The 56,152-nt window shown below is 74.7% G+C and carries 54 protein-coding genes (1 of these 54 cut by a window edge); 36 read left to right on the top strand and 18 right to left on the bottom strand.

Annotation, left to right across the window (positions count from 1 at the left end; translation table 11 throughout):
• The 5 genes in view from glnT to ACI8AP_RS16835 are tightly spaced (at most 30 nt apart) and all read left to right on the top strand, a layout consistent with a single transcriptional unit that may run on beyond the window.
• Nucleotides 1-934, top strand: the 3' portion of a protein-coding gene (glnT, locus tag ACI8AP_RS16855; protein WP_456590509.1) for a type III glutamate--ammonia ligase. Its footprint begins 428 nt before the window's first position; only the last 934 of its 1,362 coding nucleotides appear in the window; its start codon lies beyond the left edge, outside the window; its stop codon occupies nt 932-934.
• Nucleotides 935-964: 30 nt separating this feature from the next.
• The gene (locus tag ACI8AP_RS16850) at nt 965-1,873 is read left to right on the top strand and encodes a hypothetical protein (protein ID WP_456590508.1); all 909 of its coding nucleotides are present in this window, start codon (nt 965-967) and stop codon (nt 1,871-1,873) included.
• Nucleotides 1,861-2,601, top strand: a complete 741-nt coding sequence (locus tag ACI8AP_RS16845) for a GltB/FmdC/FwdC-like GXGXG domain-containing protein (RefSeq protein ID WP_456590507.1) — start codon at nt 1,861-1,863, stop codon at nt 2,599-2,601. The genes ACI8AP_RS16850 and ACI8AP_RS16845 overlap by 13 nt, the downstream gene beginning before the upstream one ends.
• Nucleotides 2,602-2,614: 13 nt before the next feature.
• Nucleotides 2,615-3,964, top strand: a complete 1,350-nt coding sequence (locus ACI8AP_RS16840; RefSeq protein WP_456590506.1) for an FMN-binding glutamate synthase family protein — start codon at nt 2,615-2,617, stop codon at nt 3,962-3,964.
• Complete coding sequence (locus tag ACI8AP_RS16835; RefSeq protein ID WP_456590505.1) at nt 3,961-5,157, top strand: NAD(P)/FAD-dependent oxidoreductase; 1,197 nt, start codon at nt 3,961-3,963, stop codon at nt 5,155-5,157. Before ACI8AP_RS16840 ends, ACI8AP_RS16835 begins: the two co-directional genes overlap by 4 nt.
• Before the next feature lie 119 nt (nt 5,158-5,276).
• On the opposite strand, the gene ACI8AP_RS16830 is transcribed toward ACI8AP_RS16835, so the two are convergent.
• The gene (locus ACI8AP_RS16830) at nt 5,277-6,005 is read right to left on the bottom strand and encodes an ANTAR domain-containing protein (RefSeq protein WP_456590504.1); all 729 of its coding nucleotides are present in this window, start codon (nt 6,003-6,005) and stop codon (nt 5,277-5,279) included.
• A gap of 256 nt (nt 6,006-6,261) precedes the next feature.
• Nucleotides 6,262-7,692: an amidase gene (locus ACI8AP_RS16825; protein WP_456590503.1), complete on the bottom strand. Its 1,431-nt coding sequence runs from the start codon at nt 7,690-7,692 to the stop codon at nt 6,262-6,264.
• A 132-nt stretch (nt 7,693-7,824) separates the two neighbouring features.
• On the opposite strand from ACI8AP_RS16825, the gene ACI8AP_RS16820 reads away from it, so the two are divergent.
• The 3 genes from ACI8AP_RS16820 (at nt 7,825) to ACI8AP_RS16810 (ending at nt 12,603) form a co-directional block, all read left to right on the top strand.
• On the top strand, nt 7,825-8,889 hold the full coding sequence (locus ACI8AP_RS16820) for a helix-turn-helix transcriptional regulator (RefSeq protein WP_456590502.1): 1,065 nt from the start codon (nt 7,825-7,827) through the stop codon (nt 8,887-8,889).
• Nucleotides 8,890-9,232: 343 nt separating this feature from the next.
• Nucleotides 9,233-11,371 carry a DEAD/DEAH box helicase gene (locus ACI8AP_RS16815; RefSeq protein ID WP_456590501.1) on the top strand — a complete coding sequence of 713 codons (2,139 nt, stop codon included), beginning with the start codon at nt 9,233-9,235 and terminating at the stop codon, nt 11,369-11,371.
• Nucleotides 11,368-12,603 carry a 3-deoxy-7-phosphoheptulonate synthase gene (locus tag ACI8AP_RS16810; protein ID WP_456590500.1) on the top strand — a complete coding sequence of 412 codons (1,236 nt, stop codon included), beginning with the start codon at nt 11,368-11,370 and terminating at the stop codon, nt 12,601-12,603. The genes ACI8AP_RS16815 and ACI8AP_RS16810 overlap by 4 nt, the downstream gene beginning before the upstream one ends.
• On the opposite strand, the gene ACI8AP_RS16805 is transcribed toward ACI8AP_RS16810, so the two are convergent.
• A complete protein-coding gene (locus tag ACI8AP_RS16805; protein ID WP_456590499.1) occupies nt 12,600-12,809 on the bottom strand; it encodes a PF20097 family protein in 210 nt (69 codons plus the stop codon). The two genes, ACI8AP_RS16810 and ACI8AP_RS16805, sit on opposite strands and share 4 nt — an antisense overlap.
• An 87-nt stretch (nt 12,810-12,896) precedes the next feature.
• On the opposite strand from ACI8AP_RS16805, the gene ACI8AP_RS16800 reads away from it, so the two are divergent.
• A complete protein-coding gene (locus ACI8AP_RS16800) occupies nt 12,897-13,808 on the top strand; it encodes a diacylglycerol/lipid kinase family protein (RefSeq protein ID WP_456590498.1) in 912 nt (303 codons plus the stop codon).
• Between the two features lie 18 nt (nt 13,809-13,826).
• Here the strand turns inward: ACI8AP_RS16800 and ACI8AP_RS16795 are convergent, their stop codons facing one another.
• Nucleotides 13,827-16,352, bottom strand: coding sequence for a crotonase/enoyl-CoA hydratase family protein (locus tag ACI8AP_RS16795; RefSeq protein WP_456590497.1), 2,526 nt, complete (start codon nt 16,350-16,352; stop codon nt 13,827-13,829).
• Nucleotides 16,353-16,520: 168 nt separating this feature from the next.
• On the bottom strand, nt 16,521-18,443 hold the full coding sequence (locus ACI8AP_RS16790) for an FAD-binding monooxygenase (RefSeq protein WP_456590496.1): 1,923 nt from the start codon (nt 18,441-18,443) through the stop codon (nt 16,521-16,523).
• Between the two features lie 82 nt (nt 18,444-18,525).
• On the opposite strand from ACI8AP_RS16790, the gene ACI8AP_RS16785 reads away from it, so the two are divergent.
• Complete coding sequence (locus tag ACI8AP_RS16785; protein ID WP_456590495.1) at nt 18,526-19,299, top strand: IclR family transcriptional regulator; 774 nt, start codon at nt 18,526-18,528, stop codon at nt 19,297-19,299.
• Here the strand turns inward: ACI8AP_RS16785 and ACI8AP_RS16780 are convergent, their stop codons facing one another.
• Entirely contained in the window at nt 19,300-19,512 is a 213-nt protein-coding gene (locus ACI8AP_RS16780) for a zinc-ribbon domain-containing protein (RefSeq protein ID WP_456590494.1), read from the bottom strand.
• A gap of 154 nt (nt 19,513-19,666) precedes the next feature.
• Here ACI8AP_RS16780 and fabG (ACI8AP_RS16775) point away from each other — a divergent pair, with 154 nt between their 5' ends.
• Genes fabG (ACI8AP_RS16775) through ACI8AP_RS16765 form a run of 3 tightly spaced genes read left to right on the top strand, consistent with a single transcriptional unit; the run spans nt 19,667 to nt 22,309 of the window.
• On the top strand, nt 19,667-20,353 hold the full coding sequence (fabG, locus tag ACI8AP_RS16775; protein ID WP_456590493.1) for a 3-oxoacyl-ACP reductase FabG: 687 nt from the start codon (nt 19,667-19,669) through the stop codon (nt 20,351-20,353).
• On the top strand, nt 20,353-21,123 hold the full coding sequence (fabI, locus tag ACI8AP_RS16770; protein WP_456590492.1) for an enoyl-ACP reductase FabI: 771 nt from the start codon (nt 20,353-20,355) through the stop codon (nt 21,121-21,123). The genes fabG (ACI8AP_RS16775) and fabI overlap by 1 nt, the downstream gene beginning before the upstream one ends.
• Nucleotides 21,124-21,160: 37 nt before the next feature.
• Nucleotides 21,161-22,309 carry a ferrochelatase gene (locus tag ACI8AP_RS16765; protein WP_456590491.1) on the top strand — a complete coding sequence of 383 codons (1,149 nt, stop codon included), beginning with the start codon at nt 21,161-21,163 and terminating at the stop codon, nt 22,307-22,309.
• A 141-nt stretch (nt 22,310-22,450) separates the two neighbouring features.
• On the opposite strand, the gene ACI8AP_RS16760 is transcribed toward ACI8AP_RS16765, so the two are convergent.
• Complete coding sequence (locus ACI8AP_RS16760; RefSeq protein WP_456590490.1) at nt 22,451-23,185, bottom strand: hypothetical protein; 735 nt, start codon at nt 23,183-23,185, stop codon at nt 22,451-22,453.
• A 73-nt stretch (nt 23,186-23,258) separates the two neighbouring features.
• On the opposite strand from ACI8AP_RS16760, the gene ACI8AP_RS16755 reads away from it, so the two are divergent.
• Together ACI8AP_RS16755 and ACI8AP_RS16750 are read left to right on the top strand one after the other, a co-directional pair.
• The gene (locus ACI8AP_RS16755) at nt 23,259-23,693 is read left to right on the top strand and encodes an NfeD family protein (protein WP_456590489.1); all 435 of its coding nucleotides are present in this window, start codon (nt 23,259-23,261) and stop codon (nt 23,691-23,693) included.
• 77 nt (nt 23,694-23,770) lie between these two features.
• Nucleotides 23,771-25,000 (top strand): SPFH domain-containing protein, encoded by a 1,230-nt coding sequence (locus ACI8AP_RS16750; protein ID WP_456590488.1) that lies wholly within the window; start codon nt 23,771-23,773, stop codon nt 24,998-25,000.
• A 73-nt stretch (nt 25,001-25,073) separates the two neighbouring features.
• Here ACI8AP_RS16750 and ACI8AP_RS16745 read toward each other — a convergent pair whose 3' ends face one another.
• Nucleotides 25,074-26,006: an RNA polymerase sigma factor SigF gene (locus ACI8AP_RS16745; RefSeq protein WP_456590487.1), complete on the bottom strand. Its 933-nt coding sequence runs from the start codon at nt 26,004-26,006 to the stop codon at nt 25,074-25,076.
• The gene (locus tag ACI8AP_RS16740; RefSeq protein ID WP_456590486.1) at nt 26,003-26,491 is read right to left on the bottom strand and encodes an ATP-binding protein; all 489 of its coding nucleotides are present in this window, start codon (nt 26,489-26,491) and stop codon (nt 26,003-26,005) included. Before ACI8AP_RS16740 ends, ACI8AP_RS16745 begins: the two co-directional genes overlap by 4 nt.
• Before the next feature lie 224 nt (nt 26,492-26,715).
• On the opposite strand from ACI8AP_RS16740, the gene ACI8AP_RS16735 reads away from it, so the two are divergent.
• Nucleotides 26,716-28,536, top strand: coding sequence for an ATP-binding SpoIIE family protein phosphatase (locus ACI8AP_RS16735; protein ID WP_456590485.1), 1,821 nt, complete (start codon nt 26,716-26,718; stop codon nt 28,534-28,536).
• Between the two features lie 58 nt (nt 28,537-28,594).
• Nucleotides 28,595-29,617: a DNA topoisomerase IB gene (locus tag ACI8AP_RS16730; RefSeq protein WP_456590484.1), complete on the top strand. Its 1,023-nt coding sequence runs from the start codon at nt 28,595-28,597 to the stop codon at nt 29,615-29,617.
• Nucleotides 29,618-29,672: 55 nt separating this feature from the next.
• Here the strand turns inward: ACI8AP_RS16730 and ACI8AP_RS16725 are convergent, their stop codons facing one another.
• Nucleotides 29,673-30,065: an STAS domain-containing protein gene (locus ACI8AP_RS16725; protein ID WP_091933845.1), complete on the bottom strand. Its 393-nt coding sequence runs from the start codon at nt 30,063-30,065 to the stop codon at nt 29,673-29,675.
• 255 nt (nt 30,066-30,320) lie between these two features.
• Nucleotides 30,321-30,782: a hypothetical protein gene (locus ACI8AP_RS16720; RefSeq protein WP_456590483.1), complete on the bottom strand. Its 462-nt coding sequence runs from the start codon at nt 30,780-30,782 to the stop codon at nt 30,321-30,323.
• A 181-nt stretch (nt 30,783-30,963) separates the two neighbouring features.
• On the opposite strand from ACI8AP_RS16720, the gene ACI8AP_RS16715 reads away from it, so the two are divergent.
• The 4 genes from ACI8AP_RS16715 (at nt 30,964) to ligD (ACI8AP_RS16700) (ending at nt 34,605) form a co-directional block, all read left to right on the top strand.
• A complete protein-coding gene (locus ACI8AP_RS16715; protein WP_456590482.1) occupies nt 30,964-31,539 on the top strand; it encodes a DUF1360 domain-containing protein in 576 nt (191 codons plus the stop codon).
• Between the two features lie 136 nt (nt 31,540-31,675).
• On the top strand, nt 31,676-32,680 hold the full coding sequence (ku, locus tag ACI8AP_RS16710; RefSeq protein WP_456590481.1) for a non-homologous end joining protein Ku: 1,005 nt from the start codon (nt 31,676-31,678) through the stop codon (nt 32,678-32,680).
• A gap of 4 nt (nt 32,681-32,684) precedes the next feature.
• Entirely contained in the window at nt 32,685-33,650 is a 966-nt protein-coding gene (gene ligD / locus ACI8AP_RS16705) for a non-homologous end-joining DNA ligase (protein WP_456590480.1), read from the top strand.
• A gap of 25 nt (nt 33,651-33,675) precedes the next feature.
• A complete protein-coding gene (gene ligD, locus ACI8AP_RS16700; protein WP_456590479.1) occupies nt 33,676-34,605 on the top strand; it encodes a non-homologous end-joining DNA ligase in 930 nt (309 codons plus the stop codon).
• 7 nt (nt 34,606-34,612) lie between these two features.
• Here ligD (ACI8AP_RS16700) and ACI8AP_RS16695 read toward each other — a convergent pair whose 3' ends face one another.
• Nucleotides 34,613-35,221, bottom strand: coding sequence for a TetR/AcrR family transcriptional regulator (locus ACI8AP_RS16695; RefSeq protein ID WP_456590478.1), 609 nt, complete (start codon nt 35,219-35,221; stop codon nt 34,613-34,615).
• 43 nt (nt 35,222-35,264) lie between these two features.
• On the opposite strand from ACI8AP_RS16695, the gene ACI8AP_RS16690 reads away from it, so the two are divergent.
• The 4 genes from ACI8AP_RS16690 to ACI8AP_RS16675 all read left to right on the top strand — a co-directional run bounded on the left by ACI8AP_RS16690 (nt 35,265) and on the right by ACI8AP_RS16675 (nt 40,099).
• A complete protein-coding gene (locus ACI8AP_RS16690) occupies nt 35,265-36,890 on the top strand; it encodes an MFS transporter (RefSeq protein WP_456590477.1) in 1,626 nt (541 codons plus the stop codon).
• A gap of 4 nt (nt 36,891-36,894) precedes the next feature.
• The gene (purU, locus tag ACI8AP_RS16685) at nt 36,895-37,776 is read left to right on the top strand and encodes a formyltetrahydrofolate deformylase (protein ID WP_456590476.1); all 882 of its coding nucleotides are present in this window, start codon (nt 36,895-36,897) and stop codon (nt 37,774-37,776) included.
• 176 nt (nt 37,777-37,952) lie between these two features.
• The gene (locus ACI8AP_RS16680) at nt 37,953-38,444 is read left to right on the top strand and encodes a Fur family transcriptional regulator (RefSeq protein ID WP_456590475.1); all 492 of its coding nucleotides are present in this window, start codon (nt 37,953-37,955) and stop codon (nt 38,442-38,444) included.
• Nucleotides 38,441-40,099, top strand: a complete 1,659-nt coding sequence (locus tag ACI8AP_RS16675; RefSeq protein WP_456590474.1) for a catalase — start codon at nt 38,441-38,443, stop codon at nt 40,097-40,099. The genes ACI8AP_RS16680 and ACI8AP_RS16675 overlap by 4 nt, the downstream gene beginning before the upstream one ends.
• A 106-nt stretch (nt 40,100-40,205) precedes the next feature.
• Here the strand turns inward: ACI8AP_RS16675 and ACI8AP_RS16670 are convergent, their stop codons facing one another.
• Together ACI8AP_RS16670 and ACI8AP_RS16665 are read right to left on the bottom strand one after the other, a co-directional pair.
• Nucleotides 40,206-41,153, bottom strand: a complete 948-nt coding sequence (locus tag ACI8AP_RS16670) for a proteasome assembly chaperone family protein (protein ID WP_456590473.1) — start codon at nt 41,151-41,153, stop codon at nt 40,206-40,208.
• Nucleotides 41,154-41,266: 113 nt separating this feature from the next.
• Complete coding sequence (locus ACI8AP_RS16665) at nt 41,267-42,628, bottom strand: AI-2E family transporter (RefSeq protein WP_456590472.1); 1,362 nt, start codon at nt 42,626-42,628, stop codon at nt 41,267-41,269.
• Nucleotides 42,629-42,704: 76 nt separating this feature from the next.
• On the opposite strand from ACI8AP_RS16665, the gene ACI8AP_RS16660 reads away from it, so the two are divergent.
• The 6 genes from ACI8AP_RS16660 (at nt 42,705) to ACI8AP_RS16635 (ending at nt 46,195) form a co-directional block, all read left to right on the top strand.
• Entirely contained in the window at nt 42,705-43,172 is a 468-nt protein-coding gene (locus tag ACI8AP_RS16660) for a PPOX class F420-dependent oxidoreductase (protein ID WP_456590471.1), read from the top strand.
• A 38-nt stretch (nt 43,173-43,210) separates the two neighbouring features.
• A complete protein-coding gene (locus tag ACI8AP_RS16655) occupies nt 43,211-43,798 on the top strand; it encodes a hypothetical protein (protein ID WP_456590470.1) in 588 nt (195 codons plus the stop codon).
• Entirely contained in the window at nt 43,795-44,313 is a 519-nt protein-coding gene (locus ACI8AP_RS16650; protein ID WP_456590469.1) for a hypothetical protein, read from the top strand. Before ACI8AP_RS16655 ends, ACI8AP_RS16650 begins: the two co-directional genes overlap by 4 nt.
• A gap of 43 nt (nt 44,314-44,356) precedes the next feature.
• On the top strand, nt 44,357-44,797 hold the full coding sequence (locus ACI8AP_RS16645; RefSeq protein WP_456590468.1) for a hypothetical protein: 441 nt from the start codon (nt 44,357-44,359) through the stop codon (nt 44,795-44,797).
• A gap of 166 nt (nt 44,798-44,963) precedes the next feature.
• The gene (locus tag ACI8AP_RS16640) at nt 44,964-45,716 is read left to right on the top strand and encodes a dienelactone hydrolase family protein (protein ID WP_456590467.1); all 753 of its coding nucleotides are present in this window, start codon (nt 44,964-44,966) and stop codon (nt 45,714-45,716) included.
• A 41-nt stretch (nt 45,717-45,757) separates the two neighbouring features.
• Complete coding sequence (locus tag ACI8AP_RS16635) at nt 45,758-46,195, top strand: N-acetyltransferase family protein (RefSeq protein WP_456590466.1); 438 nt, start codon at nt 45,758-45,760, stop codon at nt 46,193-46,195.
• Here ACI8AP_RS16635 and ACI8AP_RS16630 read toward each other — a convergent pair.
• Nucleotides 46,177-46,725, bottom strand: coding sequence for a GrpB family protein (locus ACI8AP_RS16630; protein WP_456590465.1), 549 nt, complete (start codon nt 46,723-46,725; stop codon nt 46,177-46,179). The two genes, ACI8AP_RS16635 and ACI8AP_RS16630, sit on opposite strands and share 19 nt — an antisense overlap.
• A gap of 114 nt (nt 46,726-46,839) precedes the next feature.
• Between ACI8AP_RS16630 and ACI8AP_RS16625 the strand changes: the two genes are divergently transcribed.
• The 5 genes from ACI8AP_RS16625 (at nt 46,840) to ACI8AP_RS16605 (ending at nt 51,510) form a co-directional block, all read left to right on the top strand.
• A complete protein-coding gene (locus ACI8AP_RS16625; RefSeq protein ID WP_456590464.1) occupies nt 46,840-47,238 on the top strand; it encodes an ankyrin repeat domain-containing protein in 399 nt (132 codons plus the stop codon).
• 53 nt (nt 47,239-47,291) lie between these two features.
• A complete protein-coding gene (locus ACI8AP_RS16620) occupies nt 47,292-48,602 on the top strand; it encodes an AI-2E family transporter (protein WP_456590463.1) in 1,311 nt (436 codons plus the stop codon).
• A gap of 17 nt (nt 48,603-48,619) precedes the next feature.
• Entirely contained in the window at nt 48,620-49,927 is a 1,308-nt protein-coding gene (gene fabG / locus ACI8AP_RS16615) for a 3-oxoacyl-ACP reductase FabG (protein ID WP_456590462.1), read from the top strand.
• A 140-nt stretch (nt 49,928-50,067) separates the two neighbouring features.
• Nucleotides 50,068-50,838: a crotonase/enoyl-CoA hydratase family protein gene (locus ACI8AP_RS16610; RefSeq protein WP_456590461.1), complete on the top strand. Its 771-nt coding sequence runs from the start codon at nt 50,068-50,070 to the stop codon at nt 50,836-50,838.
• Nucleotides 50,839-50,886: 48 nt separating this feature from the next.
• Entirely contained in the window at nt 50,887-51,510 is a 624-nt protein-coding gene (locus ACI8AP_RS16605; RefSeq protein ID WP_456590460.1) for a GDSL-type esterase/lipase family protein, read from the top strand.
• A 4-nt stretch (nt 51,511-51,514) separates the two neighbouring features.
• Here ACI8AP_RS16605 and ACI8AP_RS16600 read toward each other — a convergent pair whose 3' ends face one another.
• Genes ACI8AP_RS16600 through ACI8AP_RS16590 form a run of 3 tightly spaced genes read right to left on the bottom strand, consistent with a single transcriptional unit; the run spans nt 51,515 to nt 56,052 of the window.
• On the bottom strand, nt 51,515-52,681 hold the full coding sequence (locus ACI8AP_RS16600) for a cation:proton antiporter (RefSeq protein WP_456590459.1): 1,167 nt from the start codon (nt 52,679-52,681) through the stop codon (nt 51,515-51,517).
• A 6-nt stretch (nt 52,682-52,687) separates the two neighbouring features.
• Nucleotides 52,688-53,173 (bottom strand): cation:proton antiporter regulatory subunit, encoded by a 486-nt coding sequence (locus tag ACI8AP_RS16595; protein ID WP_456590458.1) that lies wholly within the window; start codon nt 53,171-53,173, stop codon nt 52,688-52,690.
• 23 nt (nt 53,174-53,196) lie between these two features.
• Entirely contained in the window at nt 53,197-56,052 is a 2,856-nt protein-coding gene (locus ACI8AP_RS16590; protein ID WP_456590457.1) for an FAD-binding and (Fe-S)-binding domain-containing protein, read from the bottom strand.
• Nucleotides 56,053-56,152: the final 100 nt, after the last annotated feature.

Below are 56,152 nucleotides of genomic sequence, written 5' to 3'. Positions count from 1 at the left end.
GGAGGTCGAGTACTTCCTCGTCGAGCGCGGGCCCGACGGCGCCCTGCGCCCGGCCGATCCGAGGGACACCTCCGAGCGCCCGTGCTACGACGCCCGCGGCCTCACCCGCATGTACGACCACCTGACCGAGGTCTCCCGGGCCATCAACTCCCTGGGCTGGGGCAACTACGCCAACGACCACGAGGACGGCAACGGGCAGTTCGAGCAGAACTTCGCCTACGCCGACGCGCTGACCACCGCCGACCGGGTGGTCACCCTCCGGTACCTGCTCTCGGTCCTCGCCGAGCAGCGGGGCATGACGGCCACCTTCATGGGCAAGCCGTTCACCGACCGCACCGGCAGCGGCCTGCACATGCACCTCTCGCTGTGGCGGGGCGGCGCACCGGTCTTCCCGGACGCCGAGGACCCGCGCGGCCTCGGGCTCTCGCCCCTGGCCTACTCCTTCGTCGCCGGTCTGATCGAGCACGCCTGCGGCCTGCAGGCGGTCCTCGCTCCCACCGTCAACGCCTACAAGCGCACCGGCGCGACGGGCACCCGGTCCGGCGCCACCTGGTCCCCGCGGACGGCGTCCTACGGCGGCAACGACCGGACCCACCTGCTCCGCGTGCCGGACGGCAACCGGGTGGAGCTGCGGGGTGGTGACGGCTCGGCCAACCCCTACCTCGCCGCGGCGACGGCGCTGGCGGCCGGGCTGGACGGGGTGCGCCGGGGGCTGGACCCGGGCGACCCGGGGGCCGCCACCAGCAGCCCGCTGCCTCCCACGCTGCTGCACGCGGTCGAGGCGATGGAGAGCGACCCGGTGGTCGCGGGTGCTCTCGACGTCGCCGGCCCGGGTGTCGCGGCCTACTTCGCCGGCCTCAAGCGCGAGGAGTTCTTCGAGTGGCACGGGCAGGTCACCTCCTGGGAGGTCGACCGCTACGTGACCGCCTTCTGACCAGCCGGATCGTCGAGAGGAACCACCCCCATGTGCGGGATCGCCGGGCTCCACCTGCGGGAGCCCTCCCTGTACCCCCGGCTCGGTGAGCTGCTGACCGGGATGCTCTGCCAGATCACCGAGCGAGGACCGGACTCCGCCGGGATCGCCGTCTACGGCGATCCGCGCTGGTCGCCGCCGGGGGAGTCGACGGTGTCGCTGCTCCCGGGAGACGCGAGCGCCCAGGAGGTCGGGACGGCGCTGCGCGAGCGGCTACCCGAGGCGGTGGTGGTCGACGCCGGGCAGACGCTGCTGGTGCACGCCGCGACCGACCCCGACACGCTCGTCGCCGCCGTCCGCGTGGCGGTCGGGCGGGTGGGGAAGGGCGAGGCGATCGTCATCGGCCAGGGGGAGGACCTCGCCGTCCTCAAGGGGGTCGGCCACCCGCAGGCCCTCGCCGCCGAGTTCGGCCTCGCCGCCGCGCAGGGCTGGCAGGGGGTGGCGCACACCCGGATGGCCACCGAGTCCGCGGTGACGCCGCAGGGCTCGCACCCGTTCTCGGTCGGCCCGGACCAGTGCCTGGTGCACAACGGATCCTTCGCCAACCACGCGACGATCCGCCGCGAGCTCCGGGCCGCCGGTATGACGTTCGACAGCGAGAACGACTCCGAGGTCGGCGCCCGGTTCGTCGCCGCACAGCTGGCCGCCGGCTACGACCTCGAGAAGTCGCTGAAGCTGCTCTGCGAGCGGTTCGACGGCTTCTACACCCTGCTGGTCGCCAACCGGGACAGCTTCGCCGTGGTCCGCGACGCCATCGCCTGCAAGCCCGCCGTCGTCGCCGAGACGCCGCAGTGGGTGGCCATGGCGTCGGAGTACCGCGCCCTCGCCGGGCTGCCCGGCATCGAGAACGCCCGCATCTTCGAGCCCGAGCCGGAAGAGGTCTACGCATGGCAGCGCTGAGCACGTCCCTGGAGTTCGCGGAGGGACGGGTGGAGCTGGCCGAGCCCACCCTCGTGGACCTGACCGTGTCCGACGTCCGCGCGCTCAACAGCGCGCTGCACGCGGTCGACGTCGCCGAGAAGGCCCCCACCTGGCGGGTCGCGAACCCCGACGGCCGGCACAACATCGCCGTCGGCCTGGACGCCGACATCGACGTCGTGGTCGACGGGCACGTCGGCTACTACTGCGCCGGCATGAACAAGGCCGCGACGGTGACCGTCAACGGCAACGCCGGCGTCGGGGTCGCCGAGAACATGATGAGCGGGACCGTGCGCATCCGCGGCAACGCCTCGCAGTCGGCCGGGGCCACCGCGCACGGCGGGTTGCTCGTCGTCGAGGGGTCGGCGGCGGCGCGCTGCGGCATCTCGATGAAGGGCGTGGACATCGTCGTCGGCGGCGACGTCGGCCACATGAGCGCCTTCATGGGCCAGGCCGGCCGGCTGGTCGTGTGCGGCGACGCCGGCGACGCGCTCGGCGACTCCCTCTACGAGGCCCGCATCTACGTGGCCGGCTCGGTGAGGTCGCTCGGGGCCGACTGCGTGGAGAAGGAGATGCGCGCCGAGCACCTCGCCGAGCTGGCCGGCCTGCTCCGTGCCTCCGGGGTCGACGCCGACCCGTCGTCCTTCCGCCGCTACGGCTCCGCCCGGCAGCTCTACAACTTCCACGTCGACAACGCCTCGGCGTACTGAGAAAGGGCACCCCGTGACCGACAACCCTGCCTTGCGCCAGCCCGCCCTGCCCCCCGACCCTGCCCTCCGCGAGTCCGCCACCTTCGACCGCGCGACCATCGCCGACATCCAGCGCGCCGCGGAGACCGGCATCTACGACATCCGCGGCGGCGGCGCCAAGCGCAGGGTGCCGCACTTCGACGACCTGCTGTTCCTCGGCGCCAGCATGTCCCGCTACCCGCTCGAGGGGTACCGGGAGCGCTGCGACACCGACGTCGTCCTCGGCGACCGCAACGCCACCTACCCGCTGCACCTCGCCACGCCGGTGACCATCGCCGGCATGAGCTTCGGTGCGCTCTCCGGCCGCGCCAAGGAGGCGCTCGGCCGCGGCGCCAGCGAGGTCGGCACCTCCACGACCACCGGCGACGGCGGGATGACCCCGGAGGAGCGCGGCCAGTCCAAGCACCTCGTCTACCAGTACCTCCCGTCCCGCTACGGCATGAACCCCGATCACCTGCGCATGGCCGACGCCATCGAGGTCGTGCTCGGGCAGGGGGCGAAGCCCGGCGGCGGCGGGATGCTGCTCGGCCAGAAGATCACCGAGCGGGTGGCGGGCATGCGGACCCTGCCGATGGGCGTCGACCAGCGCAGCGCCTGCCGGCACCCGGACTGGACCGGCCCCGACGACCTGGAGATCAAGATCCGGGAACTGCGGGAGATCACGGACTGGGAGAAGCCGATCTACGTCAAGATCGGTGCCACCCGCACCTACTACGACGTCAAGCTCGCCGCCAAGGCCGGGGCCGATGTCATCGTGCTCGACGGGATGCAGGGCGGCACCGCCGCGACGCAGGACGTCTTCATCGAGCACGTCGGCATCCCGACGCTCGCGGCGCTGCCGCAGGCCGTGCAGGCGCTGCAGGAGGAGGAGCTGCACCGGAAGGTCCAGCTCGTCGTCTCCGGCGGTATCCGCAACGGCGCCGACGTCGCCAAGTGCATGGCCCTGGGGGCCGACGCCGTCGCGATCGGCACCGCGGCCCTGATCGCCCTCGGCGACAACGCACCGCACCTGGACGCGGAGTACCGCCGGCTCGGGTCGGCGGCGGGGTACTACGACGACTGGCAGGCGGGCCGCGACCCGGCCGGCATCACCACCCAGGACGACGAGCTGGCGCAGCGTCTCGATCCGGTGCAGGGCGGCCGGCGGCTGGCGAACTTCATCCGGGTGATGACGATGGAGGCGCAGATCATCGCCCGCGCCTGCGGCAAGGCCCACCTGCACTCGCTCGAGCCCGAGGACCTGGTCGCGCTCACCATCGAGGCCGCCGCCATGGCCCGGGTGCCGCTGGCCGGCACCAGCTGGATCCCGGGGCACGGGCTGTGACCGCGACGGCCACCACCGCCGACGTCGTCGTCGTGGGCGGCGGGCTCGAGGGCACGTCCATCGCCTGGTCGCTGGCTCGACGAGGGGTGACCGACGTCGTCGTCTGCGAGCGGGACACGGTCGGCTCCGGCGGCACCGGCAAGTCCAGCGGCATCGTGCGGTGCCACTACGGGGTCTCCTCGCTGGCGGCGATGGCCACCCGCAGCCTCGAGCTGTTCGAGAACGCCGCGGACGTCCTCGGCGACGACGTCGGCTTCCGGCAGACCGGGTACGTCGTCGGCGTCGGCGAGCCGAACGTCGCCGCCCTGCGGGCCAGCCTGGCCAACCAGCGGGCGGTCGGGGTGCAGACCGAGGAGATCGACCGCGCCGAGGTCGCGCGCCTGTGGCCGGTGGCCGACCTGTCCGACTTCGCCGCCTTCGCCTGGGAGGCGCGCGGCGGCTACGGCGACGCGTACCAGACCGCCCAGGGGTTCGCTGCGGCCGCGCGGCGCCTCGGCGTCCGCATCCGCCAGGGCACAGCCGTCGCCGAGGTGCTGGCCGACGGCGGCCGCGCGACCGGTGTCCGGCTGGCCGATGGGACGGCGATCAGCGCCGGCACCGTCGTCGTCGCGGCCGGCCCCTGGTCGGTGCCGCTGCTGGCGGAGCACGGCCTCGACCTGCCGATCAGGGTGCACCGCGAGCCGATCGTGCTGCTGGACCCCGGGGTCGACCTCGGCCCGGTGCCGGTCTTCTCCGACCTGGTGTCGCTGCAGTACATCCGCGCCGACGGCGGCGGGCAGCTGCTGTTCGGCAACAGCGACCTCTCCACGCCGGAGCCCGCCGACCCGGACGCCTACCTGAACCGTGCCACCGACGAGTTCCTCGAGATGGCGGTGGAGAAGATCTCGCACAGGTTCCCGGGGTTGGCGGACGCCTCGGTCGCCGGCACCTACGCCGGCTGCTACGACGTGACCCCGGACTTCAACCCGGTCATCTCGGAGACGCCGGTGGAGGCGCTCGTGGTCGCCGCCGGCTTCAGCGGGCACGGGTTCAAGATCTCGCCGGCGGTGGGACGGCTGGTCGCCGACCTGGTCGTCGACGGCAAGAGCTCGGACGCCGACATCCCCGACTCCGACTTCCGGTTGTCGCGGTTCGCGGAGGGCGCTCTCCTCACCAGCCCCTTCCCCTACGTCGGTGCGGGGGAGATGCGCTGACCGGGCGTCTCCTCATGTGTCGCCCTCGGCCCTGCGTCGCAGTCCCTGGCCCACACGGGTGGACGGGCCCCGAGCGCTCCGCTCGCCACGCGGCCGGCAGGGGGCCGACGGCACCACGGTCAGGGGCTCAGGAGCTCCCCGGTGCGGACCAGGTGGTCGGCGACGTCGCGCAGCTTGGTGTTCGTCGTCATCGACGCCGTGACCAGGAGGTGGAACGCCTGGTCGGCGGTCAGCTTGTGCCGTTCGATCAGGATGCCCTTGGCCTGCTCGATGACCGCGCGGGACGCGAGCGCGGTCTGCAGGTGGTCGGCCATCTCCTGGGCGCCCCGGTAGGCCCGCACGCTCGCGGCGGCGATGCCCGCGTAGGGAGCGAACCCGGTCGCCACCGCGCGGCTGGTCTCGTCGAAGGCTGCGACCTCGCGGGCGTAGATGTTGAGCGCGCCGGTGAGCTCTCGCTCGCCGGCGAACACGAGCGGCACCGACAGCGAGCTGAGGTTGCCGCGCTCGGCGGCCTGCCGCGCGTAGTCGGGCCAGCGGTGCTCGACACGGGTGTCGACGATCTCGGTCGCGACACCGGTGCGGGAAGCGTGCAGGCACGGCCCTGCGCCCCTCGCGTACTGCGCGCGATCCAGGTTCAGGGCGAGTGGGCCGGTGTCCACGACCGTCGTCGCCTCGCCCTCGATGACGAGGGTGACCGATGCCTCCGGGGCGCCCGGCATGACGCTCTTGGCCTGGTCCGCCAGCGACTGCAGCAGGCTCTCCATCGACAGCTCGCGCAGCGACAGCCGCCCGAGGTTCTCCAGCGCAGCGGTGGCGTGGGTGGATCGGCGGTCGGGAATGCGGGCCACCAGGGCCTCCGGTCTGGCTCATACCGAAGGTGACCTCGGCGGCGCACCCGTACCGGGTGTCTCACTTCGCTGCGCCGCTGTTTTGACGCACCAGGGGTGCCCGGACGATGTCTGGGCTCAGGCAGAGCTTACGCGGCCCCTCCCGGGCCCACGCCCCCGACGCGGCGGTCCCGGCGTGCAGCGGCCTGTCGACCGGGCGGGCGACGAGACCTGCGCACCACGCCGTCGCGGTCCCCGCTGCGCGCGGCGGCAGGGCTCAGCCGGCGAGGACCGCGGGCCGGCGGCCGGCCCACGGGAGCGCCTCCTCCAAGAAGGCGGCGACGGACAGCAGCGTCGCTTCGGCGGCGTAGCGACCGCAGAGCTGGACCCCGACCGGCCACCCCTCGGCCGTCGGGATGCCGGGGACGCTGACCGCGGGCATGCCCGTCACGTTGGCGGGCGCGGTGAACGGCGCGAACGCGAAGATCCGGTCGTACCAGCCCCGCGCGTCCAGGCTCGGGTCGTTCTGGTCCAGGTGACCCAGGGCGGTGTTCGGGGCGGCCGTCGTCGGCGTCAGCAGCACGTCGTGGCGCAGGAAGAACTGGGCGATGGCGCGGGTGGTCGCGTTGAACACGCGGTCGGCGGCGTAGAGGTCCATCGCGGTGAGAGAGGCGCCGTACTCGGCGCAGGCCAGCGTCGCGTGCTCCAGCACGTCGCTGCCGAGCTCCACACCGAGCGCGGCGGCGGCCCCGTACGCCCCGTCGGCCAGGAAGCTGCACCAGGCGGCGAGGTTGGCCGTGTCGAACGCCTCCACGTCGAACTCCGGTGCCGCCTCGACGACGGCGTGCCCGTCCGCCGCGAGGGCCTCGGCGGCGGCGCGGACGGCAGCTACGCAGGCGGGGTCGACCGGGACGCCGTTGGGCGCAGCGGTGGCGACGGCGATCCGCAGCTTCCGCGACGGCGGGCGTGCCGCGTCGCGGAAGCTGGTCACCGGCTCCGGCAGCAGGTACTTGTCGCCGGGCTCGGAGCCGTGCAGGGCGTCGAGCAGCCCGGCCGCGTCGCGGACGGTCCGGGTCACGGCGAACTCGACGCCGAGGCCGAGCAGCGGATCGGCGAAGTCGGGTGCGACGGTGATCCGCCCCCGGGAGGGCTTCAGGCCGACCAGGCCGGTAGCAGCGGCCGGCACGCGGATCGAACCTCCGCCGTCGTTCGCGTGCCCGACGGGAAGGGCACGCGCGGCGACCAGCGCCGCCGATCCACCGCTGGAGCCGCCGGGGGAGCGGGAGGTGTCCCAGGGGTTGCGGGTCGGGCCGTTGGCCACCGACTCGGTGGTGGCGTTGAAGCCGAACTCGGGGCAGGCGCTCACTCCGATGGCGGCCAGGCCGGCCTCCCGGAACCGCCGCATCAGCGCGGTGTCGTAGGGGAAGGGGATGCCGGGGCCGAGCAGCCGGGAGCCGTCCCGCTGGGGAACGCCCTCGGCATGCATGACGAGGTCCTTGATGACGAAGGGCACCCCGGCGAACGGGCCGTCGGCGCTGGCGGCCAGCGGCCTGTCGAACAGGTCGCCGACGAGGGCATTGAGCTCACCGTTGACCGACTCGACGGCGGTCCGGGCGGCCTTCTGCACCTCCTCGTGGGAGACCTGCCCGGTGCGGACCAGGCCGGCCAGCCCGGTGGCGTCGTGCTCGGTGTACTCGGAGACCTCCACGGTCACTCCTTCGTCGTCGGCCGGTTCTCGCGTCGGCGACGGATGCTGCCCGGTGGCCGGGCGGTGCACATCGGTGGAAATGCGGACCACCGGGCAGCTACCGGGTGGCTCGAGTGCGTGCTTGGATGCCGCATGAGGTCCGCTTCCGGCTCAGGGGCATCGCGGCTCGGCGCCGCCCTGGCCGTGCGGGACGCCGCGGATGCGGTGGTTCGCGGCGAGGCCCAGTCCGGTCGCGCCGATGCGGTGCTCGAAGCGTTGCTGTCCGTGGTCCGACCGTCGGCCGCGGCCGTCTCGCAGTGGGACCCGGTGCGCGGGCGGCACCGGACGGTGGCCAGCGCCGGCTACCGCGAGGACGCGCTCGCGCTCATGGAGGCGCATTTCCACGAGGACCCGCGGTTCCCGGTCGCCCGCAGCCAGGGGCGACCGCTGCGGGTGCACGACATCCGGCCCGACCAGCGTCGTGGGCTGATGTTCGAGGAGGTGATCCGACCGGCCCGGTTCACCGACGGCGTGACCCTGTGCCTGTCGGCGGCCGGGCGGTACGTCGGCTCGGTGCACGCCTCCACCGCGGACGGGGAGGTGGACGACGAGACGGCGGGCGTGCTCCGGTTGATGTCGGCGGACCTGACCTGTCTCCTGGATCCGTTGGAAGGTGCAGCGGTCCCGGTGGCGGAGGACGCGGGGGCCTTCGCCTGGTCGCCGGCGGACGGGCGGTGGCTGGTGCTGACGCCGTCCGGCCGGCCGTCGCTGGTCGCACCGGCATCTCCGCTGGCCGCCCTGCTCCAGCCGGCGCGGTGGCCCTCGCGGATGGGGCGTCACCTGCTGGTGATCACCGGCGCGGAGCTGCTCGCGGTGGAAGCGCGTCCGGCGGGCCGCTGGGTCGTGGTCGAGCACCGGGCGTCCGCACCACCGGCGGGGCTGTCGCTGCGCGAGCTCGAGGTGCTGGCCGCGCTGGCGACCGGCGCGACCAACCGGATGGTGGCGCGTTCCCTCGGAGTGGGGGAGCGGACTGTGGCCACGCACGTGGAACACCTGCTCGCCAAGCTCGACTGCGGCAACCGGGCCGGCGCCGTCGCCTTCGCGGTCGCGGTCGGGCTGGTACGCGCGGGGCGCGGTGCCGCACCGGCCCCCGCCCGGACGGGTTCCTCGACCGCGCCGGGCACGCGGGCGCGTACCCCTGCGCCACGACCGGCCTGACCGACGCGCGCCGCACCGGCGCGTGCGGCCGGGGCGGGCCCACGGACCCGCGCTCCCGCCGCGAGGCCGCCGGGGGGCTACTGTGGAGGGCGTACCGGCTGCTCGCCGGCACCGCCCCGCCCGGCAGCACGCCTGCTCGCGCGGTCGGTGCCGCCGCCATCGACCGGCGGCCGGCGGACCGAACCCGGCTCGGGGGCATGGCCCCCGCGTCGGTGCCCGGTGCACCAGCGGGTCCGGGTCCGCGCGGTACTGGGCGGTGCCGGTGCGGTTGCACCGTCCGCCCGCGGGGCCGCGTGCACGTCCTGCCGCGGCGACCGTGCCGGGCAGTGCAGAGGAGGAGTTCGTGGCTCGACCAGGACGGCGCTCGACGAGCGCCCGGCGCGGCGCCCCGCGCACCCAGCGGCGCGTGCGCGACGGTGACGTCGTCGCCGTGCTGGCCCGCGCCGTCCGGGACGTCGAAGCGGCGGTCAAGCGCGACCGCGTGACCCCCTCCGTGCGCGCGGAGTTCCAGGCGATCGCCCTGGTGCTGCGCGAGGAGCGCGCCCGGGTGCAGGCCGACCAGGACACCGGCGAGGCCCGCCGGGCCGAACAGCTCAAGCGCCTGGACGGCATCGCGACGATCCTGGCCACCACCGCGGTGCGGAACTCCGGCCTGCTGGCGCTGCTCTCCGACGACGCCGTCGCCTCGGAGGCGGCGCGGTCGCACCGGCGGGAGCTGCTCGCCGCAGCCGGCGTCGAGGTGCCGGTGGAGGAGGACCCGACGCCGGCCCCGGCCGCCCCCGTGGCCGCCGCCACCTCCGCCGCCGCCGAGCGCCAGGTGGTGCCGCAGTCGGTCATCTCGCGGCAGCTGGCCAACCCGTTCCTCGCCCCCGACTTCGAGGCAGCCCGGCAGAGCACCGTCCGCCCGCGCCGGCTGGCCGGCTGGGAGCTCCTCGAGCCCCTGTTCAACTCCTTCGAGCGCGCCGGCGGCGGCGCCCCGGCGTGCATGCCGCTGCCGTTCCCGAGCTCCCAGTTCACCCCGGCGGGGCTGGAGCTCATGCCGCACCAGGGGCAGCTGGTCGCGGCGGCGGCGAACGGCCACCGCACCTTCCTGCTCGCCGACGAGCCCGGCCTGGGCAAGACGGCGCAGTCGCTGCTGGCGGCCGAGGCGGCGCAGGCGTTCCCGCTGCTCGTCGTCGTCCCCAACGTCGTCAAGACCAACTGGGCCCGGGAGGCCGCCCGCTGGGTGCCCCAGCGCCGGGCCACCGTGATCCAGGGCAACGGCGAGAACGCCGACGGCTTCGCCGACATCGTGATCGTCAACTACGAGGTGCTCGACCGGCACGTGGGCTGGCTGGGCGGCTTCGGCTTCGGCGGGATGGTCGTCGACGAGGCGCACTTCATCAAGAACAAGACCTCGCAGCGCTCCCAGCACGTGCTCGAGCTCTCCGAGCGGATCCGGACCCGCGCCGGGCGGCCGCTGCTGATGGCCCTCACCGGGACCCCGCTGATCAACGACATCGACGACTTCCGGGCGATCTGGCAGTTCCTCGGCTGGATCGACGACGAGAAGCCGCTCGGGCGGCTGATGGAGTGCCTCGAGGAGACCGGCCTGACCCCGGCCGACCCGGGCTTCTACCCAGCGGCCCGCCAGTGCGTGATCGACCAGGGCATCGTGCGCCGTCGCAAGGTGGACGTGGCCGCCGACATCCCCGCCCGCCGCATCGCCGACCTCCCCGTCGAGCTCGACGACAAGGCCGGCCGGTCCATCCGGGCGGCCGAGCGGGAGCTCGCCCGACGGCTGGTGAAGCGCTACGAGAGCGCCCTGGCCGCGCGCGAGTCGGCCACCGAGGTCGAGGGCATCGACCGCGAACTGGTGCGCAAGGTCGCCGGCTGGGAGCTCAAGGACACCAGCACGAAGACCACCGGCGAGAACGTCTTCGGGATGATGCGCCGCATCGGCCAGGCGAAGGCCGGGCTCGCCGCCGACTACGCCGCGCAGCTGGCCCGCAGCGCCGGCAAGGTGGTCTTCTTCGCCAAGCACGTCGACGTGATGGACGTGGCCGAGGAGACCTTCGAGGGCATCGGCCTGCGGTACTCCTCGATCCGCGGTGACCAGACGCCCTCGGTGCGGCAACGCAACATCGACGCGTTCGTCAACGACCCGGACGTCGCCGTCGCCGTCTGCTCGCTGACCTCGGCCGGGGTGGGGCTGAACCTGCAGGTCGCGTCGGACCTCGTGCTCGCCGAGCTGTCCTGGACCGACGCCGAGCAGACCCAGGCCATCGACCGCAGCCACCGCATCGGGCAGACCGAGCCGGTCACCGCGTGGCGGATCATCGCCGCGCAGACCCTCGACGCCCGGATCGCCGAGCTCATCGACAGCAAGGCCGGGCTGGCCGCGCGGGCCCTGGACGGCTCCGACGAGGAGATGCAGGCCTCGGCGGATGTCCAGCTGGAGGCGCTCGTCGCGCTGCTCACCGACGCCCTGGAGAACCGATGACCGACCAGCAGACCGCGGAACCGATCCTGGCCGCGGCGACGCGGGTGGCCGAGCTGCTGCTCGAGGTGCAGACCCGCGTCAACCGGCGGATCGACGCCGAGCTGGCCGAGCTGCTGCCCGTCGTCCAGCGGCAGGTCGGCGTCGCACCGGACGACGCCGCCGACCTGTCGGACCTGGTCAACGCGCGGATCACCGGCCTGAGCGTCGTCGTCACCCCGGCCGCGGTCGCCGCCGCCGTGCCGGTACCGCCTGACTCGGCCGCCACGACGCGGGCGGCCCGCCGGGCGGTGGCCGGCGTTCTCACCGGTGCCGACGACCGCCTCGCCGTCATCGCCGGGCCGTGCTCGATCCACGACCCCGAGGCCGCCCTCGAGTACGCCGCCTTCATCGCGCGCATGCGCGAACGGCACGGTGCGGACCTCGAGATCCTCATGCGGACCTACACCGAGAAGCCGCGCACCGAGGTCGACTGGAAGGGCTTCGCCTACGACCCGTTCCTGGACGGGTCGAGCCGGATCAGCGTCGGACTCGTCGCCACCCGGATGCTCATGCGCCGCATCACGGCGGCGGGTGTGCCGGTGGCCGCCGAACCGCTGAACGCGCTGACGCCGCAGTACGTCAACGGGCTGGTCACCTACAACGGCGTCGGGGCGCGCAACGTCACCGACCAGACCGCCCGGGAGCGGGTGTCCGGCTTCTCCTCGGTCGTCGGGTTCAAGAACTCGCCCGAGGGCAGCGTCGACTCCGCGATCCAGGCGATGGTGACGGCGCGCGCGCCGCACGAGTTCCTGGGCGTGGACGCCCACGGCGTCTCCGCCCAGCTGTCGACGACGGGCAACGACACCGGCCACGTCATCCTGCGCGGCGCCAAGGACGGCCCCAACTACTCCGCTGCGCACATCGCCGACACCAAGCGCCGGCTGGCCGCGCGCGGGCTGCCGGAGGTCGTTGTCGTCGACGCCTCGCACGGCAACAGCCAGAAGAACCACCTGCGCCAGATCGAGGTGGTGCGCGACCTGGCCGGCCAGATCGCCGGCGGGGAGCAGGCCATCCGCGGCGTGATGGTGGAGAGCAATCTGGTCGCCGGCCGGCAGGACCTGGACCAGCGGCACCCGGAGCGGCTGGAGTACGGCTGCAGCGTCACCGACGCCTGCGTCGACCTGCCGACGACCGAGCTGATGCTGGCCGAGCTGGCCGAGGCGGCCCGGGCCCGGCGGGGCGCTGCCCGCTAGAAGACCCCCAGCCCGCAGGAGGGGCAGCGCGCCGCGGGGAGCTGGGGAGCCCGGAGCAGGGAGCCGGTGGCCAGGTGCTCCTTGCCGAGGGCGGTGACCCCGACCGACTCGCCCTCGGGGATCCAGTTGAGGTAGATCGACTGGCCGGCGATGTGTCCCCGCTCGAGCCCGCTGCTGCAGCGGGGGCAGGTGGCGGGCAGTGGCACGGCGGCTCCTCGGCAGCGCTACGGTCGGCGACCGTCATGCTGCCACAGGGGGCGTCCCCGTCCCGACGAGTCGAGCGAGGAGGCCCCGTGCCCGACGACGCACTGCTCCTGGTGGTGAACCGGGCGGCCGGTACCGCGCACGACGAGGCGGTCGAGGCGGCGGTGGCAGAGCTGCGCACCGGCGCCGACGTCGCCGTCGCCGCCACCGGTGACGCCGCGGAGCTGGACGAGGTGCTGCGCGACGACACCGGCCGCCGGGTGGTCGCGCTGGGCGGGGACGGGTCCGTGCACGCGGTGGTGGCCGCCCTCGACCGGGTGGGCCGGCTGACGCCCGAGGACCCCGTCGGCATCATCGCCTGCGGCACGGGCAACGACCTGGCCCGCAGCCTGGGGCTGCCGCTGGACCCGGCCGAGGGCGCGGCCGCGGTGCTGGCCGGCCGGCCCCGCCGGCTGGACCTCCTGCGCGACGACGCGGGCGGGATCGTCGTGAACGCCGTGCACGCCGGGGTGGGCGCCGCCGCGGCCGCCGAGGCCCACCGGCTCAAGAGGCGGCTCGGCGCGGCGGCCTACCCGCTGGGCGCCGCGATCGCCGGGGTGTCCGGCGCCGGGTGGGAGCTGTGCGTCGAGATCGACGGGGAGGTGGCCGCGACCGGCGAGTGGGCCGCCGACGGCCGGCTGGGCGTGCTGATGGTCGGGATCTGCAACGGCTCGACCATCGGGGGCGGCACCCCGCTGGCGCCGGACGCGCGGCCCGACGACGGGGAGGCCGACGTCGTCGTGAGCGTCGCCACCGGACCGGTGGCGCGGGTGGCCTTCGGGACGGCGTTGACCACCGGCGGTCACGTCGAGCGGGACGACGTGCTGGTGGCGCGCGCCCGGGAGGTGCGCCTGTCCGGGAGCACCGTCGCCGTCGACGCCGACGGGGAACTCGACGAGATCGCCGTCGCCCGCACGTGGCGGGTGCAGCCCGCCGCCTGGTCGGTCCTCGTCCCGCGGTAGCGGGTCGGGAGCGGCTGCTCAGGCGCGGTTCCCGAGCCGGCGGCGGACGACCGCGGCCTGCTCCGGTGAGCCGATGAGGGCGCCGATCTCGGCCTGCTCGGCGGCCAGCCCCTCGGCGAGCGGCACCCGCCCGGCGAGGTCGACCAGCCGCTTGACCGCCCGGGTGGCGCTGCGGCTGTGCCCGGCGATCTCGCTGGCCAGCTCGAGCGCGGCGGCCAGCGGGTCGGCGGCCTCGCGGGTGGCCAGCCCGAGGCGGACCGCCTCGGCACCCGACACCTTCCGCCCGGTCAGCGCGAGCTCCTTGGCGACGTCGCGGCCGACCAGCTCGGGCAGCAGCTGGGTGCCGCACATGTCCGGCACGATGCCCCACAGGATCTCCATCAGCGACAGCTGCGCGTCGGGCGCGACCAGCCGGATGTCGGCACCGAGGGCGATCTGCAGGCCGCCGCCGAACGCGACGCCCTGGACCGCCGCGATCACCGGGGCGGGCACCAGCGACCACACGTGCACGGCCTGCTGGGCCAGCGCACCCGCCGCGCCCAGCGGCTCCCGGGCGACGACGACGCGCTCGCCGCCCTCGGCCATCGCGGCGAAGGAACCGAAATCCAGGCCGGCGCAGAAGGCCCGGCCGGCCCCGGTGAGCACCACCGCGCTGACATCGTCCCGCTCCATCAGCCCGGTCCCGACGGCGACGAGCGCCTCGAACATCGCGGGGTCCAGCGCGTTCAGCTTCTCCGGCCGGTCCAGCCGCACCGTCGCCACGCCGTCGGCCACCTCGAGCGCCACCCGGCGCGACACGTCGTTGTCCACCTCCGCTGTGTACGGGCGGCCGGACCGGCGTGTCAACGAGCGCGGTGGGTGGGGTCGACGCCCCTGCCTACGCTGCGCCATGACCTCCTTGCCCCGTACCGCTGCCCGGCTGCTGCTCGGCGCGACGATGGTGGGCGCCGGGGTGCTGCACCTGACCACCCAGCGGCAGGAGTTCCAGGCCCAGGTGCCCGGCTGGTTCCCCGTCGACGAGGACCTGACGGTGCTGGGCTCGGGCGTCGCGGTCGGTCGCGGTCCGCGGCGGCCGCTGTCGTGCCAGGCGTCGAGCGCCGCCGCGGATCGACGCATCGCCGCCACCGCGTCGTCGGCGTGCAGGAGGTCGGCGTCGTCGCCCTCGGCCCGGTCCAGGTGCTCGCGCATCAGGTCGAGCCGCAGCCGGCGGGCGAAGGTCCGTGCGCCGTCGCCCAGGCCACCGGGGTCGACCGGCTCCCGACCGTCGCGCGACTCGTCGAGCACGGCAGCGGTGAGCTCGGAGTCGTGGGTCCAGGAGCGCCGGTTGAGGTTCGCGCTGCCCACGGCGGCCCACACGTCGTCGACGATGCACACCTTGGCGTGCACGTAGACGGGGAAGCCGGCCTCGTTCTCCAGGTCGAACAGCTGCACCCGCTCGCCCCCGGCGGCCAGCACGGTGCGCCAGGCCGCGTTGCGGCCGCGCAGGGTGGCCGGCCGGTCGAGGCGCCCCTCGCCGTCGACGTGCCGGGGGACGACGGCGATCAACCGCAGCTCCGGGGACCGGCGCAACGCGGCCGCGAAGATCCGTGCGACCTCGCTGGACCAGAGGTACTGGTCCTCGACGTACACCAGCCGACGGGCGCGGGCGAGCGCCTTCGCGTAGCCGTGGGCGATGCTGCGCTCGCCTTCCGGGGCGAAGGGATGCGCAGGGCGGCGGCGGGGGTACGTGCGCAGCAGCTGCACCGTGCAGGTGCCGCTCGGCGCCGGTGGAGGTGACGGCGGCGGGACGGGGTGGACCGGGCGGGCCGCCCCGAGCAACCGGTCGGTCACGCGCTGCCAGGGCCAGCGGACCGGCGGTGCCGGGTCGGCCCACCGTTCCCGGAACACGGTCGCCAGGTCGTGCACCGCGGGCCCGGTCAGCCGCAGCTGGACGTCGTGCCAGGCCGGGGTCGGGCCGTACGCGGCGTTGAACCGCTGCCGCTGCGGGTCGCCGGTGTGCGCCGGCCCGTCCCGGCGGGTCCGGGCCGGATCGATGCCACCGAGGAAGGCGACCTCACCCGTCGCGCCGGTGACCGTGACGAGCTTCTGGTGGTGCGACCCCAGGGGTCGCACCCGCGCGTCCAGCACCGCCTCACCCCCCGCCGCGTGCACCGCTCGCGCCAGCTCCCGGTGGGGGCCGAGGGTGAAGCCGAGCGCCGTCGCGTGCGACCGCCACAGCAGCAACCGGACGTCAGCACCGCGGCGGGCGGCGCCGACCAGTGCCGCGGCGAACGGCGGACCGTCGTCGTCGAGCAGCTCCTCCGGTTCGGCGCGCCAACTCGCCAGCAGGACGAGGTCCTCCGCGCCGGCGGCGTCCAGCACCGCGCGCAGCTGCCGGAGATAGGGGCGCCCGTCGACGACCGCGTCCACCGCGTTGCCCTCCCGCCACGCCGGTAGCGTTGTCGCGGAGTTCCCGCGTTGCTCGGCGGTGAGCAGCCACGGGTGCCCGCCGCCCAACCGGCGCACCCAGGGTGGCTCCCGACGCCGGCGCGGCCAGAACGGCATGGCGGGCGGATCACTCCTCGGTGCCTGGTCGTGGCGGCCGTCCGGGGACGGCCCTGGCCGGCAACGCGCCTACCCCTGTTCCCGGGCGGGCACACCGGGTGCCGCCGTGCGGGGGTGGGGGGACGCGGCGCAGGTGCGCTCACCGATGCCGGGGCTCGCGCCGGGCCGCTACCGTGCCTCGACCAGCACTCCGGCGAGGAAGTCGGCCAGCTCGTCCTCCGCGTCCAGGGGCAGCACCGCCGCCACGTGCTGGTCGGGTCGCGCCAGGACCATGCAGCCGCGCTCCCGGTCGATGCCCCGCATCGCGAAGACGTTCCCGGCGGCGTGGTCGGGGGAGAAGGCCTTCTCGTAGTCGACCAGCCCGAGGCGGCCCTTCCGCGGCAGCAGCACCGCCGGCAACCGGTCGACGGCCAGCTCGCGGTGCTCCTGCTGGAAGATCGCGCGGACGTCGATCACCGAGTCGGGCTCGGCGCCGTCGGGGGTGTACCGGGCCAGGGGTGAGTTCTCGGACCCGAGGTGTTCCAGCAGCGCCCGGGCCCGCGACCCGGGGTCGGCGGGCTCCGTGGAGTCGGCGAAGACGTAGAGCCGCCAGGCGCCGTCGGCCCGGGCCGCGTGCCCCAGCTGCACCGGCTTGGCGTCGGCGACCCGGATCACCGGGGCGGAGTGGAAGCGCATGCCGACCGGGTAGCCCGCGGCGAGCGACTGGTGCTCGGTGCTCCCGGTGATCATCGACGGCGCGTAGCGCGTGGCGACGCCGGCGGTGAACCGGCCCTGCTGCACGAAGTAGCGCTGGAACTCCTCGGGGTCGACGCCGTGGTCGCTCTCGTCCTCTTTCGGGGGCGCGCTGAACATGCGGGCGAACTCGCGGTCGAAGTCGATGAGCTCCTGGGCGATCGCCTGCCGCTCCGCGGAGTAGGTGTGCAGCAGCTCCGGGCGGGCGGTGCCGCGCAGCACCGCGGCCAGCTTCCAGCCGAGGTTCCAGGCATCGGCCATGGAGACGTTCATGCCCTGGCCCGCCTTGGCGCTGTGCGTGTGGCAGGCGTCGCCGGCGATGAAGACGTGCGGCAGGCGCGTCGCGGTCTCCTCCGCCGGCACGTCGTCGAACCTGTCGCAGAGCCGCTGGCCGATGTCGTAGACCGACCACCAGCCGACGCCCTTCACCTCGATGGAGTACGGGTGCAGGATCCGGTTGGCCACCGCGGCGAGCTTCTCCGGCGTGACGGCGCGCCGGTCGCGGAGTTCGCGGTCGGCGACGGCGTCGAGCTCGATGTAGAGCCGGACCAGGTAGCCGCCCTCGCGCGGGATGATCAGCAGGTTGCCCTGGTTGGCCGAGTGGATCGCCGCCTTCAGCCGGATGTCGGGGAAGTCGGTGACGGCGAGGACGTCCATGACACCCCACGACTGGTTCATCGCATCGCCGACCAGCTCGCGGCCGATCGCCGTGCGGATGCTGCTGCGCGCGCCGTCGCAGCCGACGACGTACCGCGCCCGGACCGTCGAGACCTCGCCCGTCGCCCGCCCGCCCCGGAGGTGCTGCAGGGTGAGGGTGACCGGGTGGTCCGAGGTGCCGCTGGTGTCGACGTCGACGCCGGTGGCGTGCAGCCCGTAGGAGGGCGCCAGCCGGCTGGCCGAGCGGGCCATGTGCTCGCGGAGCCAGGCCTGCATCCGCGCCTGGTTGACGATGACGTGCGGGAACTCCGAGAGCCCGTCCTCGACGTCCTGGACGCGACCGGTCCGCGCGATGCGGGTGCGGTCGGCCGGGTCGGGCCGCCAGAAGGCCACCTCGTTGACCCAGTAGGCCTCCGCGACGAGCTGGTCGGCCAGGCCGAAGGCCTCGAACATCTCGACCGTGCGGCAGGCCACTCCGTCGGCCTGGCCCACCTGCAGGGGCCCGTCCCGCCGGTCGACCACGACGGTGCGGATGTCGGGGAAGGCGGCCAGCTGCGCGGCGAGCACGAGCCCGGCCGGGCCGGTGCCGACGATGACGACGTCCGCCTCGGTGGGCAGCCCCTCCGGCCGGTCGGCGACCGACGGGTGCGGCTCCTCGACCAGCGGGTCGCCGGGCCGGTAGCCGTCGAGGTAGAACTGCACGTCTCGTCCCCTGACATCCGTACGTGTGCTGGCACCCGCGACGCTGCCCCACTTCCCGCGGAGGGGAATAGAGTTTTCTGCGGTGAAGAACAAGCCCGCGTACGCGATCGGCTCGGTGGACTCCGCTCTCCTGCTGGCCAGCCTTCTGCAGCAGGAGGGCCCCATGCGGGTGACCGACGTCGCCGGTCGGCTGGGCGTCTCCGCGTCCACGGCCCACCGGCTGCTCGGGATGCTCGTCTACCGGGACTTCGCCGAGCAGCTGCCCGATCGCCGGTACGGGCCCGGATCGGCCCTGCGTCCGGCCACGGCGCCCCCGGCGTCGGTCGCCCTCCTGCGGGACGCCGCCCTGCCGCGCCTGCGGCGGCTCGTCGACGCGGTGGGGGAGACGGCCAACGTCATGCTGCTGGCCGGTCGGGAGGTCCGGTTCGTGGCGACGGTGGAGAGCCACCAGGTGCTGCGCGTCGGCGACCGCACCGGGCGGGCGCTGCCCGCCCACCTCACCTCGGGCGGCAAGGCGGTGCTCGCCGCTCTCGGCGCCGAGCGCCGGGCCGACGTCCTCGCCGGCTTGGACGAGCCCGCGGCCGCCCGGCTGGAGCGGGAGCTGCGCACGGTCCGGCGTCGGGGCTTCGCCCTCAACGACCAGGCGACCGAGGCGGGGCTGACGGCGGTCGGGGTCGCCGTCCCGGCGGCGGGCGGGCTCGACGGTGCGGGGCTCTCCCTGGCCGCACCCTCCGCGCGGTACTCCCGCGACCGGCTGCCGGAGTGGGTCGGCCACCTGGCCGAGGCGGCGGGGGCGGTCGCGCGCGCGCTGGACGCGGGCCGGTCCGACGGCGGAACGGCCGGCGGCCGGCGCTGATCACCCGGCCCGGGCGTCCACCGCGGCCCCGCAGACCGGGCACACCTCGAGCTGCCGGCGTCGCCACCGCAGGACGGGCACGAAGAAGACCGTGAGCTGCCGGAACTGCCGGACCCGGGTCCACCGCGCGGTGTTGCCGCACCGGGGACAGGTGCGGGTCGCCCCCGGGCCCGCGTCCCGCTGCTTGGTCCCGAAGCCGAAGAGGAAGAACATCCCGTCAGCGTGGACGATCGCTGCGACGCGCGCGCGTCGTCCCCCGCGGCCCCTACCGGCCGGTAGGCGGTGTGACCTGCGCCCAAGGGCTAGGTTCGGACCGGAACACCGGGTCGTCGGCGCAGGGGAGTGGCACGTGGGCAGGTCGGTACTGGTGACCGGCGGTAACCGGGGGATCGGGCTGGCCATCGCCCGGTCGTTCGCCGAGCAGGGCGACTCGGTCGCGGTGACGCACCGCGGCAGCGGCGCCCCCGACGGGCTGTTCGGCGTCCGGTGCGACGTCACCAGCGCCGAGGACGTCGACCGCGCCTTCGGCGAGGTCGAGGAGCACCAGGGGCCGGTCGAGGTGCTGGTGAGCAACGCCGGCATCACCCGCGACGGCCTGCTCATGCGGATGAAGGAAGAGGACTTCGCCGACGTCGTCGACGCGAACCTCACCGCCGCCTACCGGGTCGCCAAGCGCGCGACCCCGAAGATGGTGCGCGCCCGGGCCGGCCGGATGGTGTTCGTGTCCTCGGTGGTCGGGCTGCTCGGCTCGGCCGGACAGACGAACTACGCGGCGAGCAAGGCCGGGCTGGTGGGCCTGGCCCGGTCGATCGCGCGCGAGCTCGGCAGCCGGAACATCACCGCGAACGTGGTGGCACCCGGGTTCGTGACCACGGACATGACCGCGGAGCTGCCCGAGGCCCGGCAGCAGGAGATCCTGGGCCAGGTGCCGCTGGGCCGGTACGCCGACGCCGACGAGGTCGCCGGCGTCGTGCGCTTCCTGGCGTCGGACGCGGCGGCTTACATCACCGGGGCGGTCGTCCCGGTCGACGGCGGACTCGGAATGGGGCACTGATGGGCATCCTGGACGGCAAGAAGATCCTGGTCACCGGGGTCCTCACCGAGGCGTCGATCGCGTATGCCACCGCGCGGATCGCGCAGGAGCAGGGCGCCACCGTCGTCCTGTCCAACTTCGGCCGCGCCCTGTCGCTGTGCCAGCGGATCGCCAAGCGGCTGCCGCAGGAGGCCGCCGTCGTCGAGCTCGACGTGACGAACACCGAGCACCTGACCACGCTGGCCGACCGGCTGCGCGAGCAGGGCTTCGACCGCCTCGACGGCGTGGTGCACTCCATCGGCTTCGCCCCGCAGGAGGCGATGGGCGAGGGCTTCCCCGAGGTGGCCTGGGAGCACGCCGCCACCGCGTTCCAGGTGTCGAGCTGGTCCTACGCCTCGCTCACCCAGGCCTGCCGGCCGCTGCTGGCCAACCCGTCCTCGGTCGTCGGGCTGACCTTCGACGCGACCGTCGCCTGGCCGGTCTACGGCTGGATGGGCGCGGCCAAGGCGGCGCTGGAGTCGGTCAGCCGCTACGTCGCCCGCGAGCTGGGCCCGGAGGGCGTGCGGTCCAACATCGTCGCCGCCGGCCCGCTGCGCAGCATGGCCATGAAGTCCATCCCGGGCAGCAAGCAGTTCGAGGAGGCGTGGGAGGGACGGGCCCCGCTGGGCTGGTCGGTCACCGACACGGAGCCCGCCGGCAAGGCCGTCGTCGCCCTGCTGTCGGACTGGTTCCCCGCGACCACCGGCGAGATCGTCCACGTCGACGGGGGCTTCCACGCCGTCGGCGTGTGAGTGCATCCGTCGACGCCCCGCAACAGGAAGAACCCACGTGCCCCGCGCAATCGTCGACATCACTCCTGCCGGTCAGCGACCCGACGAGGACCCCTCGCTCGCCGTCCGCAACAACGGCGGCGTCGCGCCGTCGGCCGAGCCTGCCCCGCCCGGCCGGCGGGAGGCGCTGCTGCTCCTGTCGTTCGGCGGCCCGGAGGGCCACGACGACGTCATGCCCTTTCTCGAGAACGTCACCCGCGGGCGGGGCATCCCGCGCGAGCGGCTGGCGGAGGTCGCCGAGCACTACCACCACTTCGGCGGCGTGAGCCCGATCAACGACCAGAACAAGGCGCTGCTCGCGGCGCTGGAGGCCGAGCTCCGCTCGGCGGGGATCGACCTGCCGGTCTACTGGGGCAACCGCAACTGGGCGCCCTACGTCGAGGACGTCTGGCAGCAGATGACCGACGACGGCATCCAGCACGCCTACGTGCTGGCGACGTCGGCCTACGCCTCCTTCTCCGGCTGCCGGCAGTACCACGAGGACATCGCCCGCGCCCGCGCCGCGCTGACCGGCGACGCCGCCGCCCCGGGCGGCCCGACCGCGGAGAAGCTCCCGCACTACTTCGACGCCGACGGCTTCGTGCGGGCCAACGCCGACGCGCTCGCCGCGGCGCTGGCCGAGCTCCCCGAGGAGCTGCGCGCCTCCGCCCGCCTCGTGGCGACCGCGCACAGCATCCCGGACACGATGGCCGCCGTCGCCGGACCGGAGGGGCACGCCTACGAGGCGGAGCTGATGGCCGCCGCGCAGCAGGTCGTCGACCTCGCCGCCCCGGGCCGGCCGTTCGACCTGGTGTGGCAGAGCCGCAGCGGCCCGCCGTCGGTGCCGTGGCTGGAGCCGGACGTCAACGACCACCTGGAGGCGCTGGCGGAGGCGGGGGAGACCGCCGTCGTCCTCTTCCCGGTCGGCTTCGTCAGCGACCACCTCGAGGTGATCTGGGACCTCGACAACGAGGCGAAGGAGACCGCCGAGCGGCTGGGCCTCGCCTTCGCCCGCGCGGCGACGGCGGGGACGCACCCGGCGTTCGTGACCTCGCTGCGCGGGCTGCTCGAGGAGCGACGCGTCGGGGGCGAGCCGCGCCTGGGCACCAACTGCCCGGCGTCCTGCTGTTTCGTCCCGCCGCGCCCGAGCCGTCCCGCCGCCGGCTGACCCGCTCTGGGGGCCGTGCTCCCGCTCCGGGGGCCCTGCAGGACCCGCGGGGCGCGCGGAACACCCCCAGAGCGTGGCAGGGTCGTCCCTACCCCCGATGCAACGGCTGCACGGTGCAGGGCACGGCACGTGGCCGCGGTGTCATCGGGGGACGTCGTTGTACGCGGCGGTGACCGCCTCGCGCACCGCGTCGGAGAGCGGACGCAGGGCGGCGTCGCGGGCGGCGATCTGGGCCTGGTTGACCGCTGCCCCGGGTGCGTCGGTGGCCGCGAGGTCGAGCACGGCCGCCAGCCGCTGCGCCCGCCCGAGCACCGACAGCGCCAGCGGGTCGTGGTCGAACGGCAGGCCGGGGGCCGGCTTGGGGCGTGCCAGGTCGGCCAGCAGCGCGGGGACCTCGGGGTGCCAGCGTGCCAGGTCCAGGTCCGCCAGCGTCCGGGCGGCGTCGGTGACGGCGAGGTCGAGCGCCCCGGAGACCGCGCGCAGCCTGCCCTCCGCAGGCGGCGGCGGGGGCGCCGCACCGTCGAGCGGGAACGCCGTCCAGGTGACGACCTCCGGGCCGGTCCGCGGGACCAGGACCAGCCGGGTCCCGACGGCGGCCTGCCCCGCCTCCAGCGCCGCGGCGGCCAGGCCCGGCACCGCAGGCAGCCCGCGCACGTCGCCGGGTACCGGCAGCACCAGCCGCAGCCGCTGCTCGCGCAGGCCGCGCAGCGCGGTCAGCGCCTCGCCGAGCGGCACCGTCCCGGCGCTCCCGGGCATGCCGGCCACGAGGTGGGCGTGCTCGCCGGTCAGCGCCTCCAGCGTCTCGTCGTAGGAGGCGCGCCCGCCCAGCCAGGCGGTCGTCCAGACCGCGAGCCGGCCGGCGGGGTAGTCGTGCACCGGTCGAGGCTACGTCGGCGCGGCCGGGCCGCCGCGCGGCCTCCCGGGGCCGCGGCTCTGCCAGACTTGGTGCATGGCGTGGTTGCTGTGGTTGATCGGTGCAGGGGCGCTGGCCGTCGGCGAGATGCTCACCCTCGACCTGGTGCTGCTCATGCTCGCCGGTGGCGCACTCGGTGGCATGACCGTCGCGCTGCTGGGTGGCGCGCTGTGGTTGCAGCTCGCCACCTTCATCATCGTGTCGGGGGTGCTCCTGGTGGCGGTGCGCCCCTTGGCGAAGAGGCAGCTGACCGATCGCACCCCGCTCCAGCTCGACGGCGTCGACACGCTCATCGGCAAGACGGCGGAGGTCTCCGAGCCCGTGGACGCCTCCGGTGGCCGGATCCGGCTCGGGGCCGACGAGTGGAGTGCGCGCAGCCAGCACAGCGCGGAGTCCTTCGGCGTCGGTGAGACGGTGCGCATCCTGCAGGTGGACGGTGCGACGGCGGTCGTCGGCGACGCGCTGGAGTGACGCCTGTCCCCAAGGTGCTGACCCGGGGGACCCGGCAGGGCAGGATCAACGGTGACCCCCGACGAAGGGAGCTCGCCGTGGATGCGGCACTCATCGCACTGATCGTCATCGCCGTGCTCGTGATCATCGTGATCGCCAAGAGCGTGACGATCGTCCCCCAGGCGCAGGCCAAGGTCGTCGAGCGACTGGGCCGGTACAGCCGGACCCTGTCGCCGGGCCTGTCGATCCTCGTGCCGTTCATCGACCGCGTGCGGGCCACCATCGACCTGCGCGAGCAGGTCATCTCGTTCCCGCCGCAGCCGGTCATCACCGCCGACAACCTGCAGGTCGGCATCGACACCGTCGTCTACTTCCAGGTGACTGATCCGCGACTGGCCGTCTACGGCATCGCCAACTACATCACCGGCATGGAGCAGCTGACCACGACCACGCTGCGCAACGTCGTCGGTGGCCTCAACCTCGAGGGCGCCCTGACCGGCCGCGACGGCATCAACAGCCAGCTGCGCTCGGTCCTCGACGGCACGACCGGGCCGTGGGGGCTGCGCGTGGCGCGCGTGGAGATCAAGGCGATCGACCCGCCGCCGTCCATCCAGGACTCGATGGAGAAGCAGATGCGCGCCGACCGCGACAAGCGCGCCATCATCCTGACCGCCGAGGGTGCCCGTCAGTCGGCGATCACGACCGCCGAGGGTGAGAAGGCCGCGGCGATCCTCTCCGCGGAGGGCAAGAAGCAGTCGGCGATCCTCGAGGCGGAGGCCGAGCGGCAGAGCCGGATCCTGCGCGCCGAGGGTGAGCGCGCCGCGCTCTACCTGCAGGCGCAGGGGCAGGCGAAGTCGATCGAGACGGTGTTCCAGGCCATCCACGACGGCAAGCCCGACCAGGGGCTGCTGGCCTACCAGTACCTGCAGACGCTGCCGCAGATCGCCCAGGGCGACGCCAACAAGATGTGGATCGTGCCCAGCGAGTTCAGCAAGGCGCTCGAGGGGCTGGCCAGCCTGGGCGGCGCCGAGGGCGGGAAGTCGTGGATGGACGTCGAGCCGTCCGGCGACGGCGGCGGCGGCCCGAAGGACGGCGGCCTGGACACCAGCAGCTGGTTCGAGTCGCAGCTGCCGCGAGCAGCCGACCAGCCGGAGGCCAAGATCGAGCTGTCGTCGATCACCGACAGCGCCCCGGCGGTGCCGACACCGCCGCCGCTGTCGCAGGTGAAGCAGGACGTGCGGGAGTCCGGTCCCGCGGCGGACCCGCGCAACCGTCCGGCGGAGATCGACCCGCCGGACGCCGACCCGCCGTACGGGTCGCAGCAGTAGCAGCACGAGACACCGGAAGCTCTGCCTACGCCCCTCTCCGGGCGCGGGCAGAGCCTCCGGTGCTTGCCGGGGTCTAGTCCTTGAGCAGGCCCTCGCGGAGCTTGGCCAGCGTCTGGCTGAGCAGCCGGGAGACGTGCATCTGCGAGATGCCGATGTCGGCGGCGATCTGCGACTGGGTCATGTTGCCGAAGAACCGCAGGATCAGGATCCGCCGCTCCCGGGCCGGGATGGTGGCCAGCAGCGGCTGCAGCGACTCGCGGTACTCCACGCCCTCGAGCGCCGCGTCCTCCTCGCCCAGCGTCGCCGCCAGGGTGGGGGAGTCGTCCTCACCGGAGAGCCGCTCGTCCAGCGAGCTGCTCCGGTACGCGTTGGCGACGGCGAGCCCCTCCAGCACCTCGGCGCGGGGGATGCCCAGGTGCTCGGCCAGCTCGCTGGGGGTCGGGGCCCGGCCGTTCTTCTGCGCCAGCTCGCCGACGGCGGCGTTCAGCGACAGGTGCAGCTCCTGCAGCCGGCGCGGTACGCGCACCGACCAGCCCTGGTCGCGGAAGTGCCGCTTGATCTCGCCGGTGATCGTCGGGACGGCGAACGAGAGGAACTCCACGCCCCGTGTCGGGTCGAACCGGTCGATCGCGGCGATCAGCCCGAGCGTGCCGACCTGCAGCAGGTCGTCGAAGGGCTCGCCGCGGTTGCTGAACCGCCGGGCGAAGTGCCGCACCAGGGGCAGGTGCTCCTCGACGAGGATCTCGCGCAGCCGTTCCCGGCGGGGGTCGTCCTTGTCGAGGGTGGCCAGCTCGGCGAACAGCGGCGCCGTGCGCTCGGCCCGGCGCCGGTTCTCCGACAGCGGTGGCGCATCGGGCTCGGGGGCGGCCGGCGGGCCGGGGAGGCCGGGCGCGGGCTCGTCCGGGGTCTCGACCGGCTGCTCGGCCGAGGGGTCGACGGGCGTGCCTTCGGTGGCGTCCAGGGGTTCCTCCTCGATGGAGTCGGCGGCGGCGGCCGACCTGCTCACCGGGCCACCGAGAGGTTCTCGTCGCCCACGCCCGCCGGGTGCTGCCCCGGCAGGTACTTGGCGAGGGCGATCACGGCCACCGGCGAGTCGCTGCCGGTCCCGCCCGGGACCTCGCGCTCGGTGGAGCGCCGGCCCTCGACCGAGTCGACCAGGGCGGCGAGGACCGCCCACCCGAAGCCGTCGGTGGGGACCTCCGTGCCGTCCGCGGTGGGCACCCAGGCGTTGATGTGCAGGCCGGCCCGCGTGGTCTCGAAGACGACCGTCAGCGGCGCGTCCCCCTGGACGATCGTCGACAGGGTGGCGCAGGCCTCGTCGACCGCGAGACGGAGGTCCTCCACCGCGTCGAGGTCGTAGTCCATCCGCATCGCCAGGTCACCGGCCATGGCCCGGACCGCGGGCAGCTGGGTCGCGGTGGTGGGCACCCGCAGCTCCAGTCGCTCCGCACGCCGTCCGTCCTGCGCGAGGGGGGCCCTCGAATCGACCATCCGTCGTCCGCTCCTTCGTTCCCGGCGCACTCGACCTTCGAGCCGCGGTGGTGCCCCGTGCCGGTCGGCCCGGCCACCGGTGGCGGCGCGGACCGGCACCGATCGGTGCACAAGACTGCTGCCTACCCGACCGGCGCCGGCGCCCAAACGTGGCCTGGACCACGGCGTTCGCGTGCCGGGCACGCGGTTGCCGCCACCCGCAGCCTGTTGTTGGCTGGCCCGAGATGAGCACCGGTTCCGGCAGTCTGCCACCCACCGACGACGGCGCCCTGGACGAGGGCTCCGCCGTGCTGCTCGCTGCCATGGAGACGTCGCCCGACGCGCTGTTCTGCCTGGCGGCCGACGCCGCCCGACCGCTGTGGGCCAACGCCCGAGCCCGCGGCCTGGAGGCCCGGCGCGGCGGCCTGCCCGAGGTCTCCGGGCGCCCGCTGGCCGACCTCGTCGAGGCCGCTGCGCGCAGCGGGCACACCGAGACCCTCAGCGGCGCGCTCGGGCCGGAGGGGCCGATGGTGACGGCCACGGTGCGGCCCATGACGGTCGCCGGCGAGCCGGGTGCCTTCGTGGTGATCGAAGCGCTCGCGGCCGACGACGTGCACCGCGCGCAGCAGGCGCTGCTCCCGCCGTCGCTGCCGATGCTCCCCGACGTGGTCCTGTCCGGCAGCTACCACCGGGCCACCGAGCTCTCCGCGGCCGGTGGCGACTGGTACGACGCCGTGCCGCTGGGCAAGGGCCGCGTCGCCCTGGTGGTGGGCGACGCCGTGGGGCACGGGGTGGCCGCGGCCGGCGCGATGAGCCGGCTGCGCGGGGCGATGCGCTCCACGGTGCTCGGCGACCCGGAGCCGGCGGCCGTGCTCGCCGCTCTCGACGCGTTCGCCGCCCAGATGGACGACGTCGAGGGGGCGTCGGTGTTCTACGGCGTCCTCGATGTCGCCACCGGGCGGCTGGTCTACAGCGCGGCCGGTCACCCGGCCCCGCTGGTCGTGCACGCCGACGGGAGCAGCACGTTCCTCGAGGTGACCGCCCGGCCGCCGCTCGGCAGCCTCCCCGGGGCGCCGGCGCCGCTGCACGAGGCCCAGCTCGCCCAGGGCGCGACGCTGGTGCTCTTCTCCAACGGTGTGGTCGCGGGGCTCGACGAGCCACCCGCCGAGGCGCTCGAACGGCTCGGTGCGGCCGCGCGCGAGGTGCTGGACGATCCGGGGGCCCTCGGCGTCGATGCCGCCGCCGGGCTGGCCGGGGCGATCGCCGAGGGCGTGCGCCGGCCGCACGGCTGGCTGGACGACGTCGCCGTCCTGGTCGCCCACCGGCGGGCCACCGCGCACGAGGCCCTCCAGCTGGACCTGCTCGCCGTGCCCTCCGCGCTGCCCGGCGTGCGCCGGCGCCTCAACGCCTGGCTGACCGACCTGGGCATGGGCGAGCAGGACCGGGTGGGTGTCATGGTCGCCGTCGGCGAGGCGTGCGCGAACGCCGCCGAGCACGCCTACCGGGGTACCGAGCCCGGGCCCATGTCGGTGACCGCCCAGGTCGACGTGGACGGGGTGCTCACCGTGACCGTGCGGGACCAGGGCACCTGGCGCCCGCCGGACCGCGACCCGGGTGACCGTGGCCGCGGGCTGCTGATCATGCGCCAGCTCGTCGACGGCGTGACCCTGGCCGAGGACCACGGGACGACGGTCACGCTGAGCTTCCGGCTGCGGCGGACCCCGGACGAGGAGATCGACGCGCACCGCGTCGTCGACGGTGCGGACGTGGTGGTCGAGCGCGAGGGTCCGCGCCCGGTCGTGCGGGCCCGGGGGGCCGTCGACGCCGCGGCCGCGGAACAGCTGCGGATCCGGATGCTGGAGGCCAGTCACGGCGGCGCCACCCCGATGGAGCTCGACCTCTGCGACGTCGGCCTGTTCAGCAGCGCCGCCGTCCGCGTCGTCCTGGCCGTGGCCCGCATCGCCCGGGACGAGTCCTGGCGCCTCGTCGTCCAGGCCCCCGCGGGCGGCGTGACCCGGCACGTGCTGGAGATCAGCGGTCTGGACGGGCTGGTCGAGCTGCGCTGAGGCGTGACTCTCCGTCCCGGGGGGTTTGCGGAGTGCCTGCGGTGCCCATTCCCCGCCCGTGAGACTGCGGCGCAGCGACGTGCACGGGCCCGGCTACCGACGCCGCAGAGCCGGGCGCGGCTTCGCGTACTACGACACCGACGGCAGCCTCATCAAGGACGAGCGGCTGGACCGCATCCGGGCCCTCGCCGTCCCGCCGGCCTGGAGGGACGTCTGGATCTGCCCGTGGCCCAACGGGCACATCCAGGCCACCGGGGTGGACGCCGCCGGGCGGCGGCAGTACCGCTACCACGACGCCTGGCGTGCCCGGCGCGACGCGGAGAAGCACGAGCGGGTGCTGGAGATCGCGCGCCAGCTGCCCGATGTGCGCGACGCGGTGCGGGCCGGGCTGCGCACCCGCGGCCTCACCCGCGAGCGCGTCCTGGCCACCGCCATCCGGCTGCTGGACCTGGGCGCCTTCCGCGTGGGCAGCGAGCAGTACGAGGAGGAGAACGGCACGTTCGGCCTGGCGACCCTGAAACGGGCGCACGTGTCGGTGCGCGGCGAGCGGACCTTCTGCTCCTACCTCGCGAAGGGGGGCATCGAGCGGGAGGTGGAGATCACCGACCGGTCCACGGCGACCGTCGTCCGCCAGCTGCTCGAGCGCCCCGCCGACGCCGGTGAGGACCTGCTCGCCTACCAGACCGAGGACGGCACGTGGCGGGACGTGACGAGCGCGGAGATCAACGCCTACCTCAAGGAGATCAGCGGCGCGGAGATCTCGGCCAAGGACTTCCGCACGTGGACGGCGACGGTGCTGATGGCCGCCGCGCTCGCCGAGGTGCCCCCGCCGACGTCGAAGACGGCCCGCAAGAAGGTCGTCAGCGCCGCCTACAAGCGGGTCAGCGAGCAGCTGGGGAACACCCCCGCCGTCTGCAAGGCCAGCTACGTCGACCCGCGCGTCGTCGACCGGTTCGAGCACGGCGAGACGGTCGCCGAGGCCCTGCGCGACGCCGACGAGGTCCTGTCGTCGGGGGGTGTGGCCGACCGGGACACGCAGAAGGTGCTGGAGGAGGCCGTCTGCCGGCTGCTCTCGGCCTAGTGACGACGGAGGCCCCGCTCCGGTGTGGAGCGGGGCCTCCGGACGAGGTCCTTCTTCAGCGGGCGTCGGCGATGGTGAAGAGGTCGATCAGCCCGGTCACCTCGAGCGGCCGGGTGACGGCGCGGGTCGTGGCGATCAGCCGCAGGGCGACCTCACGGCTGCGGGCGGACTTCTGCGTCTCGACGAGCACGGCGAGACCGGCCGAGCCCAGGAACTGGACACCGGACAGGTCGATCACCAGCTCGCGCGGCTGCTGCTCGAGCTGGCTGTCCAGGGTCGAGCGCAGCACGGGAGCGGTGAAGGTGTCCACCTCGCCGACGACCGTGACCGTGACAGCGCCGTCCTCGTCGGTGGAGGTCGAGAGCGTGATCACGTCGTCGAAGGGTGCCTCGGTGCCCTCGGTCGACACGTCGGGCTGCCCCTCGGCGGGCAGGTCGGAAGTGGTCACGGACAGTGGCTCCTCTCGGCGGAACCCGGACGACGGGCCGCCCGGACAATCTACCGCTGCACATCTCCGGGGGCCCGGGCCCCCGGCTCGCGGTGGTCGAATGTGTTGCGTGCCGGACCACCGGGCCCAGCACGTCGCGGCTACCTGCTGAACCGCTGACTCAACGTAGACAACCTGCCGCGCGCGCGCCAACCCACCCCCCGGACGGCACCCGAAGGGGCGCCGAGGGGTGGGTCGCTGGTGTGCGGGGGAGCGTCAGCCGTCGGTGACGTGGACGGCGGACTCCTCGGGGCCCTCGCCGCCCACGGGCTGGTCCGCGGTGGCCTCGACGTCGTCTGCGGTGCGGTTGGTGCCGGAGTCGCTCTCGGGCGTGGTCGAGGTGTCCTGCTCCAGCTGCGCGTCGGCCCGCTGCGGGTCCTCGGCGGGGCGGACGTCGGCCGCGTCGTCGGGGAGCTCGCGATCCAGCCGGCCGGCGAGGGACTCGCCCTGGGACTGCTCGAAGGCGGTGGTGCCGAAGTCGACCGTGGCGGTCGCGCTCTCGTTCGGCATCGGCTGGAACTGCGGGTCCTCCTTCCACGACTGGGTGGGGGAGTCGTCCTGCGCGACGTCCGGGATGCCGTCGTCCGAGGGGAAGATGTCCCGGGCCGTCTGCCCCTCGGTCTGGGTGGTGCCGTCGTACGTACCGGGGTCGGTGCCGTCGTTGGCGGGGTTGGTCATCGGGCCTCCGTTCGTCGGCGGGCGTGCCCGCGCTCTCGCCCCCGGAGGGGCCGTGGGCCGGTCGGGGGACCGGCGTCGTTCCACCGCCCTACCCGGGGGCCGTGCGGCCATGCGCCGGTGTGCGTCGCGGCACTGCCGCCCCTCGCGGCATGGGAGCGCGTCCGCGGGGTAGCAGGGGGCCATGGCGATCGCAGACGAGGTCCAGCGGGTCGGGGCGCCGCTCCGCCGGTGGGTGCGCACCCAGAAGCGCGAGTACACCAACGGGGAACCCAGGCCGCTGGGCGGTGACCTGGGCGCCATGGGCGTGTACGCGGGCGTGGTGGCCGGTGGCGCCGTGGCGGTGCGGGCCGCGGGCAAGCAGCTGCCCGAGCGGATCCCGCTCGGTGACGCCGTCCTGCTCACCATCGCCACCTTCCGGCTGGCCCGCCGCATCGCCAAGGACCCGGTGACCAGTCCGCTCCGCGCGCCGTTCGTGCGCTTCGAGGGCGCCTCGGGGCACGCCGAGGTGGCCGAGGAGGTGCGGGAGCACGGCGGCGTGAAGCACGCCGTCGGTGAGCTGCTCACCTGCCCCTTCTGCCTGGCCCAGTGGGTGGGCACGGCGTTCGTCTTCGGGTACGTGACCGCACCCCGGGCCACCCGGCTGGCCGCGCTGACGATGACGACGGTCGCGGGCTCCGACGTCCTGCAGTTCGTGTACGACTCGATCCAGAACGGTGCCCTGGCCCCGGCCGACGAGGGGGCGGACGACCAGGGCTGAGGAGGCGACGGTCCTCCGTCGGGGGGAGTGGCCGCGTCGTTCGCCCTGCCGCGGAGGGCGCTCCGGACCTATCCTGCGATCTTGACCCGGCTCCGGGTCGGGGACGCCCGGCGGAACGGGTGCGAGGGAGGGCGGCATGCGATCGATCTGGCGAGGCGCCGTGTCGTTCGGCCTGGTCAGCATCGGCGTGAAGCTGTACTCGGCCACCGAGGACAAGGACATCCGCTTCCACCAGGTGCACGCGGCCGACGGTGGCCGGGTGAAGTACCGGCGGGTGTGCTCGATCGACGGCGAGGAGCTCGAGTACTCCGACATCGCCAAGGGCTACGAGCTGCCCAGCGGGGAGGTGGTCATCCTCACCGACGAGGACTTCGAGGGGTTGCCGCTCACCACCCGCCGGGAGATCGAGGTGCTGGAGTTCGTCGACCAGTCCGAGATCGACCCGATCATGTTCGAGAAGACGTACTACCTCGAGCCCGACGGTCCCGCGGCGCGTCCCTACGTGCTGCTGCGCGACGCGCTGGAGAACGCCGGCCAGGTGGCGATCACCAAGATCGCGTTGCGGCAGCGGGAGTCGCTGGCGGCGCTGCGGGTGCGCGACGGCGTCCTCGTGCTGCACACCATGCGGTGGCCCGACGAGATCCGCACGCCCGACTTCGCCTTCCTCGACGAGGACATCTCGGTGCGGCCGCAGGAGCTGAAGATGGCCGAGGCTCTCATCGGCTCGATGACCACGGACTTCGACCCGGGTGAGTTCACCGACGACTACCGCGAGGCGATGACCGCCCTGCTGGAGGCGAAGCAGACCGGGGGCGAGGTGGCCCAGCCGGTGGAGACCCCCGACGACGGGGCCGCCGTCGTCGACCTGATGAGCGCGCTGCGGCGCAGCGTCGAGCGCGCCCGGGGCGGCGCGACCGCGGACGAGGAGCCCACGGCGCCGCCGGCGAAGAAGCCGGCGTCGGCGCGGAAGGCCGCGCCCCGCAAGGCCGCCGCCGACAAGGCCGACGCGAAGGCTCCGGCGAAGAAGGCCGCCGCGAAGAAGGCCGCGCCGAAGAAGGCGGCCGGCCCGGCGGAGAAGACGACCGCCCGGGCCGCCGGCGACGACAAGCCGCCGGCCAAGCGGGCCCGCCGCAGCGCCTGAGGTGGTGGCTCCCGAGCCGGCCGACCTCCCGCTGCCGATGCTGGCCGTCCCCGGCGACCTGCCCGCCGACGACGGCGGGTGGGGCTACGAGTTCAAGTGGGACGGCGTGCGTGCCCTGGCCGCGGTGCGGGACGGGCGGCTGACGCTGGCCTCGCGCAAGGGCACGGAGATCACCGTCCGGTATCCGGAGGTCGCCCGGCTGCCCGGCACGCTCACCGGTCGGGACGCCGTCGTCGACGGGGAGATCGTGCTGATGGACGGGCAGGGCCGCCCCGACTTCGGTGCGCTGCAGAACCGGATGCACCGCACCGGTCCCGAGGTGCCGCGGATGGCGGCCGCCGCTCCGGTCAGCTACCTCGTCTTCGACCTGCTGGAGCTCGACGGGCAGGACCTCCGCGGACGCCCGTACGCCGAGCGCCGCTCGCTCCTCGACGAGCTCGACCCGGCCGGGCGCCGTTGGGTGCTCACGCCGTGGTTCCCGGGCCGCGGCGCCGACGTGCAGGCCGCCAGCGAGGAGAACGGGCTGGAGGGGATCGTGGCCAAGCGGCTGGACTCCCCGTACCGCGACGGCGTCCGCAGCCCCGACTGGCGCAAGGTCAAGAACTTCTCCACCCAGTCCGCCGTCGTCGGCGGGTGGCGGCCGGGCCAGGGACGGCGCGCCGGCACCATCGGTTCGCTGCTGGTCGGCGTCCCCGACGACGAGGGGCGGTTGGTCTACGTCGGGCACGTGGGCACCGGGTTCACCGACCAGGGGCTGCGCGACCTGCAGCGGCTGCTCACCCCGCGCCGCACCTCGCCCTTCGCCGGCGCACTGCCGCGCGAGGTCACCCGGGACGCGCGCTGGGTGGAGCCCGACCTCGTCGGCGAGGTCGCCTACGCGGTGTGGACGGCGGACGGGCGGCTCCGGCACCCGGTCTGGCGCGGGGTCCGCGACGACCTGGAGCCCGACGACGTGGTGCGGGAGTCGTGAACGGCCGGCGCCGCGGTAGCGGACCGTGAGCCCCGCCAGGCAGCGGGTGGAGATCGCCGGGCGGCAACTGGCGGTCTCCAACCTGGACAAGGTTCTCTTCCCCGAGGTGGGTTTCACCAAGGCCCAGGTCATCGACTACTACGTGCGGATCGCCCCGGTGCTGCTGCCGCACGTGGCCGGCCGGCCCGTGACCTTCACCCGGTGGCCCGACGGGGTCGAGGGCCCGGCGTTCTTCGAGAAGAACAGCGCGCGGCACGCCCCGGAGTGGGTGCGCCGGGTGACCCTGCCGAGCCCGGGCAGCTCGCGCGGCCGCGAGACGCTGGACATGGTGCTGCTGGCCGACGTCCCCGATCTGGCGTGGGCGGCGAACCTGGCCGCCCTGGAGGTGCACGTCCCGCAGTGGCGGGTGGACGACGACGGGGTGGCGCAGCTGCCCGACCTGCTGGTGCTCGACCTCGACCCGGGCCCGGAGACCGGCATCGCCGAGTGCTGCGAGGTGGCCGAGCGGCTCGGCGTGCGGCTGGAGGCCGACGGCCTGGACCCGGTGGTGAAGACGTCGGGCTCCAAGGGCATGCAGGTGTACGCGCCGATCGAGGTCACCGACCGCGAGCAGCCCAGCCGCTACGCGAAGAAGCTGGCGCAGGAGCTGTCGGCCGAGACCCCCGACGACGTCGTCTGGCGGATGGAGAAGGCGCTGCGGCCGGGCAAGGTGCTCGTCGACTGGAGCCAGAACAACCCGGCCAAGACCACCGTCGCCCCGTACTCGCTGCGGGCGCGGGCGGGGGCGACGGTCTCCACGCCGATCGGCTGGGACGAGGTCGACGCGGTCCGCGACGGCTCCCTGGATCCCGCGGCCCTGCGGTTCACCACGGAGCAGGTGCTGGCCCGCGTCGAGGAGTACGGCGACCTCTTCGACGTCGCCGGCGCCCGGCGCGCCCCGCTGCCGGAGGTCTGACCCCGGCCTACTCCCCGGAAGAGGAGCGGCCGGCCGGTGCCGCGGTCCGGTCGATCCACGTCCGCACTGCGGCGCGCGCGTCCTCGACCGAGTAGCGGTGCGGCCAGGTGACCAGCTGGAAGGCCAGCCCCTCGCTGAGCGCCTGGAGCTCCCTGACCGCCGCCTCCCGATGCGGATCGGGCGCGTCGGGGAGCGCCAGGCGGACGACGAGGGCGTGCAGGCGGCGCAGGTCGTCGTCGACGGTGTCGGCCACGGCGCGGAAGGACGGGGACACGCGGGCGCGGGCCAGGAAGGCGTAGTAGACCGCGGCCTCCTGTCGGGTCTCCTCCGTCAACGGCATGGCCGCGGTGAGGAGCTGCTCGGCCACCTCTCGAGGCGACCCCTGCGGATCCAGGCGTGCGACGCGCGCGGCCGTGCGCTCCACCACGAGCCGCATCGCGAACAGGTGCAGCGCCTCCTGGCCGTCGAAGAAGGGCGTCACCGCGCCGAGCGACAGCCCTGCCTCCGCGGCCACGCTGCGCACGGTGGCCGCGGCCAGGCCGTCGCGGGCGACGACGCGCCAGAGCGCCTCGGCGATGGTCCGCCGGCGCTCGTCGGGATCCACGGACCGGGGCATGCGCCGATGTTAGTGGAACAGATGTTCCGCTACGCTGCCGGGCATGGCGGACCGCGTCCGGAGCCCTGCCGCACGCCGCGAGGCGGGCGCGCTGGCGGCCGCCGCACTGACCCGCGGGCCCGCCGAACTGCTCGACTTCCTCCTGCCGCTGTGGGCGGGCGCCGCCCTCGGGGCCGCCGCGGTGGAGGTCGGCCTGCTCGTGGCGACCGAGCTGGCCGTCTCCGTGGTCGCCAGGCCGCTGGCCGGCGTGCTCGCGGATGCGCGAGAGCGTCGGACCGTCGCCGCCGTCGGCGCGCTGCTGTACGCGCTCTCCACCGCCGGGTACGCGTTCGCCGGCGCGCTTCCCCTCGCGTTCCTGGCCGCGGTGGTCGGCGGAGTGGGAGGTGCGCTGCTGTGGGTGCCGCTGCGCGCCATGGTGGGTGAGCGGCTGGTGGTGGACCCCGCCGTCTTCGCGCGGCTGCTCTCCTGGCAGGAGACCGGCGTCTGGGTGGCCTTCGTGGCCGGGTTGTCGCTGCTGCCGGCGCTGGGCTACCGGGGGCTGTTCCTCGGTTGCGCCGCGGCCTGCCTGGTGGGTGCCGGCTTCCTGTACTCCGCGCCGATCCGGCCGGGCCCGGTGGCCGGTGCCGGGCCGCCTGCCGCCCTGCGGCGCACCGGCCGGAGACTGCGCCCGCTGCTGCTCACCGTCGCGGCCACCATGGCCGCGGAGTCCGCCGTCGGCATCCTGCTGCTCCTGCACCTGCAGCGCGGGCACGGCCTGGAGCCGGTGGAGATCGCGCTGGTCTACCTCCCGGGCGCCGTCGTCATGGGCCTGCTGCCCGGGCCGCTGCACCGCCTCGCCGTGGCGTTCGGCCGCCGCCGGGTGCTGGCGCTGGGATCGGTGGCCAGCGCGCTCTTCGCGGTCGGGTTGTCCTTCGCACCCACCCCGGGCGTGCTGGCGGCGGCGTGGGTCCTGAGCGCGGCGGCCTGGGCGGCGGTCATCCCCGTGCAGCAGGCGGTCGTCGCCGAGGCCGCGGGCGCCGGCATCGGCCGCGGCATGGGCCTGTACGAGGCGGCCGCGCTGGTGGGTGCCGCCGTGGGTGCGGTGCTGGCCGGCGCGCTCTACCAGGGCGGGTCGTGGACGACGGCCTGCCTGGTCCTCGCGCTGCCCAGCCTGGCCGGCGCGGTGCTCGGGCCGTGGGCGGTGGGCCGGCTGGGGGTGCGGGACCGGCCCGTCGCCGCCCCGCCGGAGGTGGCGGTGGCTCCCGTGCCCGCCGGCGCACCCGCCGTCCCGGACGCAGCCGCCACCGCACCGGCGGCCGCCGTCGGGGACACCGCCGGGTCGGGCGGCCGGACGGCGGGCCGCCGCACGGTCGGCGCGAGCTCCCGCGGCCCGCGCCGGCAGCTGTCGCTCCTGGCCGCCCACGCGGTGTTGTTCGTCCTCGTCCAGGTGGTGCTGGCGCTCGTCGACCTCTCCTGGGTGGTCGACGTGGCCTCCGCCGAGCAGGGGTGGGACGCCCTCCTGCGCGGCGCGCGGCCCGGGCTGGAGGGATTGCCCGGCTTCGTCCACGGGGCGGGCCGGATCTGGGTGGTCGTGTTCGCCGTCGACGTCGTCTGGACGGCGTGCACCGTGCTCGCGGCCCTCCGCCGGGGCGGCCCCGACCGCGCGTCGCAGGGGTCTGGGACGATCTAGCACCGTGTCTGCTGCCCGCCCGCTCGACGACCGCACCGCCGACCTGGGACGACTGGTCGTCCGCTGCCCCGACCGGCCGGGGATCGTGGCGGCGATCAGCGGCCTGATGGCCGACGTCGGCGCGAACATCACCGACTCCCAGCAGCACTCCTCCGACCCGAGCGGCGGCACCTTCACCCTGCGCCTGGAGTTCGTGCTGGCCGACCTGGCCGCCCGGCGGGCGGAGCTGGAGCAGCGGCTGGCCGAGCTGACCCGCACGTGGCAGCTCACCTGGCGGCTGGTGGAGGCCGCGCACCGCCCGACCGTCGCGGTCTTCGTCAGCCGCACCGACCACGTGCTGCAGGAGCTCATCTACCGGGTGCGCGCCGGTGACCTGCGGGCCGACATCACCACCGTCATCAGCAACCACCCGGACCTGGAGCCGGTGGCCGCCGCGGCCGGCATCCCGTTCCACCACGTGCCGGTCACCCCGGGCACGAAGGCCGAGGCCGAGGCGCGGGCGCTGGAGATCGTGGGCGACGTCGACCTGGTGGTGCTGGCCCGGTACATGCAGATCGTCTCGCCGGAGTTCTGCGCCCGGTTCCCCGAGCGGCTGATCAACATCCACCACAGCTTCCTGCCGGCCTTCGTGGGCGCGAACCCGTACCAGGCCGCCCACGACCGCGGGGTGAAGCTCATCGGTGCCACCGCGCACTACGTGACCGCGGAGCTGGACGCCGGGCCGATCATCGAGCAGGAGGTCGCCCGCGTCGACCACCGCGCCACGGTGGAGGACATGCGCCGGGTGGGCCGCTACGTCGAGCGGCAGGTGCTCGCGCAGGCGGTGACCTGGCACGTGGAGGACCGCGTCATCGTCGAGGGCGACCGCACCATCGTCTTCGCCTGACCCGCAGGACGATCAGGTCACCTGATCGTTCGGGGTCCTGGCTCAGTGCTGGAAGTGAGCCAGGACCCCTGATGATCAGGTGACCTGATCATCAGGGCCTCCGCAGGGGGACACGTCCGCGATCGTTCACCCGCTTGTCTTGACTCGTTCAAGAAAAGCGCGTTGGATGGTTCTCGATGGAGACGACCTGGGCGCACGAGCTGCGGGAGGCCGGGCTGCGCGTGACGCGGCCCCGCCTGTCGGTGCTGAGCGTGCTGGCCGATCATCCCCACGCCGACGCCGACACGATCGTGACCGGCGCGCGGCAGCTGCACCCCTCGCTGTCCCCCCAGGCCGTGTACGGCGTGCTGAAGGCCCTCGTCTCCACCGGCATCGCCCGCCGGATCGAGCCCGCCGGGGCGCCCGCGCTGTTCGAGCTGCGGGTGGGGGACAACCACCACCACCTGGTCTGCCGCGCGTGCGGCGCGGTCGCCGACGTGGACTGCGTCGTGGGTGCGGCCCCCTGTCTGAGCCCGTCGGACACCGCCGGCTTCGTCGTGGACGAGGCCGAGGTCGTGTTCTGGGGGCTCTGCGCCACCTGTCGGAGCCGTGACCGGGAGGTCGCGGCAGGCACCGACTCCATGCAGGTCGAACACCAGCACCACATCCGAGGAGGAGCAGGAGCATGACCGACGTCGCATCGCAGGGCACGGCGCCCAGCCAGGCCGGCAAGCCGGTCCTGACCAACCGTCAGGGCCACCCGGTCTACGACAACCAGAACCAGCGCACCGTGGGCGCCCGTGGCCCCGCGACCCTGGAGAACTACCAGTTCCTCGAGAAGATCAGCCACTTCGACCGGGAGCGCATCCCGGAGCGCGTGGTGCACGCCCGCGGCGTGACCGCCTACGGCTACTTCGAGGCCGACGGCACCGTCGGTGACGAGCCGGTCAGCAAGTACACCCGCGCCAAGCTGTTCCAGGAGAAGGGCAAGCGCACCGACGTCGCGCTGCGGTTCTCCACCGTCGCCGGTGGCCGGGACTCCTCGGAGATGGCGCGCGACCCGCGCGGCTTCGCCGTGAAGTTCTACACCGAGGACGGGAACTGGGACCTCGTCGGCAACAACCTGGGTGTCTTCTTCATCCGGGACGCCATCAAGTTCCCCGACTTCATCCACTCGCAGAAGCCCGACCCGGTCACCTTCGAGGCCAGCGTCGCCGAGCGGGCCTTCGACTTCTTCAGCCAGACCCCCGAGGCCATGCACATGGTTTCGCTGGTCTTCAGCCCCCGCGGCCTGCCGGCCAGCTACCGGCACATGCAGGGCTTCGGCGTGAACACCTACAAGTGGGTCAACGCCCAGGGCGAGACCGTGCTGGTCAAGTACCACTGGCTGCCCAAGCAGGGCGTGAAGTCCTACACCGCCGAGGACGGCGCCAAGATCCAGGCGCAGACCCTGGGTGCCCACACCAAGGACCTCTACGACTCGATCGCCGCCGGCGACTTCCCGTCGTGGGACCTGCACGTGCAGATCATGAGCGACGACGAGCACCCCGAGCTCGACTTCGACCCGCTCGACGACACCAAGGTGTGGCCGGAGGAGGTCTTCCCGCTCCGCAAGGTCGGGACGATGACCCTCAACCGGATGCCGGAGGACTTCTTCTCCGAGAACGAGCAGATCGCCTTCGGTACCGGCGTCCTGGTCGACGGGCTGGACTTCTCCGACGACAAGATGCTGGTCGGCCGGACGTTCTCCTACTCGGACACCCAGCGCTACCGGGTGGGCCCGAACTACCTGCAGCTGCCGGTGAACCGGCCCAAGGTCGAGGTCCGGACCAACCAGCAGGGCGGCCCGATGTCCTACGGCCGCGACATCGTGGGTGACAACCCGCACGTCAACTACGAGCCGTCGATCACCGGCGGCCTGCGTGAGGACACCTACCCCACGCACGACGAGCAGGGCCCGGTCATCACCGGCCGGCTCACCCGCAAGCGGATCCCGCGCACCAACGACTACAAGCAGGCCGGTGAGCGCTACCAGCTCTCCGAGCAGTGGGAGAAGGACGACCTGGTCACCAACCTGGTCGGCGCCCTGCAGCAGTGCCGCCGCGAGATCCAGGAGCGGATGGTCTGGCACTTCTTCATGTGCGACGACGAGTGGGGCCAGCGGGTCGGCGAGGCCCTCGGCATCTCCGCCGACGACGTCCGGGGCCTGGAGCCGCTGCAGACGCAGACCCTGTCCGAGGAGGAGCTGCAGCGCGCGGCCAACCTCGGCAAGAACGGTCCGCGGGACGTGACCGGTCACGTCATGACGCACTGCGTGCCGAACGAGCGCGTGGTCGTCGCCTGACAGGCACCACAGCACCATCGCGGCGGGCCGCGACCGGGATCATCCCGGTCGCGGCCCGTCGGCCTTCTGCCGTGCCGAGTCGTCCTGGGACGACGGGGCGTACCGCTCAGTCGCGCTTGCGGTCCTGGTCGGCGAGGAACCGCTCGAACTCGGCGCCGAGCTCCTCGGCGCTGGGCACCTCGCCGGCGCCGCCCAGCAGGTCGGTGCCCTCGCGGGCGGCGGTGAACGAGTCGTACTGCTGCTCCAGGGCGGCGACGACGGCCACGTTGTCCGCCGAGCGGGCGATCTGCGCGTCGACCTCCGAGCGGTGGAGCTCGGCCGCCTCGCGCAGCGACTCGGTGGGCAGGCGCAGCCCGGTGAGCTGCTCCAGGTGCTCGAGCAGCGTGAGCGAGGCGGCGGGGTAAGTGGCCTGCGCGAGGTAGTGGGGGACGTGCGCGGCCACGCCGAAGGCGTCGACCCCGGCCTCGCCCATGCGCAGCTCCAGCAGGGCCGAGACGCTGCCGGGGATGCGCATCTCGCCCCAGTACACCGGATAGGACTCGATGAGCTGCCGTCGTGTGGCGTGGGCGGTGACGGTGACCGGCCGCGTGTGCGGCACCGGCATCGGGATCGCCTGGAGCGCGGCGACGGAGGTGATGCCGAGCCGCTCGACGAGCATGCCGACCGCGGCCACGAACCGTTCCCAGGCGTAGTCGGGCTCGGCGCCGTGGAGGAGCAGGAACGTCTCGCCGGCGTCGTCCTCGACGGCGTAGAGCGCGATCTCCGGGGCGGTGAAGCCCTCGTACCGGTCGGCGTTGAAGGTCATGCGGGGACGTCGGGCCCGGTAGTCGATCAGGCTGTCGGCGTCGAAGCGGGCGATGACCTCGTGCGGCAGCCCGGCCAGCAGATGGGCGCCGGCGAGCGTGCCCGCCGACGCGGCATCGAAGTCTCCGGCGAGGTCGTGCACCAGCACGAGGCCCCGGCGCTCGGCCGGGTCGTCGACGGCCGCCTCGCGGGTGAGGAACGGCTCCGCCGCCGGGAGCAGTTCGACCAGGTCCTCCGGTCGCTGGGCCACGGGGGCACCTCCTGTCGGGTCGTCCGGCGCGAGGCCGGGTCGCGCTGGCCGCTACAGCCGCGCGACGGCCCGCCGCATTCCCGGCGGGCCGTCGCCACCACCCGTCCGGGCGCTCAGCGGGTGGCCGCGTCCTCCTCGCTGGCCTCCGTACTGGTCGCGCCCGTGCCGCGCGGCTGCGTGGCGCTGGGCTCCTGCCCGCCGTCATGACCGGGCGGGTCGGCCTGCTCCCGGGACAGGCGGGCACCGGCCGGGTCGTCGACGATCTGCGCGCGCGTGCCGTCGGGGAGGACCTCGGGGGACTTCCCGTCGAGCTGGTCCCGCGCGTACCGGTAGCAGACGGCGATCAGCGCGGTCACCGGGACGGCGAGGAAGGCGCCGATGATGCCGGCCAGGCTGGCGCCCGCGGTGACGGCCAGGATCACCACGGCGGCGTGCAGGTTGAGCCCGCGGCCCTGCAGGATCGGCTGCAGGACGTTGCCCTCGATCTGCTGCACGAGGATCACGATGCCCAGCACGATCAGCGCCGTGGTGAAGCCCTGGTCGACCAGCGCGATCAGCACCGCGAAACCGCCGGCGACGAACGCACCGATGATGGGGACGAACGCGCCGAAGAAGGTCAGCACCGCCAGCGGCAGCACCAGCGGGACGTCGAGGATCCACAGGCCCAGGCCGATGAACAACGCGTCGGCGAACCCGACGATGGCCTGCTGGCGGATGAACTCCGAGAGCGTCGACCACGTCTTGTAGGAGAGCGCGGCCACGTGCGGGGCGGCCGGCTGGCCCGTCTGCGCGGCGAGCCACGGCACCCAGCGGGGGCCGTCCTTGAGGAAGAAGAAGGTCAGCACGAGCGCCAGCACCAGGTTGATCAGCAGGCCGCCGATCGCGGTGGCGCCGGTCACGGCGTAGCCGGCGATGTTCTGGGCGTTGCCCTGGATCGTGTTGATCGCCTGGTCGACGGCGCTGCCGATCTGCTCCTCGCCTAGGTTGAACGGCGGCCCGGTCAGCCAGTCCTGCAGCTGCTCCAGGCCGACGCTGACGCCTTCGGCGAGCTCCTCGACCTGGCCCACGACGGGAGGGGCGATGAGCGCGATGATCCCGCCGAAGGCGGCGAAGAAGGTGAGCAGGACGGTGATCGCGGCCGGCGCGGCCGGCCAGCCGTGGTTGCGCAGGAACCGGGTCGGCGGCCACAGCACGGTGGTGAACAGCAGGCCCAGGACGACCGGCAGCAGGATGACCCAGAGCTTGCCCAGGACGTAGCCGAGCACGATCACCCCGCCGACGATGAGCAGCAGCTCGCCCGAGGCGATGGCCAGCCGTCGGCTCGCCCGCTGGAGGCGCTCGCCCCGCTCGGTGGTCGGCACCGGCGCGTGCGTGGCCGGCACGACCCCGGCGGAGGGGGTGGGCTCGTCCGGCTCGACGTCGTCGGCCGTCTCGTCCGGTGGCGGCTCGGTGCGACCGGGCAAGCGGATCCTCATGCTGCGATCTCAACACAGATGCACGCACCTGACCGGGCGGGAAACGATCATCACACCCGCGTCGTAGCGTGCAGGCATGCCGAAGATCGCGACCACCGACCGGGTCGACCGGGCGTCCCTCGTGGACTTCCTCCGCCCCCGGCACCGTGCGGTGCTGCTCACCCGACGGCGGGAGGGTGGGGTCCAGCTCTCGCCGGTCACCTGCGGGGTCGACGCCGAGGGCCGCGTCGTCGTGTCCACGTACCCACAGCGGGCCAAGGTCGCCAACGCGCGACGCGACCCGTCGGTCTCCCTGTGCGTCCTCTCCGACGAGTGGGACGGCCCCTGGGTGCAGCTGGACGGCGAGGCCGAGGTGCTCCAGCTGCCCGAGGCGCTGGAGCCGCTGGTCGACTACTACCGGTCGATCAGCGGGGAGCACCCCGACTGGGCGGAGTACCGCGCGGCCATGGCGCGGCAGGGCAAGGCGCTGCTGCGCATCACCGTCACCGGCTGGGGGCCGATCGCCACCGGGGGGTTCCCGGCCGATGTGGCCGACAAGCTCTGATCCTTGCTTCATCCAGAGAAAGGTGTAAGGCTTTCGCGGTGCCGTACGTGCTGACCATCGACCAACGGGCCAGCCGGCGGGGGCCCGACCGGGTCGGCGACGTCCTGGCGCAGCTCAACGCCGACGTCCCCACCGTCCTGGCCTTCGAACGGACGGCGGGGGACGAGTTCCAGGGCGTCCTCGGCGAGCCCGACGCCGCCGTCGACGTCGCCCTGCGCCTCGTCCGGCTGGGCGGCTGGAGCATCGGCATCGGTGCGGGGGCGGTCCAGGAGCCGCTGCCGGCCAGCACCCGGGCCGCTGCCGGGCCGGCCTTCCTCTGCGCCCGCCGGGCCGTCGACGCGGCCAAGCAGCGGCCGGTGCGGCTGGCCGTGCGCGGGGCGGTCCCGGCCGACGCCGGCGACGCACAGGCGGTGCTCGGTGCGCTGGCGGTGCTGGTGGGCCGGCGTAGCGAGCAGGCGTGGGAGGCGATCGAGCTGGTCGAGGCCGGACGGACCCAGGCCGAGGCGGCCGCAGCCCTCGGCGTCTCGCGGCAGGCGGTGGGCCAGCGCCTGGCTGCCGCCTCGTGGGAGCTGGAGCGCGAGCTGCGGCCGACGGCCGCCCGGCTCCTGGCGAGGGCGGCCGGATGACCACCGCGGTCCTGCTGCTCCTCGGGCTGGCCGGGTTGGCCGGCCTGGTCCTGTCCTTCCGCGGCGAGCGGACGCCCGGCGCCGCCGGCGCGATCGCCCTGGTGGTAGCGCTGGCTGTCGCCGCCGCCTTCGCCTGGCCGGCCGAGAGCAGCGGTGGCCCGGCGCAGGCCGGCGCCCTGCTCGCCGCGTTGGCGGCGGTCACCGGTGGGGGACCGGTGGCGACGGCGGTGCTGCACGCCGCCGACCCGGCCGCCGCCGGGGTGTCCGGGGGCCCGCAGGATCCCGACATCCTCCGCGGCGGGGCATGGATCGGCGTCCTCGAGCGGGGGGCGATCGCGAGCACGCTGCTGGTCGGCTGGCCCGAGGGGCTCGCCGTCGTCCTCGCGATCAAGGGGCTGGGGCGGTTCTCCGAACTGCGCGCGCCGGCGGCCGCCGAGCGGTTCATCGTGGGCACCCTGGCGAGCGGGCTGTGGGCCGCCGGCTGCGTGGGGGTCGCGGTCCTGCTCCGCGGCTGAGCGCACCCCGTCGTCCCCCCGGGGTGACGGGAACGGAGGCTCCGTGCCGATCGTCGGACCGCACGTGACGAGTGCGGCCCGCGGGCGCGTCGACCGGCTGCTGGCCGTCCTGGCGGTCACGCTCGCGCTCGGTGGCTGCGGAGGCGAGGTCGTCCGGGCCGGGGGAGCGACCGTTCTCGTCGCCGAGCGCGCGGAGGCGGGCATGGACGCGCTCGGTGGCGGCCGGCTGGAGGTCGTCGGCGGCTGCCTCGGGGCGAGCGGCTACGTCATCGTGTGGCCGCACGGCACCGAGGTCGTCGAGGACGATCCCCTGACCGTCAGCATCCCGGGCCACGGCACCGCCGCGCTCGGCGACCAGGTCGAGGTGAGCGGCGGTTTCGTGCTCGAGCACTCGTCCGGAACGGTCGAACCGGGCCCGCACGAGGTCGCCGGTGTCACGGTCCCCGCGGAGTGTGCGGAGCACGACGTCTTCCTCGCCCACTGAGCGGCCCGCTGCTGCGTGCAGCGCCCGCCCAGCGGGGGAGCGGCGGGACGGCGAGGATGGCGGTCGGCCACCGTCGGCCACCGTCGGCCGGTGCGACCCGGCGCCGGCCTCCGGAGGGTGAGGACGCCGGCCACCCGCGGCCGGGAGCTGGACGGAGGAACCCCGCATGTGCCACGACCACGACAGCCGTCCGCCCGCCCCGCCGCGCAGCGGGCCGGTGCGCGAACGCGCCACGACCACGCTCACCGCCGCTGACGGCGCCTGCTTCACGGCCGCCACCGCGCTGCCCGCGGAGCCCGCGCGCGCGGGGGTGGTCGTGCTCCCCGACATCCGGGGCCTGCACCCGTACTACGTCGCCCTGGCCGAGCGGTTCGCCGAGGCGGGGCTGGCGGCGGTCGCGATCGACTGGTTCGGGCGCACCGCCGGCGTCTGCGCCGACGGCGTCCGGCCCGAGGACTTCGACTGGCAGGCGCACATCCCGCGCACGACGCCGGAGGGGATCGACGACGACGTCGCCGCCGCGATCGACCACCTGCGCGAGCGGGCCGGCGCGGAGCTGCCGGTGGTCACGGTCGGCTTCTGCTTCGGCGGCAGCCACTCGTGGCGGCTGGCCGGTGGAGACCTCGACCTGGCCGGCTGCGCCGGCTTCTACGGCCGCCCGTCGCTGGTGGGGGACGCCGCCGACCGGGCGCGGCTGCCCACGGTGATGCTGGTCGCCGGCGCCGACAGCGTGACGCCGGTGCCGGAGCAGCGGGCCCTGGCCGACCGGCTGCGCGCGGCCGGGGCAGAGGTCGACCTCGTCGTCTACGAGGGCGCGCCGCACTCGTTCTTCGACCGGTCGCACGACGCCTGGGCAGAGGCCTGCCGCGACGCCTGGGCGCACGTCCTGTCGCTCACCGACCGCGTCGCCCGGCCGTGACGAGGCCGGCGTGGGGACCGCTGCCCGGCAGCACCGTACGGGTGCGGCCGGCGACGGCAGCCGACCTCCCGGCCCTGGTGGTGCTGCTGGCCGACGACCCGATCGGCGGGGCACGTGAGCGGGCCGCGGACCTGGCGCCGTACCGGGCGGCGTTCCGACGGATCGAGCGCGATCCGGCGCAGCTGCTGGTGACGGCCGCGGACGGCGACGCGGTCGTCGGCACCCTGCAGCTCTCGGTCATCCCGGGCCTGTCCCGCGGAGGAGCCCTGCGCGCGCAGATCGAGAGCGTGCGCGTGCGGCCGGACCGGCGCGGCACGGGCCTCGGGACGGCACTGTTCGGGTGGGCGATCGCGGAGGCGGGCCGCCAGGGGTGCGCGCTGGTGCAGCTGACCACCGATCTCGCCCGCCGCGAGGCGCACCGGTTCTACGAACGGCTGGGCTTCGTCCACTCGCACGCGGGCTACAAGCTGGCGCTCTGACGTGCCCGGCACAGGATCTGGCGCACGACGGCGGACTTCCCCTCGGCGTAGTGGTTCATGTCCGCCCACCGCCGGGTGGCGAGGTCCCGCTTGGTCCGCTCGTACAGCTGCCGGTCGGCCGCGGAGCGGAGCAGCCGGTCACGGAAGAGCAGGTGGTCGGTGACGGCCGGGTCGCCGGTCGCGCGCACGTGCAGGTGCACGTCCCGGGCCGGGGTGCGGAGCATCCGGTGCCCCGGCTCGACCACGCGCAGAGCGAATCCTGCTGCCCGCAGGGCAGGGACGTAGGCGTCGTCGTCCGCGACGTCGGGAACGGTGACCAGCACGTCCACCACCGGCTTGGCGGCCAGCCCGGGAACCGCCGTGCTCCCGATGTGGAGGACGTCGACCACCCGGTCACCGAGGACGGCCAGAACCTCGTCGCGGACCTGGCGGAAGCGGGCCGCCCAGGCCCGGTGGTGCTCCTGGAGCACGATCACCGCGGGTTCGGGTGCGCCCACCAGCACCGACTCCAGGTGCGAGTCGGCCGCCACGACGGTCAGCGTAGTGCCGGCGGAGACGGGCCGGGCCGCGTCCGGGGCGTCCGGGACGGCGGGGACGGACTGGCCTGCGGAGCCGTCGGCCGCTCGTCTCCTACCCTGGGGCGGGTGAGCGGCCAGCCGATCGATCCCGGAGTCATCGAACTCGCCGGACGGGTCTTCGACCTCGCCCGCGGCGGGCACACCGAGGAGCTCGTGGCGTACGTGGACGCCGGCGTCCCGGTGAACCTCACCAACGACAAGGGCGACACCCTGCTCATCCTCGCCGCCTACCACGGGCACAGCGGCACGGTCGCCGCCCTGCTGGAGCGTGGCGCCGACCACGGCCGGGCCAACGACCGCGGCCAGACGGCCCTGGCCGCGGCGGTCTTCAAGCAGTCGGCCGAGACCGTGCAGCGGCTGCTCGCGGCCGGGGCCGATCCGGACGCGGGTGGCCCCAGCGCCCGCGAGACGGCGGCGTTCTTCGACCTGCCGGCCATGACCGCGCTGCTGGCCGCCCGCGACTGACCGGCGGGTCGGCGGAGCCGGTGCGCCCGGGCGCGACCGAGGGGGAGGCGGGCATGCCAGCACGAGATGACCTGCCGGAGACGGGGCCGCTGCCGCTGATCCGGCCGGACCGGCAGGACGCGGCACCGGCCGGCGCGCCGGAGCCGGCCGGGCCCGACCCGGCGGCGGTGGTCCCGGCACCGGAGCCCGGGCTGCCGCGCTGGCTGCTCCTGGTGGGCGGTGCCGCCGCCGCCACCATCGCCATCGCCGGGTTGCAGGCGATCGCCTGGCTCGTGGCGCCGGTGTTCCTGGCCCTCGTCGTCGTCATCGCCCTGACCCCGGTGCAGGGGTGGCTGCGCCGCATCGGCGTGCCGCGCTGGCTGGCCACCACCGTGCTGCTGCTGCTCGTGTGGACGGTGCTGCTGGCGTTCGTCGCGCTGCTGGTGGCCGCCGTCGCCCAGTTCGCCGCGCTGCTGCCCGACTACGCCGACCGGGCGCAGCTGCTGATCAACGACGTGGTCGCCGACCTCAACAGCCGGGGGATCGTCTCCGGTCAGCTGTCGGACCTCGTCGAGCAGATCGACTACGGCTCGCTGGTGGGGCTGGCCACCGACCTGCTGAGCCGGCTCACGGATGCGGCGACCACCCTGCTGCTCCTGCTGTCGGCGCTGGTCTTCATGGGCATCGAGAGCAGCGGCTTCGGCAGGCGGCTGGCCCTCATCGGCGCCGAGCGCCCCCACCTGCCGGTGGCGCTGCGGCTGTTCACCCGGGGCACCCGCAGCTACCTGCTGGTGAGCACGGTGTTCGGGGCGATCGTCGCGATCGGCGACACGATCGCCCTGGCGCTGCTGGACGTGCCGGCCGCCCCGCTGTGGGGGCTGCTCGCCTTCATCACCAACTACGTGCCCAACATCGGGTTCGTCCTGGGGGTCGCGCCGCCCGCCGTGCTCGGGCTGCTCGCCGGCGGCTGGGGCGACTTCATCGCGATCCTGGTCGTCTACTCGCTGCTGAACTTCGTCGTCCAGACCCTGATCCAGCCCCGCTTCGTCGGTGACTCGGTGGGCCTGTCGATGACGGTGACGTTCGTGGCCCTGCTCTTCTGGGGCTGGGTCCTCGGCGCGCTGGGCGCGCTGCTCGCCATCCCGCTGACGCTGCTGGTCAAGGCCCTGCTGGTCGACGTCGATCCCCGGGGCCACTGGCTGGACGCCCTGCTGCGGGAGGAGCCGCGCGCCCCGCGCACGATGCGGGCCCGGCGGCGCATGGCCGACCGGCACGCCGCCCTGGCGTCCATGCGGCGGCTGCACCACCACCCGCACCGCCGGTCGTCCGCCGCCGAGGCGGAGGAGACCGACGACGCGGCGGCCACCCCGGCGGGCCGGGGCTGACCGGGCAGGAGCTGGTCGTGCTGGCCGGTCTGCAGGGCAGCGGGAAGAGCACCTGGATCGCCCGCCACCTGGCCGGCAGCCACGTCGTCGTCAGCAAGGACCAGTGGCCGAACGCCCGGCGCCGGGAGGCGCGCCAGCAGCGGGTCGTCGCCGAGCTCCTGGCCGCGGGGCGCAGCGTCGTCGTCGACAACACCAACCCCTCACCGGCGGAGCGCGCACCGCTCGTCACCCTCGCCCGCGAGGCCGGCGTGCCCGTGCGCGCGGTGTGGCTGGACACGCCCCTGGAGGTCTGCCTGGCCCGCAACGACGCCCGTACCGGTCGGGCCCGCGTGCCACTGGTGGGCGTCCACGCCACCCGGGCGCGGTTCGTGCCGCCGTCGGTCGCCGAGGGGTTCGACCGGGTCGACGTCGTCCGGGCGGGTGCGCAGGACCCGGCACCGGACCTTGTGACCGTGGCCGCAACCGGCGGCCGTAACGTGTCGGGCGCAGCCCGCCGCGGACCGGGGCCCTCCGCCCCGGTACCGCCGGCATCCGAGACGAAGGGAACTCACATGAGCGAGGCAGGCACCACGGGCGCGTCCCGCGTGGCCATCGTGACCGGCGCGGCCCGCGGCATCGGCGCGGCGACCGCCCAGCGGCTGGCGCAGGACGGATTCGCCGTCGCGGTCCTCGACCTGGACGAGGGCTCGGCCAAGGGCACCGCCGAGGCGATCGAGGCCGCCGGCGGCCGGGCGCTGGCCGTCGGCGCCGACGTGAGCGACTCCGCGCAGGTCGAGGCCGCCGTCGAGCGGATCGCGACGGAGCTGGGCCCGCCGACCGTCCTGGTCAACAACGCCGGTGTGCTCCGCGACAACATGCTGTTCAAGATGAGCGACTCCGACTGGGACATCGTCATGAACGTGCACCTGCGGGGCGCCTTCCTCATGACCCGCGCCGCGCAGAAGCACATGATCGACCAGAAGTGGGGTCGGATCGTCAACCTGTCCAGCACCTCCGCGCTGGGCAACCGCGGCCAGGCGAACTACTCGACGGCGAAGGCCGGTCTGCAGGGCTTCACGAAGACCCTCGCGATCGAGCTGGGCAAGTTCGGCGTCACCGCCAACGCCATCGCCCCGGGCTTCATCGAGACGGACATGACCAAGGCGACCGCCGACCGCATGGGCATCCCGTTCGACGACTTCATCAAGGGCGCGGCCTCGCAGATCCCGGTGGCCCGCACGGGCAAGCCGGAGGACATCGCCCACCTGGTGTCCTTCTTCGTCAGCGAGGGCGCCGGCTTCGTCTCCGGCCAGGTCGTCTACGCCGCCGGCGGCCCGAAGGCCTGAGCGGGCCCCTCTGCCCCCCACCGCTCGCTCCGCTCGCGGTGGGGCCCTGCAGAGGGGCCGTTCCATCCGCTCAGCAGGGGCCGGGCAGCCGCACCGGCTGCCCGGCCCCGCGCGCTTCTCCCCATCGCCGAGGAGGCGTCATGGTCGACGACGACAAGGTCCTGGTGGAGCGCCGCGGCGCCGTCCAGGTGATCACCATCAACCGGCCGTCCGCGCGCAACGCCCTCGACGCCGACGTCGCCCGGGCGGTCGCGGCCGCGGTCGACGAGCTGGACGCCGACGGCGGCCTGCGAGCGGGGGTGCTCACCGGCTCGGGCGGCACCTTCTCGGCCGGGATGGACCTCAAGGCGTTCCTGCGTGGGGAGAGCCCCGCGATCCCCGGTCGCGGGCTGTGCGGCATCACCCGCACCCCGCCGCGCAAGCCGCTGCTGGCCGCTGTCGAGGGCTGGGCGCTGGCCGGCGGCTTCGAGCTGGTGCTCGCCTGCGACCTGGTGGTGGCGGGCCGGGGCGCCCGGTTCGGGGTGCCGGAGGTGAAGCGCTCGCTCGTCGCGGCCGGCGGGGCCGCACTCCTGCTGCCGCAGCGGGTGCCCCGCGCGGTCGCGCTGGAGCTGCTGCTGACCGGTGAGCCGGTCGACGCGGAGCGCGCGGCCGCGGTCGGCCTGGTGAACCGCGTGGTCGAGGACGGCTCGGCGGTCGCGGAGGCCGTCGCCCTGGCGGAGGTGGTCGCCGCGAACGGTCCGCTGGCGGTGGCGGCCACCAAGCAGGTCGTGCAGCAGGCGCCGGGGTGGGCGCCGGACGAGGCCTGGACGCGGCACGACGAGCTCGTCGCGCCGGTGTTCGCCTCCGAGGACGCCCGGGAGGGTTCCGCGGCCTTCGCGGAGCGCCGGCCCCCGGTCTGGCGCGGTCGCTGACCGAGCCCGGCCCGGCATAGCCGGCCTCCCGGTCCTGTTGGACCCGGCGTGGCCCGCACTCCTCTCCGCCTGGTCGTCCTCGGCGACTCGCTCGCCTCCGGTACCGGGGCCGCCCGCCCCTCCGACGCCCTGGGGCCGCGGCTGACCCGCGTGCTGACCGACGACGGGTTCGACGTCGAGCTGCACGTCATGGCCGTCCCCGGCGCCGTCTCGGCCGGGCTGGCCGACCAGGCGCGCCGGGCCCAGCCGCTCTCCGCCGACCTCGCCGTCGTCGTCATCGGTGCCAACGACCTCGCCCGGTTCGTGCCGGTCGAGCAGGCCGCGAGCGCGCTCGCGGCCGCGGTGACCGCGCTCCGCGCGGGCGGCACCGACGTCGTGGTGGTCCCGGCGCCGGACATGTCGATGGTCCCGTTCGTGCCGCCCGCGCTGCGGGCGCTGGTCCGGGGAGCCTGCGCGGTCCTCCAGCGGCGGCAGTCGCAGGTGGCCACCACCGGCGGTGCCACGGTGGCGCCGGTCGCCGCCGAGGTGGCGCGCGCCTTCTCGGCCGACCCGGCGCTGTTCTCCGCCGACCGGTTCCACCCGTCCTCGGCCGGCTACGCGGCCATCGCCGCGGTGCTCGCGCCCCACGTGCTGGCCGCGGCCCGCGCCCGGCGGGACGGCGCCGCGGCCTGAGCGCTCACGCGCCGACCGGTGCCCGGACGAGCCGGGCCGCCACCGGCTCCACGAACCGGGTGAGCAGCGGACCGGTCACCGCGAGCAGCAGCACGTAGCCGGTGGCGACCGGCCCGACCGCGGGGATCCCCGCGCCGACCGCCAGCCCCGCGATCACGATCGAGAACTCGCCGCGGGCCACCAGCGCGGTGCCGGCCCGCAGCCGGCCGGGGACGGCCACGCCGTCCCGCTTCGCGGCGAACCAGCCGGTGCCGATCTTCGTGACGGTGGTGACCGCGGCCAGCGCGAGGGCGGCGGGCAGCACCGGCAGGATGGCGCCCGGATCGGTGGCCAGGCCGAACGCGACGAAGAAGGTGGCGGCGAACAGGTCGCGGAGGGGGCCGAGGATGGCACGGGCCCGCTCGGCGAAGGACGCCGGCAGCGCCAGCCCGACCAGGAACGCCCCGACCGCCGCCGAGGCCCCCAGCGCCTGCGCGGCGCCGGCGACCAGCAGCGTCAGCCCGATCAGCCGGAGCATCACCTGCTCGTCGTCGTCGTGGGTGAGCCACCGGCCCAGCCGCGGGCCGTGCCGCTGCGCCGCGAGGAGCACCACGAGCACCGCGCCGACGGCCAGCCCGACCCCGGCCGCGGCCGACATCGGCCCCTGGCCGGCGAGGGCCACCACGAGCAGCGGCAGGAACAGCGCCATCGCGAGGTCCTCGAGCACCAGCACCGAGAGCACCGCCGGGGTCTCCCGGTTGGCCAACCGCCCCAGGTCGCCGAGCAGCCGCGCGATGATCCCCGACGACGAGATGTAGGTGACCCCGCCCAGGGCGAGCGCCCCCTCCCAGGGCAGCCCCAGCAGCAGCCCGGCGACGAACCCCGGTGGGCCGTTGAGCACCAGGTCCACCAGCCCCGAGGGCGCGTGCCGGCGGAACGACGCGAACAGCTCGGTGGCGGAGAACTCCAGGCCGAGGGTGAGCAGCAGCAGGACGACGCCGATCTCCGCGGCCGCCTCCAGGAACGGCGCGGCGTTCTCCACCGGCACCAGGCCACCCTCGCCCAGCGCGAGCGCGGCCAGGAGGATGAACGGGATGGGGGAGAGGCCCAGGCGCCGGGCCAGCAGCCCGAGCGCGGACAGGCCGAGGAACAACAGCCCCAGCTCGAGCAGCAGGGCGGCGACGTGGTCCACCGCGGGCTACTCCTGGCCCGCGATCCGCCGGTCCAGTTGCTCCAGCCCGGCCGAGGAGCCGATGACGACCAGCACGTCGCCGGCGGACAACCGGTCAGCGGGTGACGGGGAGGGGACCACGTCGGCGCCGCGGACGATGGCGACCACCGAGCAGCCGGTCAGCGTGCGGGCCCGGGTGTCGCCCAGGCTCCGGCCCGCGTACGGGGAGCCCTCCCGCACGGTGATCCGGGCCGACTCCAGCCCGGGCACCTCGCGGGAGAGGTCGGCGAACCGCTGGGTCAGCCGGGGGGCGCCCAGCACCTCGGCGAGGGCGTCGACCTCCTCCGGGTCCAGCCGGAACGTCTCCCGTGCGCGGTCGGGATCGCGCCGGTCGAACACCGCGATCTCCGCGCCGCCCTCCCGCTGCACGACGATGCCCAGCACCTGACCCGAGCGGGTCCGCATCTGGTAACGGACACCCACACCGGGCAGCAGCGTCTCCTCGAGCTCCACCGGGGCATCGTCGCAGACCCGGATCAGGCCAGTCGCTCCGCCAGCAGCTCGGCGAGGTGCCGTCCGCGCCGCCCGGCGAGCTGGTCGAGCTGCGTGCGGCAGGAGAACCCGTCGGCCAGCACGACGGCGTCCTCGGGCAGGTCGCGGACGGCGGGCAGCAGCTGCTGCTCGGCCACCGCCACCGAGACGTCGTGGTGCCCGCGCTCGACGCCCCAGTTGCCGGCCAGCCCGCAGCAACCGCCGAGCCGGTTCACCCGGGCGCCCGCGTCCTGCAGGAGCCGGGCGTCGGCGGACCAGCCGAGCACCGACGCGTGGTGGCAGTGCGGCTGGGCGACGATCTCCAGGCCGTCCAGCGACGGCGGCGTCCAGCCCGGGGTGCTCGTCAGGAGCTCGGCGAGCGTGCGGGTGGCGGCGGCGACCTGCTCGGCCTCCGCGCCGCCGACCAGCTCCAGCGCCTCGCTGCGGAGCACGGCGGTGCAGGAGGGCTCGATGCCGACGATCGGCACGCCCGCCGCCGCGAGCGGGGCGAGCGTCCGCACGGTGCGGCCGAGGATTCCCTTGGCCTTGTCGAGCTGGCCGGTGGTGATCCACGTGAGCCCGCAGCAGGTGTCGGCGCCGGGCACCTCGACGCGGTAGCCGGCGGCCGTCAGCACCCGGGCGGTCGCGGCGGCGACCTCCGGGGCGAAGTGGTCGGTGAAGGAGTCGACCCACAGCGCCACCGGGGCGCCGTCGCCCTGGAGCGGCTGGTCGGCCCACTGCTGCCGGAAGGTGCGCGCGGCGAACTGCGGCACCGACCGGCGCTGGTCGATGCCCGCCCCCCACTTGGCCACCGAACCGACGAGCGCGGAGCCGAGCATCGCGTTGACCAGGCGCGGGGCCCGGGCCACGAGGTCCGACCAGAACGGCAGCCGGCCCAGCGTGTAGTGGGCGCGCGGCCGCAGCCGGCGCCGGTACGACTGGTGCAGCACCTCGGCCTTGTAGGAGGCCATGTCCACGCCGGTGGGGCAGTCCGACGAGCAGCCCTTGCAGGACAGGCAGAGGTCCAGCGCCTCGTGCACCTCCGGTGCGCGCCAGTCCTTCACCGGCCCGCCGGGGGCGAGCATCTCCTGCAGCACGCGGGCCCGGCCGCGGGTGGTGTCCTTCTCCTCCCGCGTCGCCGGCCAGGACGGGCACATGACCCCGCCGGAGGACTGCAGGTCGGCCCGGCACTTGCCGACGCCGGTGCAGCGGTGCACCGCGGCGGAGAAGTCGCCGCCGTCGTGCCGGTAGGCCAGCGCCAGGGGGCGGCGGGAGGTCGAGACCAGCGGCGGGGCAGCGGCGATCCGGACGTCCTCGTCGAGCGGTGCCGGGCGCACCAGCACGCCCGGGTTGAGCACGTCGGCGGGGTCGAACACCGCCTTGACGCGGGCGAAGAGGTCCAGGGCGGCGGGGGAGTACATGTGCGGCAGCAGCTCGCTGCGCGCCCGCCCGTCGCCGTGCTCCCCGGACAGCGAACCGCCGTAGCCGGCGACCAGCCGGGCGGCGTCCTCGACGAACGACCGGTAGGCCGACCGGCCGCGATCGGGCCCCTCCCCGAACGGGAAGTCGATGCGCACGTGCACGCAGCCGTCGCCGAAGTGGCCGTAGGGCACGCCCTGCAGCCCGTGGCCGTCGAGCAGCGCCTCGAAGCCGCGCAGGTACTCCCCGAGCCGCTCCACCGGGACGGCGGCGTCCTCCCAGCCGGCGTGCGCGGGCCGGCCGTCGGAGGTGCGGTTGGCCAGCCCCGCGCCGTCCTCGCGGATCCGCCAGATCGCCGCGGCGTGCGCCGGGTCGGTGACGACGAGGGAGTCCAGGGCACCGGCGTCGGCCAGCACCCCCTGCGCCTTGCCCTGCACCTCGGCCACGGTGTCGCCGGTCAGCTCCACGATCAGCCACCCGTCGCCGCGCGGCAGCTCGGGGACGACGGCGGCGGGCACGTCGCGCAGCCGCTGCACGATCCGCTGGTCGAGCCCCTCGACCGCGGTGGGCTCGTGGGGGAGCAGGCCGGGGGTGGCGTCGGCGGCGTCGGCCATGCTCGGGTAGCCCAGCACCACCAGCCCCCGGACGGGAGCGTCGGCGACCAGCCGCACGGTGGCGCCGAGGACGACGGCGAGCGTCCCCTCGCTGCCGACCAGCGCCCGGGCCACGTCGAAGCCGCGCTCGGGCAGCAGGTGCTCCAGCGAGTAGCCCGACACCTGCCGGCCGAAGGTGCCGAGCTCGGTGCGCACGGTCGCGAGGTGCCCGGCGACGAGCCGGTGCAGGTCCTCGAGCACGCCCGGCGCGGGCTCGGTGCCCGGACCGAGCCGGAGCCGCTCACCGGTGCCGGTGACGACGTCCAGCCCCACCACGTTGTCCGACGTCCGGCCGTACCCCAGCGCCCGGGACCCGCAGGCGTTGTTGCCGATCATCCCGCCGATCGTGCAGCGGTTGTGCGTGCTGGGGTCCGGGCCGAACCGCAGCCCGTGCGGGCGCGCGGCGGTCTGCAGCGCGGCCTGGACCACGCCGGGGTCCACCGTCGCCGTCCGGGCCTCCGGGTCGATCGCGTGCACCCGCGACAGGTACCGGCTGGTGTCCAGCACGACGCCGGTGCCCACGGCGTTGCCCGCGATCGACGTGCCCGCGCCGCGGGCGGTCAGCGGCACCCCGAGCGAGCGGCACACCTCGAGCGCCGCCACGATCTCGTCGGGGTGCTGCGGCCGCACCACGGCCCGGGGGAGGACGCGGTACAGCGACGCGTCGGAGGAGTAGAGGGCGCGGGCCAGCCCCGAGTCGTCGACGTCGCCGATGCCGGCGCGCCGCAGCTCGGCCACCACCGACCGGCCGTCGTCGGTGCCCGTCGTCGTGGGGGCCGGTGCGCTCATGGTGCCGAGTCTCGCTCCCGCGTCCGGGGCGGGCGCGTCCACCCCCCCTCCCGGCACCCGGGGACGGCCGTGGCCGGGCACCCGGGGGTGCCCGGCCACG

This window comes from Blastococcus sp. SYSU DS1021 (genome assembly GCF_054050995.1).
The sequence above is the reverse complement of the archived record's forward strand: the minus strand, read 5'-3'. Positions and strand labels throughout refer to the sequence as shown.

What these genes read in the sequence shown, in the direction of transcription:
- ACI8AP_RS16850 (WP_456590508.1), top strand. Translation starts at nt 965, where the DNA reads ATGTGCGGGATCGCCGGGCTCCACCTGCGGGAGCCCTCCCTGTACCCC.
- ACI8AP_RS16845 (WP_456590507.1), top strand. Translation starts at nt 1,861, where the DNA reads ATGGCAGCGCTGAGCACGTCCCTGGAGTTCGCGGAGGGACGGGTGGAG.
- ACI8AP_RS16820 (WP_456590502.1), top strand. Translation starts at nt 7,825, where the DNA reads ATGAGGTCCGCTTCCGGCTCAGGGGCATCGCGGCTCGGCGCCGCCCTG.
- ACI8AP_RS16810 (WP_456590500.1), top strand. Translation starts at nt 11,368, where the DNA reads ATGACCGACCAGCAGACCGCGGAACCGATCCTGGCCGCGGCGACGCGG.
- ACI8AP_RS16795 (WP_456590497.1), bottom strand. Translation starts at nt 16,352, where the DNA reads ATGCCGTTCTGGCCGCGCCGGCGTCGGGAGCCACCCTGGGTGCGCCGG.
- ACI8AP_RS16780 (WP_456590494.1), bottom strand. Translation starts at nt 19,512, where the DNA reads ATGTTCTTCCTCTTCGGCTTCGGGACCAAGCAGCGGGACGCGGGCCCG.
- fabI (WP_456590492.1), top strand. Translation starts at nt 20,353, where the DNA reads ATGGGCATCCTGGACGGCAAGAAGATCCTGGTCACCGGGGTCCTCACC.
- ACI8AP_RS16755 (WP_456590489.1), top strand. Translation starts at nt 23,259, where the DNA reads ATGGCGTGGTTGCTGTGGTTGATCGGTGCAGGGGCGCTGGCCGTCGGC.
- ACI8AP_RS16740 (WP_456590486.1), bottom strand. Translation starts at nt 26,491, where the DNA reads ATGGTCGATTCGAGGGCCCCCCTCGCGCAGGACGGACGGCGTGCGGAG.
- ACI8AP_RS16735 (WP_456590485.1), top strand. Translation starts at nt 26,716, where the DNA reads ATGAGCACCGGTTCCGGCAGTCTGCCACCCACCGACGACGGCGCCCTG.
- ACI8AP_RS16720 (WP_456590483.1), bottom strand. Translation starts at nt 30,782, where the DNA reads ATGACCAACCCCGCCAACGACGGCACCGACCCCGGTACGTACGACGGC.
- ACI8AP_RS16715 (WP_456590482.1), top strand. Translation starts at nt 30,964, where the DNA reads ATGGCGATCGCAGACGAGGTCCAGCGGGTCGGGGCGCCGCTCCGCCGG.
- ku (WP_456590481.1), top strand. Translation starts at nt 31,676, where the DNA reads ATGCGATCGATCTGGCGAGGCGCCGTGTCGTTCGGCCTGGTCAGCATC.
- ACI8AP_RS16695 (WP_456590478.1), bottom strand. Translation starts at nt 35,221, where the DNA reads ATGCCCCGGTCCGTGGATCCCGACGAGCGCCGGCGGACCATCGCCGAG.
- ACI8AP_RS16690 (WP_456590477.1), top strand. Translation starts at nt 35,265, where the DNA reads ATGGCGGACCGCGTCCGGAGCCCTGCCGCACGCCGCGAGGCGGGCGCG.
- ACI8AP_RS16680 (WP_456590475.1), top strand. Translation starts at nt 37,953, where the DNA reads ATGGAGACGACCTGGGCGCACGAGCTGCGGGAGGCCGGGCTGCGCGTG.
- ACI8AP_RS16675 (WP_456590474.1), top strand. Translation starts at nt 38,441, where the DNA reads ATGACCGACGTCGCATCGCAGGGCACGGCGCCCAGCCAGGCCGGCAAG.
- ACI8AP_RS16665 (WP_456590472.1), bottom strand. Translation starts at nt 42,628, where the DNA reads ATGAGGATCCGCTTGCCCGGTCGCACCGAGCCGCCACCGGACGAGACG.
- ACI8AP_RS16660 (WP_456590471.1), top strand. Translation starts at nt 42,705, where the DNA reads ATGCCGAAGATCGCGACCACCGACCGGGTCGACCGGGCGTCCCTCGTG.
- ACI8AP_RS16650 (WP_456590469.1), top strand. Translation starts at nt 43,795, where the DNA reads ATGACCACCGCGGTCCTGCTGCTCCTCGGGCTGGCCGGGTTGGCCGGC.
- ACI8AP_RS16640 (WP_456590467.1), top strand. Translation starts at nt 44,964, where the DNA reads ATGTGCCACGACCACGACAGCCGTCCGCCCGCCCCGCCGCGCAGCGGG.
- ACI8AP_RS16620 (WP_456590463.1), top strand. Translation starts at nt 47,292, where the DNA reads ATGCCAGCACGAGATGACCTGCCGGAGACGGGGCCGCTGCCGCTGATC.
- ACI8AP_RS16610 (WP_456590461.1), top strand. Translation starts at nt 50,068, where the DNA reads ATGGTCGACGACGACAAGGTCCTGGTGGAGCGCCGCGGCGCCGTCCAG.
- ACI8AP_RS16590 (WP_456590457.1), bottom strand. Translation starts at nt 56,052, where the DNA reads ATGAGCGCACCGGCCCCCACGACGACGGGCACCGACGACGGCCGGTCG.